Genomic DNA, 56631 nt, shown 5'->3' on the forward strand with positions numbered 1-56631 from the left:
AGGCGCGAGGGACCAGCCGTACCAGCGGGCTTACCTCGCTCGACAGGCTGACATGATCAAACCCGGCCGCGCGGGCCAGCTTCGCCACTTCCGCTTCATGCATATTATTCACATGCGAATTAATAAGCGCAATGGCAACCGACTGGATGCCCTGCGCGCGCGCTGAAGCGAGGACATCCTGCAGTTCCGCAGTGTCCAGCGGGGCGATTTCGCGCCCCTCCACACCCAGCCGTCCGGCAATCCCGGCGATACGCGCGGGCAGGGGCTGGGGCCGGTCAATGCGCAGGGCGAAAATGTCCGGGCGGGTCTGGTCCTGGATCAGCAGGCAGTCCTCAAACCCCGCATTGGTGATGAACAGCGTCGGCGCGCCATCTTCCTCCAGCAGCGCATTGGTGGCGACGGTCGTGCCCATCTTCACGCTGGCTGCGGTGTCAGCGGGCAGCCCGGCGGCCGACAGGCTGGTCATACGGCGCACGCCTTCACTGGCTGCATCACCATAGGCTGCGCTTTCCGAGAGCAGCTTCAGCGCATGCAGCTCGCCTTGCGGTGACAGTCCCAGAATATCGGTGAAGGTGCCGCCGCGATCGATCCAGATCTCCCACTTTGCGGTGCTGTCTGCGCCCATTTGCCCCTTCCGTTTGCCGGTTTTGCGGTGCAGATAAGCGCGCATGAGCGTCTGGCGCAAACTTGCAGAGCTGATCACCGGCCCGGCCGACCCGTTCGCCTGCCCCGAGGGTGACTGTCCGCCCGGCCACCGGGTGGACGATGCCGAATTTGCCATGGCCCTGATCGGGCTCGGTGCAAAAATGGCCAAGGCCGATGGCGAGGTCACTCATGACGAGGTGGCCGCCTTCCGCCAGGTTCTGCGTGCGCCAGCAGGTTTCGAGGCCTCGCTGATGCGCGCCTTCAATCTGGCCAAGCAGACCACGCTCGGGTTTGAAGGCTATGCGCGCCGGCTGGCGCGGCGTTTCCGCGCTCACCCGGCCATTCTCGAAGATGTGCTTGATGGCCTCTTTCACATTGCCAAGGCTGACGGGCGGCTGACAGCGGAGGAAATGGAATACCTCCATTCGGTGTCGGGCATTTTCGGATTCTCCGACAGCGAGTTTGACCGGATACGGGCCGGACATGGCGCATCTGACGGGCAGGACCCCTACCTGGTGCTGGGTGTGGACCGCTCGATTGCAGATGGCGATCTGAAACGCGCCTACAGACGGATCGCATCGCAAAATCACCCCGACCGCCTGATCGCGCGGGGCGCGCCGCCAGAACTGCAACGCCTTGCCGACGAGAAAATGGCCGTGATTAACGCAGCTTACCAGAAAATCCTTGCTGACCGGGGGTTGAAGCCGGCATTGGCGTGATCCTGACATCTGGCAGGCAGCCGGGAACCAATAGCGGGCAAGGCACATTAATTATGAGAGAGGCGCAGATCCCTGCCATTGACGCGCGCCCCTGAACCCCCAACTCTAGGGGCGCAAAGGTTGGCCAAGAGGCCGCAATATGTTCTGGAGCGACGCCGATGACACAACAGCCAGCGTTCAATTCCGATGCCGCCATACAGGCGCTGCGTGCGGTGCTGGCTGCGATCATCGCCGCAGCTTTTATCGGCCTTGTGGTGCTGCTTGCCGCAGTGCTGACAGCGGCGGCCTTCGTCGTGGCCGGGCTCGCCGTGCTGGGCGCTGGCGCCTACTGGGTCTACCGCAAAGTGCGCGGCCGCCGGAAGACGGACAGCTCCGTACTGGTCGCCCGCCGGGGGCCACATGGCTGGACGGTGGACGGGACCAGCGCCCCGCGCAGCTGACAGGCTTGGGCGTGTAACACCCCTTATCGTTTCGTGACTTGAAGCCCGTGCGCTGGCCCGCTACAGCGCGGCCATGAGCCCGCGCCATTTTGCCCTTCTGTTCGCCGTCTGCCTTGTCTGGGGCGTCAATTTCGTTGTGGCGAAATGGTCTGTTTCGGGCACGCCGGACCTTGTGCCCGGTTTCGAGGGCGTGCCTCCGCTCTTCTTTGCCTTCATCCGCTTTGCGCTGCTCTATGCGATGCTGGCGCCCTGGCTGCTGCCATTGCCGAAAAAGCTGGGTCCGGTGATCGGGGCAGGTCTCGGCATGGGGGCGATCCAGTTTGCCCTGCTGTTCACAGGCCTGCATTACGCCACGCCCTCTTCCATCGCGATCGTGGTGCAGCTCTCCGTGCCATTCACCACAATTCTCTCCATCATGTTCCTGAAGGAGAAGGTGGGCTGGGTGCGTGCCTCCGGCATGGGGATGGCGTTCGCGGGCGCCTCTCTGGTGGTGTTTAAACCTGCCGAGATCAGCTTTACCGTGGGATTGCTGGCAGGCGTTGGCGCGGCCATGGCGGCGGCGGCCGGGTCGATCTTCGTCAAGCGCGTGGAGCTGACCACCATCCCCTTGCAGGCATGGATTGGACTATTCTCCTGGCCACCTCTGCTGATCGCCAGCCTGATTTTCGAGCGCGGACAGATCGAGGCCATGCTGGCGGGCGGCTGGCTCCTCTTGGCGAGCATCTTCTTCACGGTGCTGCTGGTAAATATTTTCGGCCACGGCGCGTTCTACTGGCTCTTGCGCCGCTATGACGCCTCGCTGATTGCGCCGATGACGCTGATGGGTCCGCTGATCGGGGTCATTTCCGGCGTGGTTCTTCTGGGCGACCCGGTGAGCTGGCAACTGATCGCTGGCGGCCTTGTCGCGATTGCCGGTGTGGCCGTGGTGGCGGCGCGCCGGTCCAGCACACTGCCGCCGGAAACCGTGATACAAAAGCCGAGATGAAACGGATCCGCCTCCCTTCGCCCAACTTCAATGCTCGCGCCTTGCCGGTCTCCATGCTGGTCCTGCACTATACAGGCATGGAAACGGGCAGGGCCGCGATTGACCGGCTGGCGGATCCTGCCGCGAAGGTCAGTGCCCATTATGTGGTAGAGGAAGATGGCAGCGTCATCGCCATGGTCGATGAGGCAAAGCGCGCCTGGCATGCAGGCTTAAGCTACTGGCGGGGCGTGACCGACATCAATTCAGCCTCCATCGGCATCGAGATCGTCAATGGCGGGCATGATTTCGGCCTGCCGGACTATCCGCCCGCACAGATCAGCGCCGTGACCGCGCTGTCGCGCGAGATCATTGCACGGCACGCCATTGCGCCGGTCAATGTGGTCGGCCACAGCGATATTGCGCCGGGCCGCAAGATCGATCCTGGCGAAAAGTTTCCGTGGGAGAGGCTCGCGCGCGAGGGCGTGGGCCTGTGGCCGGACGGGGCGGTGCCAGCCAGCCCGGATGAGGCGCGCGCGAGGGCCTGGCTTATCGCCATCGGCTATAATCCGGACCTGCCGCTCGATGTGGTCCTGACCGAGTTCCAGCGCCGCTACCGGCCCTCGCGCCCTGATGGTGTGCTGGATGATGAGACGATGGGCCTGATTGAGGTGCTGGCGGGTAAAGTTTCCGCGGCGTGAGCTACCGCCCTTTCTAGGGTTAGTTGGCAAGGTGATGTCCTCCCCCGTTTACGGGGGAGGTGGTCCGAAGGGCCGGAGGGGGGAATCTTTTTTTGGATTATCCCCCCCTCGCCGCTTCGCGGCACTCCCCCCGCAAGCGGGGGGAGACATCGACGCTTGCCGAAACACCGAACCATGACAGCCTGGAGCCCCGCCCGCTTGACCTTTGCCCCCTGAAAGCCGACTTAACACCCGTCAGGCGGCCGGGCAGCCGCTTCCGTCCAGTGCCGAAAGGCGGGCGGGAGAGGAAAGTCCGGGCTCCATGGAGGCAGGGTGCCGGGGAAATCCCGGCGGGCCGGGGTTCAAGCCCCGGTTCAGGGACAGCGCCGCAGAAATCAGACCGCCGGGCCTTCGTGTCCGGCAAGGGTGAAACGGTGGGGTAAGAGCCCACCGCCCCGACCGCAAGGAAGGGGGCACGGCAAGCCCCACCCGGAGCAAGACCGAATAGGGACGGGCGTCCGCTTCGCGCGGGCAGGTGCGCCTCTGCATTCCGTCCGGGTAGGTCGCTGGAGGTGGCGTGCAAGCGCCATCCAAGAGGAATGGCTGCCGCTTCTTTCCATATCGGAAAGAATGGCACAGAACCCGGCTTACAGGCCGCCTGACACTTCAATTTCCTGCGAAATTCCAAACAGCGCGCCGGACGTTAACCTATTGTTCTTTGTCTGTTCTATTTTGCCGCGCCGCAACATGCTGCGGTTTTACTTGAGCGTGCCTGTAAAAACAGTGCTGGAGACTGGCTTCGGCATTGTTTCCCATCATTTCCCATGGTATCCCATCGTTAACCACACGAGGGACCCTTTCGATGTGTGGGAGGCCGGGGAGCGCTGCAGGAGATGTTTTTCTCCACCACAACCAACGGGATAGATGCCAAGGGACGGGTTTCCGTCCCGGCCGATTTCCGTGCCGTGGTGTCGGCAGAGCGCTTCGGTGGCATCTATGTCTGGTGTTCGTTTAACGGACCGTTCCTGGAAGGCGGCGGCGAGGCGCTGATGGCCGAGATGGCCGCGGCCATCGATGCGATGGACCCGTATGACGATGCCCGCACGGCTTTTGAGCGGGTTATCTTCGGCGGCGCCCGCCCCCTCTCGTTTGACCAGACCGGCCGCATCTCCCTGCCGCGTGAATTCATCGAGCATGCCGGCCTTGACGCAAAGGCGACCTTTGTCGGCATGGGTCGCCGCTTCGAGGTCTGGTCGCCCGAAGCGCACGCCGAGCGCCATGCCCGCGATCTCAGCTTTGCTCGTGACAACAAGTCCGCGCTGCGCCGCCCTGCCGTCCGGCCGGAGGGTGTGTGATGGCGCATGTCCCGGTACTGCTCGACGAAGTGATCACCGCCATCCGCCCGCGCGCGGGCGGGCTCTATGTGGATGGTACGCTGGGCGGCGGCGGCTATGCCCGCGCGGTGCTGGCCGTCGAGGGCGCGCGTCTGGTCGGCATCGACCGGGACCCTGAAGCGGCAAAGGCTGCTGCCGCGCTGCGCAAGGCCTTCCCGGACACGTTCGCCTTTCAGTCTGGCCCTTTCTCCCTGATGGAGCAGATCGTAGAGCTGTCAGGCAGTGATGGTGTCGACGGCGTAATGCTCGATCTGGGCGTTTCGTCGATGCAGATCGACGAGGCAGAGCGCGGCTTCTCCTTCCAGAAGGACGGCCCGCTGGACATGCGCATGGCCCGGTCTGGTCCCAGCGCTGCCGATGCCGTCAACCATCTGGACGCTGACGAGCTGGCCGCGATCTTCAAAATCTATGGCGAGGAGCGCCATGCCCGCCGTGCGGCGCGCGCCATTGTGGAAGACCGCGCCGCAAAGCCGTTCGAGACCACGCTTGAACTGGCATCGCTGATGGCGCGGGTAATCGGCGGCAAGCCGGGGCGTATTCACCCGGCCACACGCGTGTTTCAGGGGCTGCGCATCTATGTCAATGACGAGCTGGGCGAACTGATCCGCGCGCTCGGCGCGGCGGAACGCATCCTGAAGCCCACCGGCGTGCTGGCGGTTGTCACCTTCCATTCGCTGGAAGACCGCATCGTGAAGACCTTCCTGCGCGCCCGTGCCGGCATGGCGGGGCAGGGCTCGCGCCATGCACCGCAAGTGGACGCCGGGCCGGCGCCCAGCTTCTCGCTGCTGACCCGCAAGGCCATTGAGCCGTCAGAGGCCGAAATCGCCGCCAACCCGCGCGCGCGCTCCTCGCGCCTGCGTGCCGGTGTCCGCACCACAAACCCTGCCTGGCCAGCCGAAGATGACGGCCTGCCCGGCGTGCCCCCTTACAGCCGCCTTCTGGAGTGTGTCACATGATACGCCTCGTCCTCTTTTTCGGCATTCTCGGCAGCGTCATCCTTCTGGGGGCACTGTATGTGGCCAAAGCTGAAACCGATGCGGCTCAGGCCCGTCTTGCGGGGCTGCAAGTGGAGCTCGCTCAGGAGCGCTCGCGTATCAACACGCTGACGGCCAATATCGCGCATCTGGAAGATCCCGAGCAGCTCAGAGCGCTGGCCCGCACCCATCTGGGGTTTGAGCCGGTGCAGTCGGCGCAGGAACTCTCGCTGGCCGAGCTGGCACAGGTGCGCGCCGAAGCTGAACGCCTGTCGCCGCAGGCGCCGCAAACAGCGCAGGCCAGCTGGCCGTCCACCACACCTCCGGTAAGAGGGCGTCAATGACGAATTGGCTGACGCGTCTTTTCGGCAAGGTAAGAATCCGGCGTTCGCGCGCCGGGCTTGAGCCCTTGCGCGGGGACGGATCAGCCGGTTTCGATGCCAGCGCCACCATCCGGCTGGAAGACGAGGCCGGTCAGGCGCTAGGGCGCACGCGGCTGCGCCTTGGCTTTATTGGTATTTTGGTGGGCGCAGGATTTCTGGTGGCGGCGGGCCGCGCGGTGGAGCTGGCTGTCACGGGCGAGTTTGCCGAGGCTGCGCCGGTGCGTGTGGCGCAGGTGGCGTCGCGCCGCGGCGAGATCGTTGACCGCAATGGCCAGATACTGGCCAGCAATCTCGACTTCCATTCTGTTTTCGCTGATCCGCGCCAGGTCTGGGATCCGGTAGAGACCGCTCAGGCTCTGCGCACGGTTCTGCCGCATCTGAACGCGGAAACCCTGCAGCGTGATCTTTCATCAAACCGCCGCTTTGTCTGGATCGAGCGCGGGCTGGGCCCGCGCGAACGTCAGGCCATTCACATGCTGGGCCTGCCCGGCATAGGCTTCCGGGTGGAACCTGGCCGGGTCTATCCGCGCCGCCGGCTGGCTGCGCATCTGGTAGGCTTTACCGATCAGGACCTGGCAGGCCTGGCCGGGGCGGAGCGCGCCTTTAATGACGAGCTTAATGACGGGTCTGGCCGTCCGGTGAGCCTGTCCATTCATCTGGGCGCGCAGGATGCGCTGGAAACCGTGCTGCGTGAGCGCATGGAGCGCTACTCGGCGCAAGGCGCCATGGCGGTGCTGATGCGCGTTGGCACCGGCGAGATCATCGCGCTGGCCTCCCTTCCCGACTTTGACCCGAACCGGGCGGGCAGCGAACCGGCGGAAAACCGTTTCAACCGTACCGTCCAGGGCGTTTACGAGCTGGGTTCGGTATTCAAGCCGCTCACCCTCGCTGCCGGTATCGAGGCAGGGCTGGTGCGTCTTGACGACACATTCGATGCCCGCGCGCCGATTGCCATCGGTTCGCACCGTATTCGCGATTTCCGTCCGCAGTCGCGAATACTCACCGCCCGGGAAGTCATCATTCATTCCTCCAATATCGGCTCGGCCCGCATGGCGGAGCGGATCGGCGGCGAGGTGCTGACCAGCTTCTTCGGGGAGCTGGGCCTTTGGGAGCGCCCGCCGCTGGAAATCATCGAGGGCCAGAACCCGATGCTGCCTGCCCGCTGGGGCCGGGCAGAAGTGATGACGGCTTCATACGGGCATGGCTTCAACGTGTCGCCCGTGGCTCTGGCAGCGGCCTATGCGGCGCTGGCCAATGATGGCATCTACACGCCGCCGACCCTGCGTCCTGTTGGCCCGACCGACATCGTGCCGCAAGTTCCGGTGATGAGCTCGGCAACGGCTGCTCAGGTGCTTGGCGTCATGCGCGCTGCCGTGGCCGGCGGTCAGGCCGACCGCGAGGGTCTCGCCATTGCTGGCAAGACCGGTACGGCCCAGCGCATCGTCAATGGCCGCTACCAGGTCGGTAATGTGCTGACCAGCTTTGTCGGGATATTCCCCTTCGATGACCCGCAATACGTGCTGGTGGTGAGCCTCGACCAGCCGCGCCCCATCCGCGAGACCCATGGCTTCAACACCGCTGGCTGGAATGCTGCGCCAACAGGCGGCGAGATCATAGAGCGCGTGGCGCCGGTACTGGGCGTGGGTCTGCGCGAAGCCGACCCCGGCGCGCGCGTGCAGACGGTGGCGCGCATGTTCGTGCCGCGAACGCCGGTGCGGGCAGGACCGGAAGAGCCCGTCGAACTGGCTGCAGGCAGGGATCGCCCATGAGTACGCTGCGCAGGCTTGCTGACATCCTTCCCGCTGGCGTGAGTGTGCCGGAAGGCATGCTGGAACTGGCAGTCGCCGGACTGGCGCTGGACAGCCGGGCGGTGAAGCCCGGCTTTGTCTTTGCCGCCCTGCCGGGCGTGACCACCCATGGCAATGCCTTCATCAAGGCGGCTATCGACGCAGGCGCTGTGGCTATCCTGGCCGAGCGTGGCACGGCTGCGCCCGTTCCTGTCATCGAGGCCGATGATCCGCGTCTGGCGCTGGCGCAGATGGCGGCGCGCTTTTCTCCGGCCCAGCCGGGATACATCGCCGCCATCACGGGCACAAACGGTAAAAGCTCCACAGTCGAATTTCTGCGCCAGATCTGGCAGTCAGCCGGTCATGAGGCTGCGGCTCTGGGTACGCTCGGCGTAACGCGCAGTTCTGGCCGCACCGATGTGGGTTACACCACGCCCGATGCCATCGCCCTGCACGCCGCACTCGATGCGCTTAGCCATGAGGGCGTCACGCATCTGGCGATGGAGGCATCGAGCCACGGGCTGAAACAGCGGCGTATGGACGGCGCAAAAATCGCGCTGGCGGGCTTTTCCAACCTAACCCAGGACCATCTCGATTATCATCCGGACTTTGAAGACTATTTCGCCTCCAAGATGCGCCTGTTCGATGAGCTTTTGCCCGAAGGCGCACCTGCCGTCATCACGGTGGATAGCGAGTGGGGCGAGGCGGTGGTGCGCCGCGCGGAGGCACGCCGCCAGCAGATTTTCACTGTTGGCTGGAACGGACGCTATATCCAGCTGAAGGAAATCACCCCGCACGCCGCCTTCCAGCATGTGCGCTTTGTTCATGCGGGCAAGGAGCATGCCTTGACCCTGCCCCTGATGGGCGAGTTCCAGGCCAGTAATGCATTTCAGGCGGCCGGCATGGCGATAGCGAGCGGCGTGGATGCCGGCACCGTGTTCGCTGCGCTGGAGAAGCTGAAAGGGGTCGCAGGGCGTCTGGAGTTTGTTGGCGCGACGGCTGAGGGCGCGCCTGTTCTCATCGATTACGCTCACACGCCCGACGGCCTTGATAAGCTCCTGCGGGCGGCGCGTCCGCACACCGCCGGCAAAGTGATTGTGGTGTTTGGCGCGGGCGGTGACCGTGATCCGACCAAGCGCGAAAAGATGGGCGCTATCGCGGCGAAACTCGCCGACCGGGTGATCGTTACCGACGATAATCCGCGGTCTGAAGATCCGGCTCTCATCCGCGCAGCGATACTGAAAGGGGCGCCGGACGCCGAAGAGATTGGAGACCGCGAGCGCGCCATTTTCACCGCCATTGGTGATCTGAAAGCGGGTGACACCTTGCTGATCGCTGGCAAGGGCCATGAGACCGGCCAGACCATCAAGGGCGTGGTCCATCCGTTTGATGATGGTGAGGTCGCGCGCCGCGCTCTCGCCGCCAGAACAGGCAGTACCGGGGAGCGGGGGCAATGACCGGGCCTTTATGGACAGCAGCGCAAGCGGCCGCCGCGACTGGCGGGCGGCTCGTAGGGGGTGATAGCTGGCAGGCCTCGGGCGTCTCCATCGACACGCGCTCTCTGGAGGCCGGAGACCTGTTCGTGGCGCTGGCAGACCAGCGTGACGGGCATGATTTTGTACCGGCTGCCGAGAAAGCAGGGGCAGCCGCCTCTATCGTATCGCGCGAGGATGCAGGCACAGGCGCGCGCCTTGTCGTGCCGGACGTGCTCGAGGCCCTGCAGCGCCTTGGTGTCGCGGCGCGCGAGCGCAGCAAGGCTGTGCGCGTCGGCGTCACCGGCTCGGTTGGCAAGACATCGGTGAAGGAAGCCATAGCGGCGGTGTTCCGCGCCAGCGGCCCTGCACACTGGAGCGTCAAATCCTACAATAATCACTGGGGCGTGCCGCTCACCCTGGCGCGCATGCCGCAAGGTACCGCGCGCGGCGTGTTCGAGATGGGCATGAACCATGCCGGCGAAATCGCGGCGCTGACCACGCAGGTGCAGCCTCATATCGCCCTCATCACCCGCATCGCGCCCGCGCATCTGGAAAATCTGGGTTCCATGGAAGCCATCGCCGATGCCAAGGCGGAGATATTTGCAGGGCTGGCAGGCGATGGCGTGGCGATCATCCCGGCAGATTGCGAGTACGCGCCCCGGCTGTGCGCGCGCGTGAACGAGAGTGGCGCCGCTTTCCTGTTCGAGTTTGGCCGGGCGCGGCACGCTGCGGTGCGTATCCTCTCCTGGGACCAGCAGGCTACATCCGGGCGCGGCCGCTTTGATGTGCTGGGCCGTATGGTGGACATTTCCATCCCGGCGCCGGGCGAACATCAGGCCCACAATGCCGCTGGCGTGATGGCGGCCTGCGTGGCCGCCGGCATTGATAGCGCGCGGGTCGCCGATGTGCTGGCCGGCATGGAAGCCCAGGCCGGGCGCGGCGCGAGCTTCATGATAGAACTTGATGGCGGCAGCGCACGCATCATCGACGACAGCTATAATGCCAACCCGGTGTCCATGGCCTCCGCGATTGCGACGCTCGCCCGTCATACGCCTGAAGGCAAAGGCCGTCGCATCGCGGTGCTGGGCGAGATGCTGGAGATTGGTGAGAGCGCCCCGGAGCGTCACCGCGAACTGGCAGCGCCACTGGTTGATGCCGGTGTGTCTGCGGTCATTGGCGTTGGCGCGATGATGGAACATCTGATGTCTGCGCTGCCCGGATCGGTTAAGGGCGCAATGGCGGCATCGCCGGCGGACGCCACTGATCGGCTATGCGCCATGCTGCGTCCGGGCGATGTGGTGGTGATCAAGGGCTCGAACGGTTCGGGCGTTCATAAAGTAGTCGCAAGTTTGCGGAACGGTGCCGTTAACGCGGTCATCAAAGGCTGATTTTCATGCTCTATTTCCTGTTTTCCCAACTCGCTTCCGACATCGCCGTTTTCAACGTCGTGAACTATCTCACATTCCGCACCGGGGCAGGGCTGGTTACGGCCTTCCTCGTGGCCATCATTATCGGCAAGCCCTTCATTGGCTGGCTGAAGACCAAGGGCTCCCAGCCGATTCGCGATGACGGCCCTGAAACCCATGTACTCACCAAGGCGGGCACCCCCACCATGGGCGGTTTCATCATCCTGCTGGGCATTCTGGCCGGGACATTGCTCTGGGCCGATCTCTCCAACCCCTATATCTGGGTTGTGCTGCTGGTGACGGCAGGCTTTGGCGGCATCGGCTTTCTCGATGACTGGCGCAAGGTGACCAAGCGCTCCTCGGCCGGCATTTCCGGCAAGGCAAAGCTTGCTCTGCAATCGGTCGTGGCGCTCATCGCGGTGATCTGGATGACGGAGCTTCTCTCCAGCGCGCCAAACGTGCCGGACGGGTTTGCCACCTCCATCGCGGTGCCCTTCTTCAAGGACGTGCTGATCCCCCTTAGCTATGGCTTCTTCCTCTTCGGCCTGATCGTGATCGTGGGCGCGTCCAATGCCGTCAACATCACGGACGGGCTGGATGGCCTCGCTATCGTGCCGGTGATGATCGCGGCCGGCTCGTTCGGCTTTATCGCCTATTTCGTCGGTTCGGCGGTCTATTCCAACTATCTGTTCCTGAATTTCACGCCCGGTACCGGCGAGCTCGCTGTGATCTGTGGCACGATCATCGGAGCCGGGCTGGGCTTTCTCTGGTATAATGCCCCGCCTGCCATGGTGTTCATGGGCGATACCGGCTCGCTGTCGCTTGGCGGTGCAATCGGCACCATTGCCGTGGCCGTGAAGCACGAGATCGTGCTGGCCATTATTGGCGGGCTTTTCGTGCTCGAAGCGCTCTCGGTGATGATCCAGGTGGCCAGCTTCAAGCTGACGGGCAAGCGCGTCTTCCGCATGGCGCCCGTCCACCACCATTTTGAAAAGATGGGCTGGGCCGAGCCGACCATCGTCATCCGCTTCTGGATCATTGCCGTGGTGCTCGCCCTTATCGGTCTTTCGACACTCAAGCTGAGGTAGTTTGCCTGCATGATCCCGGTTACCGCCTACAAGGGACGCCGCGTGGCGGTGTTCGGCCTTGGCCGCACCGGGATAACGGCTGCGCGCGCATTGGCGGCAGGCGGGGCAGAGGTTTCCGCCTGGGATGACAACGAAGCCGCGCGCGAGAACGCCGCAAAGGCCGGTCTGGAGCTGGATGATCTCAACCGGCGTGACTGGGGCGATATGGCCGCTCTGGTGCTGTCTCCGGGGATCCCTCTTACGCACCCGGCCCCGCACCGCATGGTGTCGCTGGCCCGTGCGGTCGGTGCGCCGGTTATTGGTGATGTGGAACTATTCGCCCAGGCCATCGCCGACACGCCCGGCGTCACGGTGATCGGGATTACCGGCACGAACGGCAAATCCACCACGACGGCGCTGATCGGCCATATCCTGAAAAGCGCAGGGCGTGATGTGCGCGTGGGCGGCAATATCGGCGACGCCGTGCTCGGCCTCGAGCCGCCGCGTCCCGGCGCGATCTATGTGCTGGAGCTATCCTCCTACCAGCTTGATCTGATCGAGAGCCTGCGCTGCCGGGTGGCGGTCTTCCTGAACCTCACGCCGGACCATATCGACCGGCACGGCGATATTGAGGGCTACCGCACGGCCAAGGAACGCATCTTTGCCAATCAGCAGGACGGCGATACGGCGATTGTCGGCGTTGATGACGAGCCGAGCCGCAGCGTGTGTACGCGACTGAAATCGAAGGCGGGGCTGAATGTGATCCCGGTTTCCAGCCAGCGGCTCGTGTCATTCGGTGTCTACGCGCTGGCAGGCAAGCTCTACGACGACACCGCGAAGGGCGGCGCCCGCACGGTCATGGAACTGCACCGCGCACAGGCGCTTCCCGGTTCGCACAATGCCCAGAACGCGGCGGCGGCCTATGCTGCTGTGCGTGCCCTTGGAGTGAGCATTACCGACGCCATTGCCGGGATCGCCAGCTTTCCCGGCCTGCCACACCGGCAGGAGCGTGTCGGCGAGGCGGGATCGCTTCTCTTCATCAACGATTCCAAGGCCACCAATGCCGAGGCCGCCGCGCAGGCGCTTGCCTGCTATCATGACATATTCTGGATTGCGGGCGGGCAGGCGAAATCGGGCGGTGTTGAAAGCCTGAAGCCCTTCTTCCGGCGTATCCGCAAGGCCTATCTGATCGGGCAGGATGCAGATCTGCTTCGCAAGCAGCTTGGCCGTGACGTGCCCGCCGATATGTCCGGCACGCTGGAGCGCGCTCTGCAGAACGCGGCCATGGACGCCGCCGAAAGCGGCTATCGTCGACCGGTTATTCTATTGTCACCAGCCTGCGCCTCGTTTGACCAGTTCAGAAGCTATGAGCATCGCGGCGACACATTCCGCGCTCTGGTAAAGGACTTGCTGGAGCGGGCAGCAAAGGGAGATGCGGCATGAACACGGCAAGCCGCAGCGGACTGGCGCGCCTCTGGTTCGGGCTGGACCGCACCTTGCTCTTCACGGTGGCCGGACTGATGGTTGTCGGTGTGACATTGTCCATGGCAGCCAGCCCGAGCGCAGCCGAACGCATCAGCCCCGGTGATCCGTTCTACTATCTCTACCGGCACATTTTTTTCGCCGGTCTCTCCATGATCCTGATGCTGGCAATAGCCGCGCTCAGCCCGCGCGGCGCGCGCCGTCTGGCCGGTCTGGCGCTGGTGGGCAGTTTTCTGGCGCTGATTGTCGTTGCCCTGATGGGGCACGAAGTAAACGGCGCCACGCGCTGGCTGCGCTTTGGCAGTTTCTCGCTGCAGCCATCGGAGTTCTTCAAACCGGCCTTCATTGTGATAACGGCCTGGCTGTTTTCCGAGGAGAGCAAGGGCGCGCCGGTACCCGGGCGCCTCGTGGCGGCAGGTATTTACGTGCTGGCGATATGCTTTCTCATCAGCCAGCCCGATTTCGGCCAGTCCATCCTGCTGACCGGCATTTTTGCCGCCATGCTGTGGGCTGCGGGCCTGTCCTTTCTCCACACCGCGCTTCTGGGCAGCGTGGCGCTCGGCGGTGCAGCCGGCGCCTATTTCTTCCTCGGCCATGTGCGTGACCGGGTCGCTGCCTTTCTTGCGCCTGCCTCCGCGAGCGGCCCCACCCAGACCGAGATGGCCGTAGGCGCCATTACGCGCGGCGGCTTTACCGGCGTCGGGCCCGGTGAAGGCGAGATCAAGCGCTATCTGCCCGAAGCGCACACCGATTTCGTGTTCTCGGTTGCCGCAGAGGAATTTGGCCTGGTGGCGTCGCTGGCCATTATCGGCCTGTTCGCCATCCTGTTTGCGCGGGCCTGGTCTCGCTCCATGCGCCTGTCGGACAATTTTGCGCAGCTCGCCGTGGCAGGCCTCGCCCTGATGTTTGGCGGGCAGGCGCTGATCAACATTCTCGTCAATCTGGAACTGGCCCCGGCCAAGGGCATGACCCTGCCTTTCGTCTCCTATGGCGGGTCGTCCATGCTGTCTCTGGCATTTGCCGCAGGCCTGCTGCTGGCGCTGACCAAGCGCACGCCGGGGGCTTACCTGCCTGAGCGCAGCAGCACGCGGCTGGTGCCGGCATGAGCGCCCCCCGGCTTCTCATTGCCGCAGGCGGCACAGGCGGGCACATCTTCCCAGCCCGGGCGGTGGCGGAGACCCTGCGCGAGGCGGGCTGGCGGATACGCCTGGTCACAGATCAGCGCGGCATGCGCCACGCCAGCGGCTTTCCTGGCGAGGGCGTGGACCAGATCGAGGCAGCAACACCCTTCGTGAAGAACCCGGCGCGCGCAGCGGGCAACACGCTGAAACTGGCCAGAGGCTTTGCCAGCACCGGGCGCATCGTCGCGCAGTTCCAGCCTGACCTCATCGCCGGGTTTGGCGGCTACCCGGCCTTTCCTGCGCTGGCGCATGCCCGGCTGAAACGCATACCCTTCGTGATCCATGAGCAAAACTCCGTGCTGGGACGGGTCAACCGGGTGTTTGCCCGCAAAGCGTTTGCGGTCGCATCCGGCTTCGACCGGCTGGACCGCCTGCCCCGCAAGGCCCGCCATGTGGTCACCGGCAATCCGGTACGCGGCGCGATCCTCGCGGGGGGGCGCACGCCCTATGCCGCGCCTGAGGAAGGCGGCCCTGTCCGATTGCTGGTGATTGGCGGATCGCTGGGCGCGCGCATCCTGTCGGTAGGCGTGCCTGAAGCGATTTCGGGTCTGCCTGAAGCTTTGCGCGCCCGCCTTGAGGTGACGCAGCAGACCCGCGCCGAGCAGATCGAGGCGTCGCGCCGCCTCTATGCCGAAGCGGGCGTGAAGGCCCATTGCGAGCCCTTCTTTGAGGATATGGGACCGCTCTACGCAAAGTCTCACCTCATCATTTCGCGTTCTGGCGCGTCCAGCGTGTCGGAGATCGCCGCACTGGGCCGTCCGTCCTTGCTTGTGCCGCTGGAGATCGCTGCGGACGATCATCAGCGCGCCAACGCAATGGGGCTGGCGCAAGCGGGCGGCGCGCAGATCATCACCGAGGACGAGATTGCTGCGGGCGCGCTGCGGGCGCGGCTTGAAACCCTGCTGGCCGATGGCGAAGCTCTCGCCTCAATGGCCGAAGCAGCCCTGCAGGCCGGCAAGCCGGATGCGCACTTGCGTCTGGCATCGCTCCTGCAGGAGGCGGCGAACGCGCGCACCTGACACAGACTTTTCAAGGACAGTATTCATGGCTCCGATTGACCTGCCTGCCGCTACCGGCCCGGTGCATTTCGTTGGTATTGGCGGGATCGGCATGAGCGGTATTGCCGAGGTGATGCTCAATCTGGGCTACCGGGTCTCCGGCTCGGACATCAAGGACAGTGCCAATGTGGAGCGCCTGCGGGCCAAGGGCGCGGTCGTGCATATCGGGCACCGGGCCGAGAATGTGGAGGGCGCTGGCGCGCTCGTCGTCTCGTCGGCGGTAAAGCGCGACAATCCCGAATTGGTCGCCGCGCGTGCCAAACGTATTCCCGTCGTGCGCCGGGCAGAGATGCTCGCCGAGCTGATGCGCCTGAAATACGCAGTGGCGGTGGGCGGCACGCATGGCAAGACGACGACGACCTCCCTTATCGCTGCACTGATGGATGCGGCAGGCTTTGACCCGACCGTCATCAATGGCGGCATCATTTCCGCCTATGGCTCGAACGCTAAAATGGGCGAAGGCGAGTGGATGGTGGTGGAGGCCGATGAGAGCGACGGCTCCTTCCTCAAACTGCGCGGCACCGTCGCGCTCATCACCAATATCGATCCTGAACATATGGAGCATTACGGCGATTTCGATGCGCTGCGTGATGCCTTTGCCCAGTTCGTCGAGAACCTGCCCTTTTACGGGTTCGCCGCCCTTTGTACCGATCACCCCGAAGTGCAGGCGCTGGCCGCGCGTATCGAGGACCGGCGCATCATCACCTATGGCTTCAATCCGCAGGCCGATGTGCGCTGCATCAATCTGCGCACCAGCCCGCAAGGGGCCGTGTTCGACATCGCCTTCCAGCCGCCGGGCGAGGAACGCGTGGTCTGGAAAGACATCTCCCTGCCCATGATGGGCGAGCACAATGTCCAGAACACAACCGGCGCAGTGGCCGTGGCACAGGCGCTGGGCTGTACGGAAAGTGCTGCCCGCGAAGCTCTGGGCGGTTTTGCGGGCGTGAAGCGCCGCTTCACCATCACCGGCACGGCCAAGGGCGTCACGGTGGTCGATGATTATGGCCACCACCCGGTCGAGATCGCCGCCGTCCTGAAAGCGGCCCGCCAGCGGGCAGGGGACGGCAAGGTGATCGCGGTCGTGCAGCCGCACCGCTATAGCCGCCTCAACGATCTCTTCGAGGAATTCTGCACCTGCTTTAACGATGCCGACAGCGTGCTCGTCGCGGACGTGTATTCGGCAGGCGAAAGCCCGATTGAGGGCGCAGACCAAGCCTCGCTCATTGCCGGCTTGCAGGCGCACGGCCATCGCGATGCGTCTGCCAGCTCGCGTGAAACCCTCGCCGATGACATCAAGCCGCGCGCGAAATCCGGCGATCTCGTCGTCTGCCTTGGCGCTGGCGACATTACCGCCTGGGCGGCGGAGCTTCCCGCGAGGCTGGAGCAGGTGTTGTGATTATAAGCTCGAAAGCTGCTGCTACTTGTCCTCCCCCGTTTACGGGGGAGGTGTCAGCGCAGCTGACGGAGGGGGGAGCTTTTTCTTTTCAAAATCCCCCCCTCGGCCTTTCAGGCCACTCCCCCCGTGAACGGGGGGAGAAAGAGGGTGGCGGCATATGACCTTCCCCTCTCTCCTTCCCCAACTGCCTGAAGTGCGCGGGCAGTATATCGAGAACGCGCCGCTGTCTGACATTACCTGGCTGCGTGTAGGCGGGCCTGCGCAGGTGCTCTATTTGCCGGCAGATGAGGCGGACCTTGCGCGCTTTCTGGCCGAAACGCCTGAGGATATTCCCGTCCATGTGCTGGGCGCGGGCTCGAACACGCTTGTAAGGGATGGCGGGGTGCCGGGCGTGGTAATCCGCCTGACGCCGGCATTTGCACGCACGGAAGTGCTGGAGGGCAATCGTATCCGCATCGGTACGGCACTGCTCGACAAGATGGCGGCCAAGGCCGCCGCCAAGGCAGGCATTGCGGGGCTGGAATTCTATGTCGGCGTACCGGGCACAATCGGCGGCGCGATCCGCATGAATGCGGGCTGCTATGGGTCGGAGACAAAGGACGTGCTGGTTGAGGCCATCGCGCTGGATCGCCGGGGCCGCCGCCTGATTGTGAAGCCGGACGAGCTGGGCCATGCCTACCGCCACTGCTCTGCGCCCGAAGACTGGATCTTTACCGAGGCGGTGTTTGAAGGCCGGGCCGATGAACCGGCCGCCATTCTGGAACGCATGGACGCAATCAGCGAGAAGCGCGCGGCCACTCAGCCTATCCGGGAGAAGACCTCCGGTTCCACCTTCAAGAACCCGGACCAGACCGCCAGCAAGGGCCGCTCGGCCTGGCAGCTGGTGGACGCGGTTGGCGGGCGCGGACGGCGCAAGGGCGGGGCGCGCTTTTCCGAGATGCACGCCAATTTCCTGATCAATGATGGCAGCGCCAGCGCGGCAGACCTTGAAGGGCTCGTGGAGGAAATCCGCGCCGAGATTGCCTCAAAGGAAAACGTCGAGATGCACTGGGAAGTCAAACGTATTGGCCTGCCCGCAGGAGAAAACGCATGAGCAAGCGCATCGCCCTTCTGCTCGGAGGCCTCAGCCCTGAGCGCGAGGTCTCGCTGGTCTCGGGCCGCGAATGTGCCAAGGGCCTGCGCGCCAAGGGGCATGAGGTCCATGAGATTGACCCCGCGAACGAGCGCTGGATCGATGACATCAAGGCGCTCAAACCCGATCTGGTGTTCAACGCGCTCCATGGCCTATGGGGTGAGGACGGGCGTGTGCAGGGCGTGCTGGAATATCTGCGCATCCCCTACACGCATTCCGGCGTGCTGGCCTCGGCGCTGGCGATGGACAAGCAGAAGACCAAGGCGGTCTTGCGCCTTGCGGGCCTTAACTGCCCGGACGGAAAGATTGTCAGCCGGTTTGACGCTGCACGCGATCACGTCATGCCTGCGCCCTATGTGGCCAAGCCCAATGATCAGGGCTCGTCGGTGGGTGTGCTGATCGTGCGTGAGGGGGCGAACCGCCCGCCTGCGGAACTCGCCGCTGACAGCTGGCCCTATGGCGATGAAATCCTGATCGAAAAATTCATTCCGGGCCGCGAGCTGACCGTCGCCGTAATGGGTGACCGCGCGCTGACCGTCACCGAGATCGTGCCCAAAACAGCCTTTTATGACTATGAGGCAAAATACGCAGATGGCGGCTCCACCCATCAGCTGCCCGCCGGCATCCCGGCCCATGTCTTTGACCAGGCGATGGAAGCGGCTGTCACCGCGCATCGCGAGCTTGGTTGCCGGGGGCTCACCCGGTCCGATTTCCGCTGGGATGAAGGCGGTGACGGCAAGCTTTGGTTACTCGAAATTAATACCCAGCCGGGCATGACTCCTACATCGCTTGCGCCCGAACAGGCCGCGCATTGCGGTATCGGATTTCCCGACCTTGTCGAATGGATAGCGGAGGATGCCAGTTGTCAGAGGTGAGGCGCTCTCGAACAGCTCCCACCCGTGCCGGAAGTTCCGGCGCAACGCGCTCCCGCACCCGCAAGCCACCCGCCTCCATCCCCCAGCGCCCCATGGTCAACTGGGCCAGCGCCCAGATACGCACCGCGCGCTACCGCACGATTACCGCGCTGCGTCTGGGCTTTTTTGCTGTCGCGGGCGTGACCGCGCTGGCATTCATCGGTCTGGCCATGACGGGCGGGCTGGGCCCGGCTGGCGACGGGCTGCGCACCGCCTTTGCTGATCACCTCACCCGCTCGGGCTATGTTGTACGCGCCGTGGATGTGGTGGGCGCCCGTGACGTGAGCGCCGCCGAGATTGCGCAGGTCATCGGCGCGCGGCCCGGCCGGGGTCTGATCGAGATTGATCCTGAGCAGGCGCGCGCCGCTATCGAATCCATGAGCCGGGTTGAAAGCGCGCAGGTCATCCGCCTCTGGCCGGACAGGGTCAGCGTCATCATTACCGAGCGTGCGCCCTATGCGCTCTGGCAGAATGAAGGCGTGCATTACGTAATCGACCGGCTCGGCATCGTGCTGGCTGGAGAAAATCCGTCAGACCACGCCGCGCTGCCCCGCCTTGTCGGGGCCGGTGCCAATGAAGCGGCGGAGGAGATCATTACCGTGCTCGCCCGCCAGCCGGAACTCGCCGCTCTTGTCACCCATGCGGTACGTGTGGGCGAGCGGCGCTGGAATCTGCGCCTGCAGTCAGGCAGCGACATCCTGCTTCCCGAAACCGGCGTCGCCAGCGCCGTGGCCCTGATCGCGGCCCTGCACGCCGACCAGCGTGTGCTGGAGCTCGACGCCCAGGCTTTTGATTTGCGCGGCGATGGCGAAATGGCGATCCGCGCCTGGCCGGAACGTGCAGGCGGTGCTTCGGCCCGTGAGCGGGGAGCCTGAGCCGAAATGGGCCTGTTTACGCGCAAGACTGCCGATGCGGCGAACGGCAAGCCGGGTATATACGCCGCGCTGGAGATAGGCGCCGCCAAGACCGTCTGCTTTATCGTCAAGATGGAAGCCACCCTGACCGGCCCCCGTCCGAGAGTGGTGGGTGTAGGCCACCATTCCAGCGCCGGCATGCGCGCGGGCGGCGTTGTGGATATTGACGCCGCAGCCAGCGTGATCCGGGCGGTCGTCGACAATGCCGAGCGCATGGCGCGCCACGCGGTCAGTGAAGTCAGCCTTGTCACCACTGCCGGCAGCCCGGCGTCCGAACGCGTGTCGATCGAGGCGCCTGTCTCGGGCCGCGAGGTGAGTGAACGTGACCGTAACCGCGTCTTGTCGGCCGGGCTGCAGCAGTGCGCGCGGCCGGGCCGCGCCATGCTGCACGCCATGCCCGTTGCCTGGCGGGTGGACGATAATCGCGGTGTGAAAGATCCGCGCGGCATGGCCGGGCGCAGTCTGGCGGTGGACCTGCATGTGATCTCCGCTGACGCTGATCCGCTGCGCAATCTGATGAATGCGGTGGCACAGTGCCGTCTGGAAGTGAGCGAGGTCATCGCCTCGCCTTATGCCGCCGCCCTGTCTGTTCTGGCGGGGGATGAGGCGCTGCTGGGTGCGACGGTGATCGATATGGGCGCGGACACCACAAGCCTTGCCGTGTTCGCCGATGGCGTACCGGTGCATGTCGACATGATCCCGGTCGGGGGCAATCACGTCACGCGCGACATAGCGCGCGGCCTGTCCACACCCGTTCATGCCGCTGAACGCATCAAGGCGCTCTACGGTTCGGCGCTCGACAGCCCGGACGATGACCGGGCGATGATCGAGGCCCCGCCGGTTGCCGCTGGCCCGGATGCGGGCATGAACCAGTATCCGCGTGCCATGCTCAACGCGATCATCCGGCCCCGGCTGGAAGAGATTTTCGAACTGATTCGCGACCGGCTGGACGCCGCCGGGCTCAGCGAAGCTTCGGGACGCATCTTGGTGCTGACGGGCGGGGCAAGCCAGCTTCCCGGCGTTGTCGAGCTGGCCGGACGCGTGCTGCGCCGCCAGACGCGGCTGGGCCGTCCGGCTGCGATCGCCGGGCTGGGCGATGCGCTGGCTGGACCCGGCTTCGCCGCCAGCACAGGCTCGCTTGCCCGTCACGCACGCGCACCGGCCGAGATACTATCCGGCCCGCCGCGCTTCATCACGGCCGCCTCGGCGCGCCGCGTGGCCCGGCCCGCCTCCCAAAGCGGACCGTCGGCGATCTGGCGCTGGTTTGCAGAGAGTTTCTGAGCGACGGCGCGTCGTTCGCTCTATGTTCCTGTAACCAATGCTAAAATATCGCCAATCATGTCAGTGGCGTTTAACGCTCGCTTAAGCAACGCGCCCTCAAACTGACGGCTAATCGTTGTTAACCGTAGCCCGCGTGACGGAGCCTCTCCCCATGGCGCTGAATATTTCTGCCCCCGAAGCGACTGAACTTAAACCCAGAATTCTCGTTTTCGGCGTGGGCGGCGCCGGCGGCAATGCTGTCAACAACATGATCGATGCAAGCCTTGAAGGCGTTGATTTTGTTGTCGCCAACACAGATGCACAGGCGCTTCAGCGCTCCGGCACACCCAATCGCATCCAGATCGGTCATCAGATCACGCAAGGTCTCGGCGCCGGTGCCCGTCCAGAGATCGGCATGCAGTCGGCAGAAGACTCGATCTCGGAGATTATCGAGTACCTGCAAGGCGCGCACATGGTGTTCATCACGGCCGGTATGGGCGGTGGAACGGGCACGGGCGCAGCGCCGGTCATCGCGCGCGCTGCCCGCGAGCAGGGCATTCTCACCGTCGGCGTCGTGACCAAGCCCTTCCATTTCGAGGGCGCAAAGCGCATGCGTCTGGCCGAGGCCGGTATTGAGCAGCTCCAGAACCATGTCGATACGCTCATTGTCATTCCCAACCAGAACCTGTTCCGTATCGCCACCGAGAAGACGACATTTGCCGAAGCCTTCTCCATGGCTGACCAGGTGCTCCATTCGGGCGTGCGCGGCATTACCGACCTGATGGTCATGCCTGGCCTCATCAATCTCGACTTCGCCGATGTGCGCACCGTGATGAACGAGATGGGCAAGGCGATGATGGGTACTGGAGAAGCCTCTGGCGAGAAGCGCGCCATCGAGGCGGCCCATGCGGCGATCAATAATCCGCTGCTCGATGATGTGTCGATGAAGGGCGCGCGCGGCGTGCTCATCAACATCACCGGCGGCATGGACATGACGCTGTACGAGGTGGACGAGGCGGCCAACGAGATCCGCGATCAGGTGGACCCGGACGCCAATATCATTGTCGGTTCGACCTTTGATGAGAGCCTCAACGGCACGATACGCGTCTCGGTAGTTGCCACCGGCATCGAGGCCGAACAGATGCAGCAGGCCGATCCGCGCCGCCGCACCGAGCCGGCCAGCCTGATGAGCACGCTCAAGCCGCGTGAAGTCAGCCGTCCGGGCCAGCCGCTGGTGCGCCGGCTCAATGACGAAGCCGAGACGGTCCGCGCCAAGGCTGTCGCTGATGGTGGTATCCATGCGAAGGCGGCTGCCTGGCGCGCCGCGCAGGAAGCCCAGACAGTAGCTGCGCCGCAGGATGAGCAGCCTTCGCCAGCCCGTGCCGACATCCTGGATGACGCTGTGTCGGCCCCGGATGCCTATACGGCTGAGGAAGAGGCGCAGACGGTCGACACAAGACCGGAAGTGGTGCGTCATCAGGAGCGCCTTGCAGAAGTGGCCCAGACAATCCGCCGCGAGCCGGCCCCGCAGGAAGAAGAGCGTGAGGAAGCCCCGGCGCGCCGCGGACTTTCCATCTTCGGGCGGCGGGCGAAGACCCCGGCCGCTCCTGTGGAATCACGCACCGCCCCGCGCCCGCCCGTTCAGGCGCAACGTGCCCCGGCTCCGGCCGAACCCGTACAGCGCACATCCCCGGCAGGCGATCTGTTTGGCGAGGATTTTGACGACGCGGATCTGGATATTCCCGCCTTCCTGCGCCGTCAGGCCAATTAGACGGTCCAGCAATGCCACAGGCCAGGCCCCCGGAACCGGAAACGGTCCGGGGGCTTTTTTGTTGCCCGCGCAGTTAATTGTTACAGCCCGCAACAATCGTTTAATTCCGCTCTGTCCGCCCGTTCACTAGTGTGCAAATGCGAAGAAGAGGGGGTTTCGGTCTGTGCCGGGGGGCGTGGCCGGAACTGCAGCTGAAAAGCGAAGAAAGACAATAGAATGGTGCGGGCAGCTTTTATGACTGAGCGGACGACGCTGGCCCAGACGGCCGTTTGTGCAGGCATTGGCCTGCATACGGGCGCACGGGTGCGCATGGTGCTCAAACCGGCTCAGGCGGGAACGGGCATTGTATTTGAACGCACCGATCTGGATGTCGCAGACCGACTGATACCGGCCCGCTATGATCTTGTGCGGTCTACCGATCTCGGCACGACCATCATTAACGCCGATGGCGCCGCGGTATCGACGGTGGAGCACCTGATGGCGGCTTTTGCCGGCCTGGGTGTGGATGATGTGCTGGTTGAGCTGCACGGGCCTGAAGTGCCAGCCATGGATGGCTCCTCCATGCCGTTCATCGAGCTTCTTGAGCACACGGGACTTAAGACCCAGCCCGCGCCGCGCCGCGCGATCCGCATTCTCAAGCCGGTCGAGGTTTCGCTGGGCGGGCGCAGTGCCGTCTTCCTGCCCTCGCTCCAGCCGGCCATCGATGTCAGCATTGATTTCGACAATGCGGTCATTGGCCGCCAGCAATACCGTTTCGAGATCAGCCCGGCCGGTTTCCGCAGCGAGATCGCTGCAGCCCGCACGTTTGGCTTCCGCCGCGAATACGAATCGCTGCTCAAGGCGGGCCTCGCACGCGGCGGCTCGATGGAAAACGCCATCGTTCTGGACGATGAGGGCGTGGCGAATCCTGAAGGTCTGCGCTTTGCCGACGAATTTGTCCGCCACAAGATTCTGGACGCGGTCGGCGACCTCTATCTTGCCGGCGCGCCGATCCTTGGCCTCTATCAGGCCTCGCGTCCGGGCCACGGTATCAACAATGTCGCTGTACGTGCCCTGATGGCCGATACGTCGGCCTGGAAATGGGTGGCAATGAGCGAAATGGCAGAAGCCGTGGAGCCGGGCAGGGCGGCGCGCGGCTAGTTTGCTGCCGCGCAATCACCTTCCGGGCTGACACAGTGCTTTTTCCTTGCGCCCTGATCGGTTAGAAGACTCTGGCAGTCCGTTTTTAATACCATGCCAAGGGGCCAGGAATTGTTGAACGCCACGCGTCTTATCCTCATCATTTCCCTCTCGGCTCTCGTGCTTGCGGGCTGTCAGGGCAATCGTAACCGGGCCGAACTGGCCTATGTCGCCCGCCCGGTAGAGACGCTTTACAACAATGCTTTCCGGGAACTGGAGCGCCGCCGCTACACGCAGGCCGCAGCCCTGTTTGATGAGGTGGAGCGTCAGCACCCCTTCTCTGAATGGGCCCGCCGCTCCATGCTGATGGCGGCTTTCGCTAACTATCAGGCCACCCGCTATGAGCAGGCGATTGCCAATGCGGAGCGCTTTATTGCCCTTCACCCGGGCAGCTCCAGCGCACCCTATGCGTACTATCTCATCGCGATTTCGCACTATGAGCGCATCTATGATGTAGGCCGTGACCAGTCCACCACGCAGGCCGCCTATGACGCGCTCCAGCAGGTGGTCCGGCGCTTCCCGGACAGCCCCTATGCCCGCGATGCCCGCCTGAAGATCGACATGACCCGCGACCACCTTGCCGGCAAGGACATGGATGTGGGCCGCTGGTATCTGCGCAACGGCTTCCATCTGGCGGCCATTGGCCGGTTCCAGAATGTCGTCCGCGAATACGGCACCACCAGCCATGTGCCCGAAGCGCTTCACCGCCTTGTCGAGGCCTATGTGGCCATGGGTGTTGCCGAGGAAGCGCGTCAGGTGGCGGCGGTTCTGGGCCATAACTTCCCCGGTTCGGCCTGGTATCAGGACAGCTATACCCTTCTGACCTCGCGCGGCATTGATGTGCCCGGCGAAGGCATCGAGGAAAGCGATCCCGGCCTGCTGCGCCGCGCCATGAGCCGGATATTCGGCTAAACCCTCGGGCGGGAGACGAGGGGAGCCATGCTCGCATCCCTCTCCATACGCGACATCGTCCTCATTGACCGGCTGGACCTTGCCTTTCAGCCCGGCCTTTCCGCGCTGACCGGCGAAACCGGGGCCGGCAAATCCATCCTGCTGGGCGCGCTGGGCCTTGCGTGCGGGGAGCGCGCGGACCGGGCCATGGTGCGCGCCGGCGCCGATCAGGGCAGTGCCATCGCGGTCTTTGACCTGCCAGACGGGCACACAGCCCTTTCCTTGCTGGATGAGGCCGGAATCAGCTTCGAGCCGGGTGAGCCGGTCATTCTGCGCCGCGTCATTACCGCCGATGGCCGTTCCCGCGCGCATGTGAACGACCAGCCGGCAAGCGTCGGCCTGTTGCGGGCGCTGGGCGATGTGCTGGTGGAAATCCATGGCCAGCATGACGGGCGCGGCCTGCTCGATCCCAAATCCCACAAGCGTCTTCTGGACGATTATGCCCGCAATGGCGCGCGCATGGCCGCTGTGGCGCAGGCATGGGACACGCTGAGCGCGGCCCGCCGCCATGTCGAGAAGCTGAAAGCGGACAAGGCGCGCGCCGCCGAGGAGGAGGTCTTCCTGCGCGACGCGGTCGAGGCGCTGGACGCGCTTCATCCCCGCCTTGGCGAGGAAGAGCAGCTGGCCGCAGAACGCCGTTTCCTGCAGCAGGCCGAGACGGCGCTCTCCGACCTGCAGGCCGCCTCGGAAGCCTTTTCCGGTTCTGACGCCGTGGCGAGCCGCCTCAATCATGCGCTCAAGGGCCTGGAACGCGTGCGTGCGAGCCTTGGCGCAGACGCGGCTGCAGACAGCGCGCAGGCCAATGCCGTCAGCGCTCTGGACCGGGCCAGCGGCGCACTGGAGCGCGCGCTGATCGAGTTTGACGAGGCTGAAAGCGCGCTCACTGATGCGGCTTCCGCCTTCGAGGTGGAGCCCGGCGCACTGGAACGTGCCGAAGAGCGCCTGTTTGCCCTGCGCGCCCTCGCCCGCAAGCATCAGGTGGAGGTGGACGCCCTGCCGGCCCTGCGCGCTGAACTCGCCGAACGGCTCGATGCGGTGGCCGACGGGGAAGGCCGCACACGCGAAGCCGAAGCCGCGCTGAAAGCCGCTGAAGCTGATTATGCCCGCGCTGCCAGTGCCTTGAGCGAGGCACGCAAGACGCAAGGCGAGAAGCTCGCCGCTGCCGTGATGGCCGAACTCGCTCCGCTCAAACTGGAAAAGGCACGCTTCCGCGTTGCCGTCACTAGCGACGAGACCCGCGCCGGCCCGTCGGGCTGGGACTCGGTGGCGTTCGAGGTGTCCACCAATCCGGGCGCGCCGTTTGGTCCGCTGGACCGGATTGCGTCGGGCGGCGAGCTGTCGCGCTTCGCGCTGGCGCTGAAAGTGTGCCTGGCGGGGTCCGACAGCGGCATTGTGATGGTGTTTGACGAGGTCGATCAGGGGGTTGGCGGGGCGGTGGCCGATGCGGTGGGCCACCGGCTGGCGCGCCTTGCCGAAGGCGGGCAGGCGCTGGTTGTCACCCACTCCCCGCAGGTTGCTGCCCGCGCGGGCCATCACTGGAAAATCGCCAAATCCGAGGAAGGCGAGGCCATGCGCACCCGCGTCGTACCGCTGGACGGGCGGGAGCGCCGCGAGGAGATCGCGCGCATGCTGTCGGGCGCGGAAGTGACCGAAGCGGCACGCGCCGCTGCTGATGAGCTGATGGCATCGTGAGCTCCGAAATCGAAAACCTGTCCCCGGAGGCCGCCGCTGCCGAGCATGCGCGCCTCGCCGAAGAGATCGCGGCCCATGACCGCGCCTATTATGCGGAAGATGCGCCGGTCATTACTGACGCCGAATATGATGGCTTGCGTGCCCGGCTGGAGGCACTGGAAGCAGCTTTCCCGGAGCTGGCCCACGCGGAAAGTCCCACGCAGACCATCGGCGCCAAGCCATCGGGCAAATTTGCCGAGGTGCGCCATGCCGTGCCCATGCTGTCGCTCGGCAATGCCTTTGACGAAGACGATGTGGCCGCGTTCGAGGCGCGCATACGCCGCTTTCTGAATTTGAAGGACGACGAAACGCTCGCCTTCACTGCCGAGCCGAAGATTGACGGTCTGTCGGCATCCTTGCGTTATGAGAAGGGTGTGCTCCGGTCGGGCGCGACGCGCGGAGACGGCCAGACGGGCGAGAACGTCACCGAAAACCTCAAGACGCTGAATGAGATACCCAAAACGCTCACCGGCGATGTGCCGGACGTGCTGGAAGTGCGCGGCGAGGTTTATTTGAGCCATGCAGACTTCGCGGCGCTGAACGCGGCTCAGGAGGCGGCTGGCAAGCCGGCCTACAAGAACCCGCGCAACGCCGCCGCCGGTTCGCTGCGTCAGATCGATCCGGAGATTACCGCCACGCGTCCTTTGCGCTTTTTCGCCTATGCCTGGGGCGAGGTGTCTGAACCCTTGGCCGACACCCAGTCCGGCGCGGTTGAGCGCCTGAAGGCGCTGGGCTTCACCACGAATGACGACATGAAGCGGTGCGAGGGCGTGGACGCGCTGCTGGCCCATTATCGCGATCTGGAAGCGCGCCGGGCGGAGCTGGGCTACGATATAGATGGCGTCGTCTACAAGGTGGACCGGCTGGACTGGCAGGCGCGCCTGGGCTTTGTCGCGCGCGCCCCGCGCTGGGCCATCGCGCATAAATTCTCGCCCGAAAAGGCGGTGACGAAGCTCAATAATATCGAGATCCAGGTGGGCCGTACCGGCGCGCTCACCCCTGTGGCCAAGCTCGAACCCGTCACCGTGGGTGGCGTCGTGGTCTCCAACGCCACGCTGCACAATGAGGATTATATTAGGGGCGTCGGCAAGGACGGCGAGCCTATCCGTGGCGGAACCGACATCCGCATCGGCGACACCGTGATCGTCCAGCGTGCGGGCGATGTGATCCCGCAGATTGTCGACGTGCTCAAAGACCGGCGCGATGGCAGCGAGCAGGCCTTTGTGTTCCCGAAGGTCTGCCCCTGTCCGCTGCAGACGCCCGCCGAGCGCGAGGTGAATCCGCGCACCGGCGAGGTCAATGCCGTCACCCGCTGCACTGGCGAGTTTGCCTGCCCCTATCAGCGCAAGGAGCACCTGAAACACTTCGTCGCCCGCAAGGCGTTCGATATTGAGGGGCTGGGCGAGAAGCAGGTCGAGGCCTTCTATGAGGAAGGCATTGTGAAGGAGCCTGCCGACATTTTCACGCTCGCCGCGCGCAATGGTGATGGCCAGATAACGCCGCCGATTGCCGAGCGTGAGGGCTGGGGCGAGAAGTCCGCCGCGAACCTGTTTGACTCCATCGAGGCGCGCCGCTCCATCGGTCTTGCCCGCTTCATCAATGCGCTGGGCGTGCGCCATGTGGGCGAGGAAACCTCGCGGCTTCTGGCGCGCACTTATGGCAGCTGGGATGCGTTCGAGGCCGCTGCCGCGCGCGCTGGCGAAGAGGGCGAGGCGCGCGAGGCCATGCTGGGCGTTGACGGGCTGGGCGATACGGCGGTCGATGCCATTGGCCGCTTCTTCGCCGAGGAGCATAACCGCGCTGCGCTTGCGCGCCTGCTCGACCAGGTAAAAGTGGAAGACGCCGAGGCGGTCGCGACCGACAGCCCGGTAGCCGGCAAGACGGTTGTCTTCACCGGCGCGCTGGAGCGCTTCACCCGCGATGAGGCCAAGGCCCGCGCGCAGAGCCTTGGCGCGAAGGTGGCCGGGTCAGTATCGGCCAAGACCGATTATCTCATCGCCGGACCCGGCGCGGGTTCAAAGCTGAAAAAGGCCACCGAGCTCGGCGTGACAACCCTGACCGAAGATGAGTGGCTGGTACTGATTGGCGGGTAGGGGACGTGAAATCGGACCACCTGTTTTCTCCCCCCGTTTACGGGGGGAGTGCCGCGAAGCGGCGAGGGGGGGGATAACAAAAAGAGCCCCCCTCCGGCCTTTCAGGCCACCTCCCCCGTAAACGGGGGAGGAAAGAGTGCCATCTACTCCGCCGCCTGCAGATTATTGCCTGATCGGGCATCCTCGATGCGCTGGCGGGCGATCTCGTCGGCGATGAGGTTGGCCGGGCGGCCTTCATTCTCTGCCGTGTCGAGAATTTCGCCGAGCGTGGATTTGAGACCCTGCAGCTTGCCCTCGACCCATTTCTTGTCGAAGCGGGCATCGATCTCGCCCATGATATTGATGATGCCGCCAGCATTGATGACATAGTCCGGGGCGTAGGCGATTTTGCGCTTCATCAGCTCGGCGCCCATCTCGCGCGTGGCGAGCTGGTTGTTGGCCGCGCCCGCAACGGCGCGCACTTTCAGCCGGTCGATGGTTTTCTCGTTGATGATGGACCCCAGGGCGCAAGGCGCGAAAATATCGGCCTCGACATCGTAAATATCGTCCTTGCCGACGGTCTTCGCGCCGAGCTTTGCGGCCAGCGCCTGCAGTGCATCCTCGTGGATGTCGGTCAGGGTCAGCTCCGCGCCGGCCTTGGCCAGATGCTCGCACAGATAGGAGCCGACATGGCCGGTTGCGCCTTGAACGGCAATGCGCACGCCCGCGAGCGATGAATTGCCCAGCGCCTTCTCGGCAACGAGCTGGATGCCCAGGAACACGCCCTTGGCGGTGATGGGGGAGGGATCGCCCGTACCATCAGGCAGGCCGACCACATGGCGCGTGGTGCGCCGGGCGCTGAGCATGTCAGCCGGGCTGACGCCCACATCCTCAGCCGAGATGTAATGCCCGTTCAGCGAGTCCACGGCGCGGCCAAACGCCTGGAACAGCGCGTCGCGGTCGAAATCGCCTTCCGGCTTGATGATGACGCTCTTGCCGCCGCCAATCGGCAAATCGGCCATGATGTTCTTGTAGCTCATGCCTTGCGACAGGCGCAGCACGTCGGTCACGGCGTCAGCAGAGCTCTCATAGGCCCACATGCGGCAGCCGCCCACGGCCGGGCCGCGCACGGTGGAATGCACGGCGAGGATCGCCTGCAACCCCGTAGCCGGGTCGGTGGCAAACAATACCTTCTCATGATTATCGAACGCGGGGTGTTCAAACACGCTGGCAGGCACGCTCATGGGGGAGTTCCTTTTTGAAGACGCGCTGGCGTTCAGCGCGATGGCAGCGGTATCAACGGCGAGGGTGGGTGCTTTGCCCGAAACATGCCCTTCAAGACCGGATCCGCCCGTTTCATGGCCGCCATTTACGCGCCGTGCGGCGTTAACGCAAGTCGCGGAAATATAACGCAGTTTGTCCGGTCAAAGTGTGCGCGGCAGAATTTCGCGGATGCGAAGGCGCAGGGAGGGCAAAACCTCGTTTTCAAACCATGGGTTCCGCTTGAGCCAGCCCGAATTGCGCCAGCTGGGATGCGGCAGCGCAACATACTGCGGAAAGAATTCTCGCCAGCGCAGCACGGTTCCTGTGAGCGTCGCTGAAGAGGGCAAGGCCAGATAGCGGCGTTGGGCGTGCAGCCCGACCAGCAGAATCATCTCCACATCGGGCAGGCTGGCGGTTACGCGGTCATGCCAGAGCGGGGCGCATTCGCGCCGGGGCGGCAGGTCTGATCCCTTCGCATCAAGGCCGGGAAAGCAGAAACCCATGGGCGTGATCGCAAACAGGCGCGGATCATAGAACTCCGCCTCGCTGACCCCCATCCAGTCCCGCAGCCGGTCACCCGACGGATCAGTGAAGGGACGCCCCGATGCTTGCACGCGGGTGCCGGGTGCCTGACCGATAATGCGGATGCGGGCCGATGCGCTGCCCTGCAGGACCGGGCGGCAGGGATGGCCAAGCGCTGGCTGGCACACCCGGCAGGCGCGGATGTCTGTGGCCAGCGTATTAAAATCGTCAGCCATCGGCCTCGGGCGGCGCGTCCGACGCGACGGGCAGGGACAGGCGGTAGACACCCTTGAAGTCGTCCGGGTCCACCGGCTTGCCTTTGCGCAGGATGGAAATCTCGCCCTTGCGGGCCATGCCGACGGCCACGCCGCGCACTTCGCGCATGCGCTTTTGCCACTCCTCCGGCCAGACGGCGCGGGCCGCTTCTGACGGGCAGATCGATTTACCGGCACCGCGTTGCTCGACGAGGGCGAGAATCGCGCTTTCTATCGTTTGCTTGTTCATGGACTGGAGATAGCGCCGATCATGCGCCGTGACCACCGCCCCTACTGGATGCACCGCGCGTGGGAGGCGTATGAGAACGCCTGGGTCTCCCATTTCGTCAAAGCCCATTTTGAGGCCCTTGGCCCGGACCCCAAAATCGTGCGCCCCTGGAATATGGAAGTGTTCGGGCCGAACATCCGGGTAGGGCGGGCGTTGCATGTGGTCACCCGTAGCGATCAGCCGGTCAGCTTCACCGTCTGGTCGCCCGGCGATGTGCCCGGCTCCATCACGATTGGCGATTGCTGCTTTTTCGCGGGCGGGGTGCGCCTGCTGGCGGGCGGGTCGATCACCATCGGCGATGGCGCGCTGATCGCGAAATCCGTCACCATTACCGATTCTGACTGGCACGGGCTGTATGACCGCATCGATCCGCGCCCCGAAAGCAAGCCCGTCACCATTGGCCGCAATGTCTGGATTGGTGACGGCGCCTTTGTCGGCAAGGGCATCAGTATCGGTGATAATGCGGTCATCGGCGCGCGCAGCGTCGTGACCCGCGATGTGCCTGCCAACACGGTCGTTGCGGGCAATCCGGCAAGGCCGGTCAAAGAGCTCGACCCTGACGGTCCCTACAAGACCCGCATGGATTTGCTCGGCGATCCCAAGGGGCTGAACGCCTTCATGGAGAATGCCTATCGCGACGCGCTCAAAGGCAATTCCACCCTTGGCTGGCTACGCAGCAGGCTGTGGCCGAAGGCGGGTGATTAGGGCGACTAGCCTCTCTTGGCCCGGCATGAAACGCCACCAGCCCATCGCCGCATAGATCAGAATGGTCCCGCCAATCCAGCCGCCCGCAAAGATGGCAACGATCAGCAGCCAGTCGATAGGCCCGCCTGCATCGGTAAAGCCGGACTTGGTGACATGGGCCATCAGTACCAGGGCAGCGGCCCCGGCGAGCAGGGCAAACGCCTGGGACCGCACGAGGCGCCCACTGGACAGGCCGCGTTCGCGCACGATGATCCAGCCAAAACCTGTCAGCCCGCAGAGCGCCAGCGCGCCGAGAATCCAGAACCAGATTCCCATCATTTCCAGCAGCACGGCCAGCATCACGCCGGGATCAAGTTCCTGCACCGCGCGTCCTCCTTACGCTTCGCCGCGCAGCATCGACACATAGGTCGGCTTCAGCGCGATCGTCTTCATCACCCAGGAAATCCAGAGCTCTTCCAGCGGTGCAATCACGCCGGGGAAGGAAGGGGTTAGATTGTCCTGATAATCGAACTCCACCAGCATGGCCCGGCCCAGCCGGGTGATGAGCGGGCAGGAGGTGTAGCCGTCATAGCGGCTGTCGCTTTGTGTGCCGGCCAGTTCTGCGGCCAGATGATCGATGGCTACCGGCACCTGCCATTTCACGCTGGCGGCTGTCTTGCCCTTGGGTACACCGGTCGCATCACCGACGACGAAGACGTTGGGGAAGCGGACATGGCGCAGAGTGTACCGGTCCACCTCCGCCCAGCCATCGAAGGCATAGGGGCCGCTCGTCCAGGCAAGCGGGCTGTTGCGCAGAGCAGCGGCCGCGCGCATGGGCGGGATCACATTGATGAAGTCGTAAGCGCGCTCCACCTCGCCGCCGGGCGTATCGAAGACGGCCCGGCGCGCGCCTGGATCAATCGATTTGAGGACGTGGCCGTAAAGCGTGTCGACGGCGCGGTCCTGATAGAGCATGCGCACCTTCTCAGAGACAATCGGCACGCTGAAGAGCACGTTGTTATGAGCGGCGTACGTTAGCGCAGACCGGCTGCGTGTGCCGCGCCGCCGCAATATGTCGTCCACGATGAAGGTGTATTTCAGCGGCGCGCCCGCGCATTTCATTTCCGTGGCTGGGCGCAGGAAGAGCGCCTCCCCGCCGGTTTCGGCAAACCGGTCAAGCGACCGCCAGGTGGCTTCAGCGGCCTCCGGGCTGTGATAGACGCTGCCCAGACCGTTTTGCCCGATAAGGCTGGTATCCATGCCCTCGATGGCACCGTAATCGAGGTCGATGCCCACGGCCGCGAATAGGTAATCATAGCGCACACGCTGGCCCGTGCTGGTCACCACCGTGTTGGCGTCAGGATCAAACTCGGCCACGCCTGCCTCGATCCAGTTCACGTCACGTGGCAGATAGGAGGCGGTCCGGCTGACCGAATAGCGCGCCGGTTGCAGGCCCGCCGCGATCAGGGTGAAGCCGGGCTGATAAAGATGGCGTACGCGCGGATCGATAATGGTGATACGTGCGCCGTCCAGCCGCTGCGCGAGGCGGGAGGCTGCGGTCAGCCCTGCGGCACCTGCGCCTGCGATGACGATATGTGCGCTGGTCTGAACCCGCTCTGGCGCAGGTGCGCAGGCTGATACCAGGCCACCTGCGGCCAGTCCTGCCGCGCCCATCTGGAGAAACGTCCGGCGGCCGATCTGAAACCCGGCGCCTGGGGAGAATGTGGGGCGCGATGGCCCTTCATTGCGCATGGCGATTCCCTTGGTCCAACCCTTTAAGCCCCACACTATGTGTGGTCTTTAAAGTTACCAAGGCGTTTCACATGGTGCGCGATCCGGTCCGGATAGTGTGGCGCCTAGAGTCCAAACAATCCGCCCGGCAGGGCGCCGATCACGGCGCCGGTCATTAGCGTTGCCAGCGTGCCAGAGATCAGTGCGCGCGGGGCCAGCGAGAGAATGTCTGCCCGGCGTGAGGGCGCGACCGCAATGAGGCCGCCGATCAGGATGCCGACGGACGAGAAATTGGCAAAGCCGCACACCGCATAGGTCATGATGAGGCGCGAGCGCGCGGACAGCTCATCGCCAGTGTTGGACAGCGCGTCATAGGCGAAAATCTCGTTCAGCGCGGTTTTCAGCCCCATGATGGAGCCTGCGGTTTGCGCTTCTGCCCACGGAATGCCGGCGAGCCATACCAGAGGCGCAAAGAACCAGCCGAGCACCCGCTCCACCGACATCGGCGCGCCATTGATCTCGCCAGCCGTCGCCAGCGAGAAATTGATCAGCGCCACGATAGCGGTGAACACCAGCAGCATGGCGATGATGTTCACAAACAGGCGCACACCGTCCGACACGCCGGTCGTCAGCGCATCCATCGAGGAATGGTAGAGATTGACCGGCACCTTCTCCTTGCTGGCCTGCTCCTCTGTTTCGTCCTGCGGGTGCATGAGGCGGGCGAGCAGCACCGCGGCCGGTACCGAGATCAGCGAGGCGGTGAGGATGTGGCCGGCGGCATCCGCGACCACGCCCGTCAGCTGGCTGACATAGATCGCCATCACCGAGCCTGCGACCGTGGAGAAGCCCACCGTCATGATGAGGAACAGGTCAGACCGGCTCATCGTGGGCAGGCGCGGGCGGATCAGTACCGGGCTTTCGGTCATGCCAAGAAAGATGTTCGCCGCTGCGCCAAGGCTCGCCGCGCCGGAGAGATTGAGGATACGCCGGAACAGGAGCGCAAAACCGCGCACGGCAAATTCCAGCACCCGCCAGCGCCAGAGCAGCGCCGAGATCGCCGACAGCACGATCACCATGGGCAGAGCCTGAAACGCGAAGATAAAGGTGGAGGCGTTGGCATCCGGGTTGATGAGGAAGGGAGCTTCTCCACCGCCGACATAGCCGAAGACGAAGCTCGTCCCCATGGTGGTCGCGGCCTGCAGCACCTCCACCACGCCGGTCAGCGAGGCAAGGAAGGCGCGCGTGGGCGCAAAGCTGTAGAGGGCAAAGGCGATGGCAAACTGCACGATCACCGCGCCCAGGATCAGCACCCAGGGGGGCATTTTGCGCGGACCCAGCGCCCAGGCGATGGCGACAAAGGCGAACACGCCCAGAAGGCTGCGCAGCTGCAGGCCTATATCTTCCATGAATGTCCCCCGGACGGCAGGCGTGATGCGAGAAAGCGCGGGTGCTAGCCCGCCAAGTGTTAACGCACAATAGGCAGGGTGCAGACAAAGGGGAAGCGCTTGCAGGCTAGTGGGTGCAGGCCTTATGTGAAGGCCATGAACGCACCCGTCTGGTCACCCTGCATCAAGGTCTGTTTCGTCGATCCGCGCGAAGGGATTTGCGTCGGCTGTTTCCGCACCATGGAAGAGCTCGGCCGCTGGACGAAAATGAGCGAGGCCGAGCGCGAGGCGGTTAAACCCGCGCTGGATGAACGCCGTAGCGCCTATGAGACGAAGGTGAGGTAGCCACACCTCTTTTAGTTCCGCAACGCATCCGCGTTGCGATATTCCGCGAAAAGTCGCGGGCGCGCGTTCGCGCTTGCGGCGCTGCGCGCCGGGACAGCGGCATCCCTGAGCGCCTCCCACATCGTCATTCTGGAAACGCCGAAGGCGTTATCCGGAACCCAGCTTTTTATCTCTGGGTCCCCCGTCGGGGCGGGGGACCCCGGTGGACAGGTCAATGGCCATTCGGGCCGCATCAGCGGCCCGCTAGCGCGACCGCGCGCTCGAGCCAATGCGAGGAGCGACGCACGGATGTGCGGAGCATAAAAAAAGATCAAAACCCCTCCACCACACCGGCAATCCACTCCGCGCAAGCCGCCGGGTTCTCCATCGGGGCGAGGTGGGAATGGCCGGGCAGGGGGGTGATCACGGCGCCAGCGCGCTTCAGCCCGGCCTCATCGCGCACGGTGGAGGCCTTTTCGGCCTTGAGCACCGTGATAGGGGCACCGGCCCTGCGGGCGGCCCGGACAGGATCATGGCGGTGGGAGGCATAGTTGGCCGCTTCCCAGTGCGGATCGCAGGCGAGCGCAAATCCGCCTTCAACGGGTTTCAGTCCGCCAGCCAGATAGTCGTCCAGCACGCCCGTCGCCCAGTAGGAGAAGGGCGGGCGGCTGGCATAGCGGGCCTTCACTGCTTGCACCTCGGGCCAGAAATTGCCCCGCCGCAGCGCACCCTGCACCAGCGGGAAGCGCCGCCATGTGAGGTGCCAGAGCGGAGTGTGATTGAAGGCGTAGAAGCCGCCGGGCAGGATCACCGGATCGATAAGGGCGAGCCCCAGCGGCTTGGTCTCAAGCTTTTCCGCCGTCAGCAGGGCGATCACCCCGCCCATGGAGTGGCCGGCCAGCACGAAGGGGCGGTCATCCAGCTGATCCAGCATGGCCTTCATATCGCGGGTATAGACATACCAGTCACGATGGCGGGCCGGGTCAGCGGGCAGGGTGGTGGCACCATGGCCACGAAGGTCCGGCGCGATGATCTCGTAGTGGTCTGCCAGCCTCTCCAGCAGCTTCTTCCCCGAGAGTGCGTTGAAGCCATTGCCGTGCAGGAAGATGAGCCGTGTCGCGCCGGGCTTTGGCCAGACGAGAGCGCTTATCTCGCCATCGGGCAAGGTGAAGCGGCGTGTTTCGGGTCTCAGATCAGACAAACCGGCTGGCCTCCTGCGGTGTTGCACTTGCGAAGATGCGCCTGTTTGCCTGCCGATCAAGAGCGCGGCGCACCGCTAGCGCGCATCGCGCTCTATATCGCAGACCAGTGCGGCAAGGGTGCTGTCCGTTTTCAGCAATCGCCCGTCCAGCATGGCCGCGGGCACTGCGCCCAGCGTGGCATTGGTCACGATGATTGCTTCAGCCGAGGCGAATGATTCCTGGCGGAAATGGTCTTCCTCCACGTGCAGTCCGCGCCGGGCAAAACCATCAAGGATGGCCGCCCGCGTTGTGCCGTTAAGGGCGCCGGTGTCCAGCGAAGGCGTGTAGATTGTCCGGCCCGTGACCCAGAACAGATTGGCACTGTCGGCGCAGGCGATACGCCCTTCCGGTGACAGCATCACGGCCATGTCGCCGCCGCGCGCCTTTGCCATCCGCCGGGCAAGGATATTGTCGCCATAGCCGATCATCTTGTAATGCGCAGCCAGGGTGAGCGGTGCGCGGCGCGGCGCGTCGAGCGTTATCAGGCGCAAACCATCAGGCCGCGGCGGCAACGCGCTGGCCGTTATCGCGACAGTCGGTGCCGCCTCATCCGCCTCCAGCCCGCGCCCGCCTTCACCCCGCGTGACGGTCAGGCGGATGGTGGCGGCGTCCAGCGCGTTGCGCCGGGCGAGATCCGCGGCGATGCCGGGTATGTCCAGCCCGGCATCAAATGGAATATCCAGCGCCGCAAGGCCTTCGGTCAGCCGGGCCAGATGCCGGTCCCAGCGGCGCAAGCTGCCCGCTTCAAGGCGCATGGTCTCAAACAGGCCGTCGCCCAGCAGAAATCCCCGGTCGGCAATGCCGATGCGGGCCTGCCCGGCCTCCATAATGGTGCCGTTCAGCCAGATCATAGGTGCCCCGCCCTTTCGATGGCCTGTTTCAGCATCGCGATCTTGGCATGCGTCTCGGCAAGCTCCGCCTCAGGCTGGCTGTCGATCGTGATGGCACCGCCGGAGCGCGCCTCGACAGTCCATTCATCGCCGTGCGCCACAAATCCTGCGGTACGGATCATAACATTGAACATTGCGCTGCCATCAGGGGACATCAGACCGGCTGCGCCGCAATAGGGCCCTCTCGCCTCTCTTTCAAGCTCGGCAATGATCTCCATCGCCCGCACCTTGGGCGCGCCGGTGATGGAGCCGGGCGGGAAGCTGGCAGCAAGCAGATCGAAAACGTCCTTGCCGGGCGCCATTTGGCCTGTCACCGCCGAGACCAGATGGTGGACATTGGCAAAGCTCTCCACCGCGAACAGTTCCGGCACGGTCACACTGCCGGCGACGCACACGCGCGACAGGTCATTGCGCATGAGATCGACAATCATCAGGTTTTCCGCCCGGTCCTTGAGCGATGCTGCGAGTTCGGCGGCCAGTGCCGCATCGCTTTCCCGATTGCTCCCGCGTGGCCGGGTGCCCTTGATCGGGCGTGTTTCGACCTGCCCATCGCTGCTCAGTGACCAGAAGCGTTCGGGCGAGTTGGAAATCACCACCCGCTCCTCATCAAGGCGCACATAGACGGCAAATGGCGCCGGGCTGGTAGCGGCAAGTGCTTTCAGGACGGCCAGCGGCGCTTGCGCGCCTTTGATCCGGGCGGCGAAGCGGTGGGACAGATTGACCTGGAAGACATCGCCTGCACGGACATAGCCAAGTGCCGCGTTCGCAGCGTCCAGATAGTGCTCCTCGCGCCATACCGGCTGCAGAGGTGCCACTAGCTGCGCGCGGGCGGGTGTTGCGGGCGCAGAGATGAGAGCCGCATGCAGGCGCGCGGCTGCGACAGGTTCACCCCTTACGGCCGCGCTGCCTGCCTGATGGTCAAAGACGGCCACGGCTTCATATACGCCCATCGCCATTACCGGCCATGGGGTCAGCGGAGCGGGCGGTGAGGGCAGCGCCTCGAACCGGGCCGCGAGATCGTAGTTCAGAAGGCCGCCAATCCAAGCATCCGGATAGCGTAGACGGGCCGCCTTTAAAGGCTGCAGCGGATCGCCCTGAGCCGGAGATCGCATCATGTCTGCTGCAAAGGCTGTCAGATAGCTGAAGCGCCCGCGCGGCGTCCCGTCTCCGCCTGAAAGCAGCAGAGCGCCGGGCTGATCGGCGATGGCCGCAAGATAGTCCGCTGGCGCCCGCCAGGCGAGCGGCAGGTCTGGCCCTGATGAGGCGGCCGGTTCAGCCATGATGCATTATCCGGTGAGGGTCTCGCGCAGGCGTTCGATGACAGCGTCTTCCAGCCCCAGCGCATCGCGCAGATACGCGCGCTGATCGCCGATCGCCTCCATCGCGGCGTCGTAATAGACCGGGTCCACACCCAGGAAGGCGCGCAGCTCCTCATGGCCGGTTTTCTTGCCGAGTGTCTCTTCCAGCCGCTTGCCGACAGCCGGTACCAGGCGGTCGAAATCAACAGCCGTGTTGGTCATCAGATAGTCTTCGCGTACCATTTCCTCATCGACGCCCAGAGCGGTCAGCAACAAGGCGCAGAACAGGCCGGTGCGGTCCTTGCCGGCGGCACAATGCACGATGAAGCCGTCTTCGGGCTTGCTATCGGCGAGCTGGCGCAGCCCGTTGGCGAAGACCCACTGATTGCCCGGATCGAAGGGCAGGCGGCGATAGGTCTGTGTCATGAAGCCGCGAATGGAGTCCAGCGACATGTCGCTTTCACGCAGGAAGACCAGGTGAGGCGGCTCGGACGAGCCGGCATGGTCGCTGGCGAGAACGGTCACGCCCTCACGCTGCGGCCAGTGTGACGGTTCGGCCTCGCGTTCGCGCGGGCGGCGCAGATCCGCCACGACACGAACGGACAAGCCATCCATGGTTTCGATATCGGACGGCGTGGCCCGGGAAAACTGGCCAGACCTGTAAAGCCCGTCACGCACCTTGCCGCCTGTTGCAAGGTCGTACGCACCGAACTTCCGGAAATTATGGACGCCCTCAAGGCGCAGGACACGATCGCTCATGCACCTGACCTAGCCTGCCCGCCTGCGGCCAGCAAGGCTTGCGCACGTCCGGGCAGGGAAATTTAACCTGTGCAATCTATCAGATCGTCAAAACATATAAGAATGCACCATTAGGTGGGGTTGTCCGATGCGCGTGTTCACTTGCCTGTTTACAGAGCATAACCTGTGGTTTGTGCTGCTGGCGGCCGTGATGTGCGTTATTGGCGCTACGGTTACGATCCGTCTTTACAGGCAGGTTGTCCGTGCTGAAGGAATGGCTCGCGTCGGCTGGGCATTTCTCGCCGCCATCTGCGCCGGGTCTGCCATCTGGACGACTCACTTCATCGCCATGCTGGGCTATCAACCGGGTACGGCGGTGACGCTGGATGCCTGGCTGACGATTGCGTCCGGCCTTATCGCCATTGGCGGCTCCGGCCTTGCCTTTCTCCTGGCCACCAGTCGCGCGCTGAAGTTTGCGCCGCTATTTGGCGGCGCTCTGCTGGGCCTCACGATAAGCGCGATGCATTTCATCGGCATGTTCGCCTACCGGGTCGACGGCATCGTCACCTGGGATGCGGGCTATATCGCAGCTGCGATCGCGATGGCGGTTGCTTTCGCCGCAGCGGCGCTGCACCTGACGGTGCGCTGGCAGGGTGGCTGGCGCTGCATGGTGCCATCGCTCACTCTGGTGGCCGGGATTGTGCTTTTGCACTTTACCGGCATGGCAGCCTTCATGGTCGAGCCGATTGCCGGATACCAGCCCGGTGCCAACTCTGCGGCCTTCACGGTCATGGCCGTGGCGGTGGCGATTGCCGGCGTTCTGATCCTGGGGACCGGGCTTGCGACCTTCTATATCGAAAAGCGCATGCGCGAGGCTTCTGATGCGCAACTGCGCCATATGGCCCTTCATGATCCGCTCACCGGCCTTCCCAACCGGACGAGCTTTTCCACGCGCCTGGATGCGCGTCTGGCCGGCCAGCATTCGGGCAGCACGGCGGTCGCGGCGATAGATCTGAACCGCTTCAAGGACATCAATGACAGCTGGGGCCATGCCGCTGGCGATCATGTATTGTGTGAACTCGCCGAGCGCCTGCGCAAGTTTGACGGCGCGCGCCATTTCGCTGCCCGTCTGGGCGGAGACGAGTTCTGTGTCATCCTGAAAACGGCGGACGAGACCGAGCTGCAAAAGCTCGTCCAGCAGCTCGAAGCGCTTCTGTGTGAGCCCATTGCTTACGGGACGCTGGAAGCCAGTCCGGGCGGAAGTATTGGCGTGGCCGTTTACCCGCGCGATGGCGAAGACCGCGACACGCTGGTGCGCAATGCGGACCTGGCCATGTACCGGGCGAAATCGGATCCGCTGGTCAATGTGTGCTTCTACAACTCGGAGCTCGGTGAGATCGTTCGCGAACGCCGCCAGCTCGCCAATGATCTGCGCCACGCCATCGATAATGACGAGCTGGCCCTGCACTATCAGGTCCAGACCGCTATCGGTACGGGTGAGGTGCGCGGCTATGAAGCCCTGCTGCGCTGGACACACCCGGAGAAAGGCTCGATCTCGCCGGCGGACTTCATTCCGCTGGCTGAAGCCAATGGTCTGATCCTGCCTCTGGGTGACTGGGTGCTGCGCAAGGCGTGTGTGGACGCTGCCTCATGGCCGCATCCGCACAAGGTGGCGGTGAATCTCTCAGCCATCCAGCTGACCCATATCGGCCTGCCCCAGCAGATACATCAGGTGCTGATCGAGACTGGCCTGCCGCCGGCGCGCCTGGAGATCGAGCTGACCGAAACGGCGCTCATCAAGGACAAGGCCCAGTCGCTGCACATCATGCGGCAGATCAAGGCATTGGGCGTGTCGATTGCGCTGGATGATTTTGGCACCGGCTATTCCTCGCTCGACACGCTGCGCACCTTCCCGTTCGACAAGATCAAGCTGGATAAATCCTTCACTGACGAGCTGAAGACCGACCAGCGCTCGCTGGCTGTTGTGCGCGCCGTGCTGGTGCTGGCCAAGAGCCTCTCCATTCCGGTGCTGGCCGAAGGCATCGAGACACAGGAGCAGCTGGACCTTCTGCATCTGGAGAGCTGCGATGAGGGGCAGGGCTTCCTGCTCGGCCGCCCGGCGCCTATCGCAATCGTTGCCCAGCTCGGCACGCGTATCCGCATTAGCGGTGCGAACGCCATAGCGCCGTTTCCGGCAAAGCCTGCAAAGCGCGCCTAGCGCTTCGGCGGCGTCCAGTCCTTCGGCTCGGGCTTCGATTTGCGCAGCCTGAGCGCCAGCCCGATGCCAACACCGGCCCCGACCGCTACCGCCAGGTCGACGAAGACGGTCAATAGCAGTGTGAGCACCAGCAGGGCCAGATCGGCCCGTGGCAGCTTCGCATACTCGCGCCATTTGTGTGGCTCGCTCATGTTCCACGCGGTCAGTATGAGCAGGGCGGCCAGTGCCGGCAAAACCAGATAACCGGCAAGGCCAGAGGCAAACAGCAGGATCAGCAACAGGGCCAGCGCGTGGACGATGCCTGCTACGGGTGTGCGTCCACCCGCCTTGATGTTGGTCGCAGTGCGCGCGATGGCACCTGTGACCGGCATGCCGCCAAACAGGGCCGAAGCCAGATTGGCCGTGCCCTGCGCCGCCACCTCCGCGTTGGGCCGGTGGCGTGTCTCGATCATCTTGTCGGCAACGAGCGCCGAGAGAAGCGACTCCACCGCGGCGAGAAACGCGATGATGAGGGCCGATGGCAGGAGGGCAAGCAGGCGCTCCACCGAGACATCCGGCACCGAAGGCGCTGGAAAACCGCCGGGCAATTCGCCAAAGCGAGCGGCAATCGTGTCCACGGGCAGGCCGAAGCTGACAACCAGCACCGAGGCGGCGGCCATCACCAGCAAGAGGCCGGGAAAGCGCGGGAACATCCAGCGCAGCAAGGCGATGACAGCCAGGCTGCTGGCGGCGATGCCTGCCGCCCAGGGATTAAAGCTGCCGCGCGCGCTCCAGAGCGCAGCGAGCTTTTCCACAAACTCGGCTGGCACCATGGCGAGCTCCAGCCCGAAGAAGTCCTTTAGCTGGCTGGTGGCAATGATAATGGCGATGCCGATGGTGAAGCCGTTGATGACGGCCTCAGGCACGTAGGCAATGAGATTGCCGACCCGCAACCATCCAGCGGCCAGAAGGATAAGGCCTGCCATCAGCGTTGCCAGAACCAGCCCGTCATAGCCGTGCTGCGCGATAATGCCGAACACCACGACGATAAACGCGCCGGTCGGTCCGCCGATCTGGACCCGGCTGCCGCCCAGCAGCGAGACGAAAAACCCGCCTACAATCGCGGTGACAAGCCCCTTGGCCGGGTCCGCACCCGACGCAATCGCAATGGCAAGGCTGAGCGGCAGCGCAATGAGCGCAACCGTTAACCCGGCCATCACATCGGCGGAAAACTGTTTCCAGCTATAGTCCCGCAGCGTCGTCAGTATCTTGGGCTGCATGACATCGTGCCTACCGGAGCTGTCCCCGTTCGCTGTTACCGGAACGGCGGCTCGTCAAAACTTCTGAGCTTGCGTGAGTGCAGGGCTTCGGAGCCCGCCTCTTTCAGGATGTGAACCGTCTCGATGCCCGCTAGCAGGTGTTCTGAGACGGACTTGTTGTAGAAGCGGTTAGCGGCGCCCGGCAGTTTCAGCTCGCCATGCAGCGGCTTGTCCGAGACGCATAGCAGCGTTCCGTAGGGCACGCGCAGGCGGAAGCCGTTGGCGGCAATCGTGGCGCTTTCCATGTCAACAGCGATGGAGCGTGACTGGTTGATGCGCCGGGCTTCCTGCAGATAGCGCAGCTCCCAGTTCCGGTCGGCATGGGTAACGACCGTGCCGGTGCGCAGGCGGCGTTTGAGCGCCTCGCCCTTGTCGCCGCTGACACGCTTGACCGCGTCCTGCAGGGCGATCTGGATCTCCGCAATCGGGGGGATCGGAATTTCTACCGGCAGGTCGCGGTCCAGCACCGCGTCATAGCGCAGATAGGCGTGGGCCAGCACATAGTCGCCCAAGCGCTGGGAGTGGCGAAGCCCGCCGCAATGGCCGATCATCAGCCAGCATTCAGGCCGCAGCACGGCCAGATGGTCGGTAATGTTCTTCGCGTTGGACGGGCCGACGCCGATATTGACCAGCGTGATACCGCGCCGTCCGGGGGCCTTCAGATGATAGGCCGGCATCTGGAAGCGCCGCCAGGGCGCACTTTCCACCACGCCCAGCGGATCATCCGTGTTGGCATCGACATGGACAAATCCCGCCGCAGACAGGGATTCGTACTCGTTATCGCCTTTGAGCTGCTCGGCGGCCCAGGCCACAAACGCATCGACATAGCGGTGATAGTTGGTGAACAGGATGAAGTCCTGAACATCCTCGAACGGTGTGCCGGTATAGTGCTTGATGCGCTGGAGCGAGTAATCGGTGCGGGCGCCATCAAACAGGGATAGCGGGCGCGGCGTGCCCGGGATGGAGGGCCGCTCGCCATTGGGCAGGGCATCATCAATGCGCGACAGGTCGGCATAGGGAAAATGGCGCACCAGTTCGGCTGGTGCCGCGCCGTCCATGTCCAGGTCCTCGGCGCCGTCCAGCACGTAGGAGAACGGAATTTCCTGGGTGGAAATCCCGGTTTCCACCAGCACATCATACTCGCCCTGAAGCAGGCCGATCTGCGTTGTAAGGTAATCGCGAAACAGTTCGGGGTGCGTAATCGTCTGGGTGTAGACACCGCTTTCAGAAAACTTGCCGAAGGCCCGGCTCAAGGGGGGCACAGGTCCGTCCGGCCTGTAGGTAATGCGAAGCTCGGGATAGGCAAATAGCCCGCAAGCCCGGTCTGCGCCGCCCGGCGGCAGCCCGCCATCCAGATAGGTTTTCAGCGCTGCGCGCAGGGAGGCGACCGAGCGGGCATAAAGCGCGCTCAGCCGGTCGACGGCCTCTGCTGCGGTGGTGGCAGGCTCGAATGTGTCGGCAACGGCTTCTGGCCGGACGGGGCTGGCAGGCAGCAAGGTGTGGCCTGCCTTCCTATTCTTCGCGCTTGGTGAAGGTCACGGTGAATACCGGCTCGCCGCCAAACTCGTCGCTGGTCGAGCCGTCATCATTGATGCGCTGGAACACGGTCGGCTCGATACGGCCTTCCATGCGGTAGCCGCGCTCGGACATCCGCCCGCGATGAAACTCCAGCGCCGCAGCGGAAAAGGTCGACGCGATAAAGGTGATGCGATGTGGCGCGTTGGACATGCCGGGCTTCCTTCCGTGTGGCAAATGGAGTCGTTCCTCCCTCGATAGCCTGTCACATCGCGAAGGCCAAGCCGGGAGGTGGGAAAGCTGGTTGCACCCGCGAAACTACTCCAGCTCGCAGCGCCCGTCTGTCAGGGCGGACACCACGGCCGGATCGCCCGCCGTGTCGGCAGGTTCGAGGTCGAGAATGCACGCGATCAGCAGATAGACATTGATGTTCTCAAACAGGCCCGGACGCGTGCCTTCGGGGAAGGCCGGACCGGCGGCAACAAAGCCTGCGTGCATGAGCGGGTCGATACTGTCGTGCCCGTGTACGCCCATAGAGCGCCACGGACTGCCCAGCGGCAGATCGCGTGCGCTCATCGTCCAGCCCGGATCGGCCAGCACAAACAGGTCCGGGCCGCGCGTGGGATGGTCGAAACGGAAATGGTCCGGCATCTCGCCGCGCTTCCACGCCCGCATGTGCGGGTGTGCGCCCTGAAGGGCCTGATGGGCGGCATCAATCGCGTCCGGCTCACCATAGACGTTCAGGAAGGGGCGGAAGCCATTGCCACCGCGTCCTTCGATTTCGGGGATATAGACCGTATCGAGATCGATCCACTGATCAAAATGGATCACCTGGTCTTCCGGGTTGGTGGCCATGCCGTGGTCGGACACGATGATGATATTGGTGCGTTCCAGAAGGCCGCGCGCTTCCAGCCCGGCCACCAGATTGCCGATATGGCGATCGACAGTCGCAACCGCCTCGCCAACTTCGGGCGTGTTGGCGCCGGTACGGTGCCCGATCGTGTCGACAAGGTCGAAATAGACGGCGGCAAAGCGCGGGCGCTCCTCTTGCGGCCCGTCGAACCAGGCCAGCACCTCTTCCACGCGTTCTTCGTAGGGCTTGTTGTGCTCGTAGGGCGTCCAGCGGGTCGGGCGGTCTCCGGCAAATTCAACCTCACTGCCCAGCCAGAACATGATCGAGGTGGGCAGGCCCTGACGCTCTGCCGTGATCCAGATCGGCTCGCCCGCCCACCAGCGGCTGTCCTGCGCGCTCATAGGGTTGACGAAGCCTTCGTTCAGCTCCCGGTCGAACGGCGCATTGTTGATCATGCCGTGATCTTCCGGGTAGAGCCCGGTCGCGATGGAGTAGAAATTGGTGAAGGTGACGCTCGGCATCACTGGAATCATGCCTTCAGGCCGGATACCGCGATTGGCGAGCGCCTGCATGTTCGGCGCCTCGAACAGGTCCAGCGCATCAGCCGTCAGCCCGTCCACGCCGATCATCAGCACAATCGGTTCGTCTGAGGGCGCGGACGCGGCCTCGCGAAGCGGGTCTGTGCTGGCGCATGCGGTCAGCCCGGCGAAGGTGGCAAGGATGAGCAGGTTGCGGAACGGCGTCATCATGTTTTTCCCTCTTGCAGGCCGGAAATGGTACCCGGCTGGTAGCGCGGCCGCGTGTCACTGGCATGACACCGTGTGAAGTGCAAATACCTCTGCCCGTTGCGCAGCGCAGCATAAGCGGTAAAGGAAGGGGTTTGTGTCCGCGTCGTGCGGACGGTCGAACCAAGGCAGAGCCCATGACGGCGCGTTCCCTAATCGTGATGAAGTTTGGCGGCACCTCTGTGGCCCGCCCGAAAAACTGGGAAATCATTGCGCGTCTGGCCCGAAAACGCCTGGCCGATGGCGAGCGCGTACTGATCGTGCATTCGGCCCTCTCGGGCATTTCCAACCTGCTCGAAGCGCTCCCCGGTCTGGCGCTGGCAGGCGAGGGCGAAGCGGCAGCTGCGGCGATCCGCCAGCGTCATCTCGATTTTGCTCAGGAGGCAGGACTGGACGGCGCGGCGATACTGGCCCCGTGGTTCACCCGTCTTGACGCGCTGACCGCCGGCATGGCGCTGGTGGGCGAAGCGAGCGCGCGCGTGCGCGCCGAGACAATGGCGCTCGGTGAACTCATGGCGTCCGCGCTTGGCCTTGCGCTCTTGAAGAAGCTGGGCGTTGCGGCTGAAGGCCTTGATGCGCGCGACGTGCTGACCGGCACCAACACGCACGACGAGACGCGCAGCTGGCTCGACAATGCGGTAAGCGAGGAGCGCGACGATACGCTGATTGCCCGTCTTGCGCCCCATGACGTGATCCTGACCCAAGGCTTTATCGCGTCGCGCGCCGGGGGCGGCACGGTGCTGCTGGGCCGGGGCGGATCGGATACGTCTGCGGCCTATTTCGCGGCGCGGGCCGGTGCGGCGCGCGTGGAAATCTGGACCGATGTGCCGGGCCTCTTCAGTGCTGATCCGCGTCTGACAGACGGGGCTCGCATGCTGACCGCACTGAGCTACGAGGAAGCGCAGGAAATCGCCACGATGGGCGGCAAGGTGCTCCATCCGCGCTCGGTCGGCCCGGCCCGGCGCGCGGGCATTCCCATGCTGGTGAAGGACACGTTCCGCCCGGACCTGCCCGGCACGCGTATCACTGGCGAGCCCGGCGATGACGCGCCGCGCCTGAAGGCCGTGTCAGTGAAAACGGGTGTGCGTCTGGTGGTGATGGAAGGTTCCGGCATGTGGCGCCAGGCCGGTTTCCTCGCCGACATTTTTGCCGCCTTCAAGCATTGCGGGATTTCCGTCGATCAGGTCTCGACCTCCGAGACCAATGTCACCGTCTCGCTGGACCCTGATCCCGGTCTCGATGCGGCGCGCCTCGACATGCTGCGCGCAGCGCTGGCACCCTTGTGCCGGGTACGCATTGAGGAGGGCAAGGCGGCTGTCTCAATGGTGGGCTATGGCATACGCCGCATCCTCCATCAGCTTGCGCCCGCCTTTGAGGCCTTCCAGCAAAAGCCCGTGCATCTGGTCAGCCAGGCCGCCAACGATCTTAATTTCACCGTGGTGGTGGACGAGGCCGATGGCGCGGCGCTGGCCAAGAGCCTGCATGAAAGCCTGATCGGGCAGATGCCGGAAGACCGCGTGTTCGGGCCGAGCTGGGCCGAGATCAGCGCCCCCGCCGGCAAAGCGGCCGGGGCTGCGCGTCCTGCACCGTGGTGGGAAACGCGCCGCGAGGATTTGCTGGCGCAGGCGCCGGATGCGGGTGGGCGGTATGTCTATGACCTGACCACCGTCGAGGCACGCGCGCGCGCTGTCGCGGGCCTTCAAAGCGTTGATGCGGCGTGGTTTGCCATGAAGGCCAACCCGCACGCCGATGTGTTGCGCACGGTGGAATCCTCCGGCATCGGGTTTGAGTGCGTGTCGATGGGCGAGGTGGCGCGCGTGCGCGAAACCCTGCCCGATCTGCCCGCCGCCCGCATCCTCTTCACGCCGAACTTTGCCCCGCGCAGCGAATACGAAGCCGCATTGGCGCTTGGCACGCATCTGACGATTGACGGGCTTCACCCGCTTCGCGAATGGCCGGACCTGTTTGCAGGCAAGGACATCATTCTGCGCGTCAATCCTGACCGTCCGCGCGGCCATCATGAGCATGTACGCACCGCGGGCCCGAAGGCGAAGTTCGGCATCCCGCTGGAACAGCTTGGCCATGCTGCAGAGCTGGCCAAAGCCGCAGGCGCCAATGTGAAGGGCCTGCACGCTCATGCCGGTTCGGGCATTACCGAAGCCGGGCACTGGCGCGAGATCGGCCGCATTCTGGGCGAGGCCGCATCCAGCATAGGCGGCGTCAGCATCATCAATGTCGGCGGCGGGCTGGGCGTGCCGGACAGTCCGGACGCGCCCATTCTCGACCTTGCCGAAGTGGATCGCGAGCTGGCGGGCGTGAAACGCGCGCTGGACGGCGTAGAGCTCTGGATGGAGCCGGGCCGCTATCTGGTGGCCGAGGCGGGTGTGCTGCTGGCCCGCGTCACGCAGGTGAAGATGAGCTTTGGCACCCGTTTTATCGGCATCAGCACGGGCATGAATTCGCTGATCCGCCCGGCGCTCTATGGTGCGCGCCATGAGATCGTGAATCTCACCCGGCTGGGCGAGGCCCCGGCGGGTCTTGCCTCCATAGTCGGCCCGATCTGCGAGAGCGCAGACCTTCTGGGCGCCGACCGGCTGATGCCGGAGACGCGAGAGGGCGATGTCATCCTGATCGCCGAGGCGGGCGCCTATGGCGCCGTGATGAGCTCGCGCTACAATCTGCGCGATCCGGCGGACGAGGCGGTGTTGTAGGCGTTCGCCTATATCCCGTTAAGTGCGATCAGGCCGGAGCCGCGAAGGCCGGTAATGACAAACTCTACCGCCAGCGCGGCCAGGATGATCCCCATGATGCGGATGGAGACGGTGCGCGCGCTGTGTGAGACCATCCGGTCAAGGAAGGGCGCGACCAGCAGGGCGGCCAGCAGCAGGCCGACCACGATCAGCACCACGGCTGCGAACATCCCCATCTTCACCGGGCTGGTGGAAGCCTGCTCGGAGAAAATGATCAGCGTGGTGATCGTGCCGGGGCCGACCGTCATCGGGATGGTGAAGGGGTAGATCGCCGGATTGTCGATATTTTCCTGCGAGGCGCGCTCGCGCTCTGTGCCGGCGCTGGAGGTGTGGCGCGCGCCGGAAATCATCGTCAGCGCGATGGTGAAGAGCAGTATGCCGCCAGCGATACGGAAGCTGTCGATGGCAATGCCAAAGAGGCCCAGCACGAACTTGCCGGCAATCGCAATGGCAAAGCAGGCGATTACCGTGGCAATCGCCGCCTGAATGGCCATTTTGCGTTGCGCCTGCGGGGTGTTTCCAGCCGTCAGGGACAGGAAGACCGGCATGGCGGCAAGCGGGTTTATCATCGCAAACAACGCAGCGATAAACCGGCTGAAGAATTCAAGTTCCATGGCCCTGGCGGCGTCCGTGACTGGGGTGTTCCAATGCGCCTGCCACTACGCGCTCACGCCGGTCCATGCAAGGACAGCCTCACCATCATCACCGCATTGCCGCTATGTGAAAAAGCGGGAGGCGGGGCTGCTGGCAGATTGCCGGGGCGGTCAGCCACGGCTATTCGGTAACGCCAAGCAACAAGGCTCAGCCCATGCAATCTGACCCGATCCGCCTGGAGGTGCGCGGCGCGACCGCCCACCTCATCCTCAACCGGCGAGACAAGCGCAATGCGCTCAATGGGGCGATGTGGGGCGCTATTCCGGTCCTGCTGGAACGGGCGCTGACCCATGACGGCGTGCGTCTCCTGGTGGTCAGCGGGTCGGGGGGCAGTTTCGCGGCCGGGGCGGACATCTCCGAGTTTGAAGAGGTTTACGCCACGCCGGAGCGGGCGGAAGCCTATTCGCGCAGCATTGCGGCGGCGCTGGACACTCTGGCCGCCTTTCCCCGTCCCACCCTTGCCATGATCGAGGGCGCCTGTGTGGGCGGCGGATGCGGTCTGGCACTTGCCTGTGACCTGCGGTTCGCCGCCGAAGGCTCGCGCTTTGGTATCACGCCGGGCAAGCTGGGCCTCGTCTATACGCTCAACGACACGGCACGCCTGATCCGCGCAGTCGGTGTGCCGGTGGCCAAGGATATTCTCTTCTCCGGGCGGCTTCTGGATGCCGGGGAGGCGCTCTCGACGGGGCTCATCAATCGTCTGGTGCCGGCAGATCGGCTAGCGGGCGAGGTAGAGGCCTATGCCAGCCTGCTCAAGGCCACATCGCCCAGCTCGGCAAGGATCACCAAACAGCTCATCGCACTCGTCGAAGCCGGTCAGGCTGAGGACGACGACGCGACGCGCGCCCTCTTTCTGGAGGCGTTCTCAAGCGCCGACTTTCAGGAGGGCTACCGGGCCTTTCTGGAAAAGCGCATGCCGGAGTTTGGCAAGGACTAGGCGAACACGGCTCCCTTTGCCTGTTGCATCGCAGCAGGAAAAGCGCTTCGCTTCGCCGGACAAAAGGGCGGGGTATACCCGCCAGCAAAAACCGCTCGGGCAATGCCGGAGCAAGAGCTGCAAATACAATCAGGGGAAGATGATCCATGAGCGATATCCGGTTTGACGGCCGCGTGGCCATAATCACGGGCGCAGGTGCCGGGCTTGGCCGCTCTCACGCGCTGGCGCTGGCCGCGCGCGGGGCAAAAGTCGTGGTCAATGATCTGGGCGGCGCCGTCGATGGCACGGGCGGCTCGATCAGCGCGGCGCAAGCCGTCGTCAACGAGATCGAGGCCAAGGGCGGCGAAGCCATCGCGCACGGTGCGAATGTCACCAAGGCCGATGAAGTCGCCGACATGGTCGACAGCACCATGAAGAAATGGGGCCGGGTCGACATCCTGGTGAACAATGCCGGCATTCTGCGTGACAAGAGCTTCGCCAAGATGAGCCTGGAGGATTTCCGGGCTGTCCTTGACGTCCATGTCATGGGCGCGGCGACCTGCACCAAGGCTGTCTGGGACATTATGCGCGAGGCCAATTATGGCCGCGTGGTGATGACCAGCTCATCCTCGGGCATTTATGGCAATTTCGGCCAGTCCAACTATGGCGCGGCGAAGATGGGCCTGGTCGGCTTCATGAATGTGCTGCATCTGGAAGGGGCGAAGAACAATATCCGCGTCAACGCGCTATCGCCCACCGCGCGCACCCGCATGACCGAGGGTCTGATCCCGGAAGAGGCGCTCAAGCTGATGACGGTGGAGAGCGTGACGGCGGGCCTTGTCTACCTTGTCAGCGAAGACGCGCCGAGCCGCACCGTGCTGTGCGCCGGCGCCGGCGGGTATGCCGCCACGCGCATCTACGAGACGGATGGCATCTTCCTGCCCCCGGCTGAACAGACACCGGAAAATGTCGCGAAGCATTTTGCGCAAATTCTCGATCCCAAGGGTCAGGAACCCTACGAGCAGGGTGGCCAGCAGACCATGAAATTCATCGCCAAGGCAGCTGAAGCGGCCGGCGTGAAGCTGGGCTAGAAGGCAGCCTGTTTCCTCCCCCGCCTGCGGGGGAGGTGTCAGCGCAGCTGACGGAGGGGGGAGCCTTTTTTCGACAATCCCCCCCCTCGCCCCTTTCAGGGGCACTCCCCCCGTAAACGGGGGGAGACTCCGTGGATCCCCCCTGATCGTTGTTTGTTCGGGGTTTCCACTTGACTGGACAGGAATGCTAGCTAGCCCGGTTTGCGGTAATGGGTGATGCCCCAGGCCAGCAGGCCTTCATCGGCGGCCTTCACCCAGTTGGTGAGGCCGCCGAGCATGCGCTCCACATAAGCCTCTGACACCTCACCCTTCAGCTCATCGCGCCGGGCCAGAAGCTCGGCGCGCACGCGGGCATAATGGGTGCGCAGCTGGCCGGTCATATCCTCACAACCTGCATCTTCCAGGCCGAGCGCCTGAAGTGTGCGCCGATAGAAGACGAAGGAACCCAGGCTGGACAGGTGAATGCGGTCATAGACCGGCTGCAGCGCCGACGGGTCATCCACAATGTCGGCCTGCATCGGGTCGGTGAAGATGATCTCCCCGCCGGATTTGAGCGCGCGCGCGGCGTTTTTGAGAACGCGCGCGCGGTCGCCTGAATGCAGGAAGGCATCCTGTGACCAGACAATGTCAAAGCTGGCATCAGGGTAGGCGAGGTCCTCGAACGCGCCATGGTCCACCCTGATCCGGTCTGACAGGCCCTGCCTGGCGGTCAGTTCGCGATTGCGCGCATTCTCTACATCCGACAGGTTCAGGCAGGTCACATGCGCGCCGTGCTCGCGGGCGAGATAGCGCGCGGCGCCGCCATAACCCGCTCCCAGGTCCAGCACCCGCGCGCCGGGTTTCAGATTGGCGAGCCTTGAGGCCATGTGACTCACCGTCTTCGCGCTCGCCTCGGCGATAGGGCTCTGATCGGTGTCATAAAGGCCGACATGAATATCCTCTCCGCCCCAGATCAGGGCGTAGAAGCGGTCGGCATCATGGCTGTCATAGTAGGTTTCAGCTGTCTTCACGGCCTGCTGCAGATCACCTTGCATAGCTTTTCTCCGCCACATGGATGAAGAAATCCGGGTCGTGATCATTGTGCGTTTCCTGAAAGTCCCCGTAGGTGCGCACCCGCTGGAAGCCGATCTCTGTCATCAGACCGCGCACATAATTCTTGCGGAGCGGAAACATATTCAGGTGATAGACCGAGCTGTCGGGGAACTCGTAGCGGAAGCGCGCCAGGCTATCATCGACATATTCGGGCGCTGCCGAGACCTGGTCCCCGCAATAATAGTATTTGTGCTTGCTGTCGAAACCGACATCGAGGATCGCGTCGTAATTGCGCTGGTCCATTATAAGAATGCCATCATGCTTCAGTGCCGAGTAAAACTCGGCCAGCGCGCGGCGGCGATCATTCTCGTCATGCAGATGGGTGAAGGAATTGCCCAGGCAGATAATGGCGTCATAGCGCCCGTGAATGTCCCGGTTGAGCGCGCGCCAGTCGGCCAGCGCCGTATGCAGGACCAGGCCCCGCTGGCGGGCATTCTCGAACGCCTTGGCCAGCATCTCTGCTGACCCGTCTGCGCTGGTGACCTGAAAGCCTGCCTTGAGAAGCTGCACGGAGTGAAAGCCGGTGCCGGTCGCGACATCGAGAACGGACTTTTTTCCGCGTGCGCGCAGAATGTCGATGAAGAACTGACCCTCGCTCTCGGCGCGGGCATCCCAGTCGATCAGCTCGTCCCACTTCTCGACGAAGCTTTTGATGTATTCCTCGCGATAATGATCTGATTGCCTGACCTTCAAGGGATCATCGCCGTAGTTCTGCTTGGTGGCTTCTGGCTCTGCGCCGGTCTGGACGCGCGTTTCCACAGGGCCGGTCATGGACTGGCCTCCTTGAAATTGCTTTGCCCCCTCTTCGAAAAGCATGTCGCGCGGGGGACGGAACGGTGTGAGCGCGGGCACCATAGGTGATCCGGCTACTCAATGTAACCGCTCTCCATGGAAAGCTTTGATCCACGGCGCTGAGGGTCTAAGACTGGGCGCGAATGCGGGCGATCAAGGCACCGCACACGATTTCGAGGAGACAGAAACATGCGTGAAGCCGTCATCGTATCCACAGCCCGCACACCGATTGGCCGTGCCTATCGCGGCGCGTTTAACAATACCCAGGCCCAGGAGCTGGGCGGGCATGTCATCGCCGAGGCGGTGAAGCGTTCCGGCGTTGATCCGAAGGAAATCGACGATGTGGTGATGGGCGCGGCCATGCAGCAGGGCTCCACCTTCCAGAACACGGCGCGCCAGTGCCTCATCCGCGGCGGGCTGCCCACGACCGTTTCGGGTCAGACGGTGGACCGTCAGTGCGCTTCCGGCCTGATGGCGATCTCGATGGCGGCCAAGCAGATCATTTCCGACGGCATGACGGTCACGGTTGGCGGCGGTCTGGAATCCATTTCGCTGGTTCAGAACGAGCACATGAACATTCACCGCGCGTTTGATCCGTGGATCAACGAGCACCGCCCTGATCTCTATATGTCCATGCTGGAAACCGCCGAGATCGTGGCCGAGCGCTACAACATCTCGCGCGACGCGCAGGACGAATACGCGCTCCAGTCCCAGCAGCGCACCGCCGCCGCGCAGGCCGCTGGCAAGTTCGATGACGAGATCGTGCCGCTCGCTTCCAAAATGGGCGTGATGGACAAGGCCACGGGCCAGATTTCCATCGTCGACACCAAGCTGGAGAAGGACGAGGGCAATCGCGCCGACACCACGCTGGAAGGGCTGCAGGGCCTGCGCACCGTTCACGCGAACGGCCAGAAGGTGAAGGAAGGCAAGTTCATCACCGCCGGTAACGCCTCCCAGCTGTCCGATGGCGCATCGGCGAGCGTGCTGATGGAAGCGAAAGAAGCCGAGCGCCGCGGGCTCACCCCGCTCGGTGCCTATCGCGGCATCGCGGTGGCCGGTCTTGATCCGGACGAGATGGGCATTGGCCCTGTCTATGCCGTGCCGAAGCTTCTCAAAGCCAATGGCCTGAAAATGGACGATATTGGCCTGTGGGAGCTGAACGAGGCGTTCGCCGTGCAGGTGCTCTATTGCCGCGACAAGCTGGGCATCCCCGATGACCGGCTCAACGTCAATGGCGGGGCCATCTCCATCGGCCACCCCTATGGCATGAGCGGCGCGCGCATGACCGGCCACGCCCTGATCGAGGGCAAGCGCCGCGGGGCCAAATACGTTGTCGTCACCATGTGCGTCGGCGGCGGTATGGGCGCAGCGGGCCTGTTCGAGGTATACTAGCCTATCGGCAAACACAGGGAGGGGCGCATGCGGTTCATTTCGGCATTGGCAGGTGCGTTGTGCCTGCTGGCGGGCCTGTCCGCCTGCGCTCCTACCACGTCCGGCGGCTTGCAAAGCGCATTTTCGCCCATCCAGCCTGGTCCGGACTTCTCCCCGCGCCAGCCATCACGCCCCGAACTCTCCGGCTATATCGCTGAAGGACCGGGCTTCATGCTCGAGATGCTGTTCGACGAAGCCCCCGATGGCGGGGTGGAGATCGATACCATCATTGATACCGGCGCGGCCGCGCTTCTGACGCCCCGCCTGACCATGGCAGAGCCCTGGCTGGCAGATGGGGCGCAACGCTATGAGGGGCGGCTGGACCGGCATGGCGAGATTACGCTGACGCTGGAAGCAGGCCCGTGTGCCATCAGTGATACCCGCTACGGACTGTTTGCCAGCCTGCAGGTCGGCGGACGCGCCTATGAGGGATGTGCGCGCGAAACCGGACCGCATGTACGCTGGACGCACGAGATCGGCGAATTCCTGCCCGCTATCGAGGCGTGCCGCGCAGACAGCGCAGTATCCGCCCTTGCTCATGTGCGCGGCGCCGGCGAGCGCCGGGTGAGCCTTGCCTACCGCGATGGCGACAGCCAGATCGTGCGCTTTGAATATCCCGGCAATGGCCGGTTTGACTGCACCTACGCGCATGAGGCCGTGCGCTGGCGCGCGGTTTCCGACCTCGAACCGGCCCTGCCCGGTGAACGTGATCCCTATTTCCTGCCGGGCCGGATGCCCGCTGGCAATGAAGGATGCTATCTCTACGAACGTGTCCGCGATGCGCACGGCGAGACGCTGGGCGCGCTGGCCCATGATGCGTGTGCTGTCACGCCCGTCGGTTGAACGCTCGCGCTGATTGACCGACTCACGCCATTTTACTTTCCATGTTGATACTGGCCCTTGCCCTTTTTGCGCTGACACAGGCTGAGCCGGAGCAGGCCGGCCTCACCGATGCGTGGCTTGCCGGCGCTGGCGAGGGCTCTGCAGACCTCTGGCTGGCTCTTGAGGGGCAGCCTCTGTCCATAAACTCCGCCGCGACAGATGACGGCGCGCTGGAGCTGACGCTGGAGCGTTTTGCCTGCGCAAGCCGAGAAATCCTTCCCCCTGCCGGACGCCCGGTAAGCCGCCTGAACATGGCAGCCAACGGGCAAGGCGGCTGTGTCATCCGGCTGGAAGGACAGTGGAGCGCAGCGCAGGCTTTCCTGGGAGAGGGCGGCATTCTGGTGTCGCTTGACGGTGTGGCGTTCAGCCCTGTCCCCCTCAGCCCGGTTGCCGGCGCTGGTGCCGGGGCGGCCCGAACGGCTCCGGATACGAATGTGGCGGCGCCCGCTAGTGAAGGCACGCCGGAAACGGTGCAAGGCACGGCCAGCACCCCAAATGCGCCCGCCACGTCTCCGGCAGTGGCGACGGCGGCGGGCGGCGCGTGTGAGCAGAGCGCGGCGCGGCTGGACGACACTCCCTGGGATCTTGCGGCCATGTCCGGTCACGGTGATTGTCTGGCCGCCTCCGGCAGATCGGCCGATGCTGAAACGCTCTACGAGCGTGTCCTGGCCTTCGAGCCGGGCCATTACGGTGCCGCGCTGGGGCTGGCCCGCCTGCGTGCCGCGCAAGGTGATACCGCTGCCGCTGCTGCCTTGTTCCAGAC

51 protein-coding genes and 1 other RNA gene (2 of these 52 cut by a window edge) are annotated in these 56631 nt (G+C 64.3%); 34 read left to right on the plus strand and 18 right to left on the minus strand.

Going from position 1 to position 56631, the window contains the following annotated elements; all coding sequences use genetic code 11:
• Nucleotides 1–625 carry the beginning of a hydantoinase B/oxoprolinase family protein gene (locus tag X907_RS03200; protein WP_127565607.1) on the minus strand. Its footprint begins 2972 nt before the window's first position, so only the first 625 of its 3597 coding nucleotides appear in the window; it begins with the start codon at nucleotides 623–625; its stop codon lies beyond the left edge, outside the window.
• A gap of 43 nt (nucleotides 626–668) precedes the next feature.
• On the opposite strand from X907_RS03200, the gene X907_RS03205 reads away from it, so the two are divergent.
• From X907_RS03205 to ligA, 25 genes are all read left to right on the plus strand, one after another.
• On the plus strand, nucleotides 669–1364 hold the full coding sequence (locus X907_RS03205; RefSeq protein WP_127565608.1) for a molecular chaperone DjiA: 696 nt from the start codon (nucleotides 669–671) through the stop codon (nucleotides 1362–1364).
• 158 nt (nucleotides 1365–1522) lie between these two features.
• On the plus strand, nucleotides 1523–1804 hold the full coding sequence (locus tag X907_RS03210) for a hypothetical protein (protein ID WP_127565609.1): 282 nt from the start codon (nucleotides 1523–1525) through the stop codon (nucleotides 1802–1804).
• A 73-nt stretch (nucleotides 1805–1877) separates the two neighbouring features.
• Entirely contained in the window at nucleotides 1878–2789 is a 912-nt protein-coding gene (locus X907_RS03215) for a DMT family transporter (RefSeq protein WP_127565610.1), read from the plus strand.
• Complete coding sequence (locus tag X907_RS03220) at nucleotides 2786–3466, plus strand: N-acetylmuramoyl-L-alanine amidase (RefSeq protein WP_127565611.1); 681 nt, start codon at nucleotides 2786–2788, stop codon at nucleotides 3464–3466. The genes X907_RS03215 and X907_RS03220 overlap by 4 nt, the downstream gene beginning before the upstream one ends.
• A gap of 234 nt (nucleotides 3467–3700) precedes the next feature.
• An RNA gene (rnpB, locus tag X907_RS03225) (RNase P RNA component class A) lies at nucleotides 3701–4111 on the plus strand.
• Between the two features lie 227 nt (nucleotides 4112–4338).
• Complete coding sequence (locus tag X907_RS03230; protein ID WP_127565612.1) at nucleotides 4339–4800, plus strand: division/cell wall cluster transcriptional repressor MraZ; 462 nt, start codon at nucleotides 4339–4341, stop codon at nucleotides 4798–4800.
• Nucleotides 4800–5795, plus strand: coding sequence for a 16S rRNA (cytosine(1402)-N(4))-methyltransferase RsmH (gene rsmH / locus X907_RS03235; protein WP_127565613.1), 996 nt, complete (start codon nucleotides 4800–4802; stop codon nucleotides 5793–5795). The genes X907_RS03230 and rsmH overlap by 1 nt, the downstream gene beginning before the upstream one ends.
• Nucleotides 5792–6157 (plus strand): cell division protein FtsL, encoded by a 366-nt coding sequence (gene ftsL / locus X907_RS03240; RefSeq protein WP_127565614.1) that lies wholly within the window; start codon nucleotides 5792–5794, stop codon nucleotides 6155–6157. Before rsmH ends, ftsL begins: the two co-directional genes overlap by 4 nt.
• On the plus strand, nucleotides 6154–7965 hold the full coding sequence (locus X907_RS03245) for a peptidoglycan D,D-transpeptidase FtsI family protein (RefSeq protein ID WP_127565615.1): 1812 nt from the start codon (nucleotides 6154–6156) through the stop codon (nucleotides 7963–7965). The genes ftsL and X907_RS03245 overlap by 4 nt, the downstream gene beginning before the upstream one ends.
• Nucleotides 7962–9440, plus strand: a complete 1479-nt coding sequence (locus X907_RS03250) for a UDP-N-acetylmuramoyl-L-alanyl-D-glutamate--2,6-diaminopimelate ligase (RefSeq protein ID WP_179951439.1) — start codon at nucleotides 7962–7964, stop codon at nucleotides 9438–9440. The genes X907_RS03245 and X907_RS03250 overlap by 4 nt, the downstream gene beginning before the upstream one ends.
• On the plus strand, nucleotides 9437–10846 hold the full coding sequence (locus tag X907_RS03255; RefSeq protein ID WP_127565616.1) for a UDP-N-acetylmuramoyl-tripeptide--D-alanyl-D-alanine ligase: 1410 nt from the start codon (nucleotides 9437–9439) through the stop codon (nucleotides 10844–10846). The genes X907_RS03250 and X907_RS03255 overlap by 4 nt, the downstream gene beginning before the upstream one ends.
• 5 nt (nucleotides 10847–10851) lie before the next feature.
• The gene (gene mraY / locus X907_RS03260) at nucleotides 10852–11952 is read left to right on the plus strand and encodes a phospho-N-acetylmuramoyl-pentapeptide-transferase (protein ID WP_127565617.1); all 1101 of its coding nucleotides are present in this window, start codon (nucleotides 10852–10854) and stop codon (nucleotides 11950–11952) included.
• A 9-nt stretch (nucleotides 11953–11961) separates the two neighbouring features.
• Complete coding sequence (gene murD, locus X907_RS03265; RefSeq protein WP_127565618.1) at nucleotides 11962–13374, plus strand: UDP-N-acetylmuramoyl-L-alanine--D-glutamate ligase; 1413 nt, start codon at nucleotides 11962–11964, stop codon at nucleotides 13372–13374.
• Complete coding sequence (locus tag X907_RS03270) at nucleotides 13371–14519, plus strand: FtsW/RodA/SpoVE family cell cycle protein (protein ID WP_127565619.1); 1149 nt, start codon at nucleotides 13371–13373, stop codon at nucleotides 14517–14519. The genes murD and X907_RS03270 overlap by 4 nt, the downstream gene beginning before the upstream one ends.
• Nucleotides 14516–15613, plus strand: coding sequence for an undecaprenyldiphospho-muramoylpentapeptide beta-N-acetylglucosaminyltransferase (gene murG / locus X907_RS03275; protein WP_127565620.1), 1098 nt, complete (start codon nucleotides 14516–14518; stop codon nucleotides 15611–15613). The genes X907_RS03270 and murG overlap by 4 nt, the downstream gene beginning before the upstream one ends.
• Before the next feature lie 25 nt (nucleotides 15614–15638).
• Nucleotides 15639–17048, plus strand: a complete 1410-nt coding sequence (gene murC, locus X907_RS03280) for a UDP-N-acetylmuramate--L-alanine ligase (protein WP_127565621.1) — start codon at nucleotides 15639–15641, stop codon at nucleotides 17046–17048.
• A 157-nt stretch (nucleotides 17049–17205) separates the two neighbouring features.
• Entirely contained in the window at nucleotides 17206–18141 is a 936-nt protein-coding gene (gene murB / locus X907_RS03285; protein WP_127565622.1) for a UDP-N-acetylmuramate dehydrogenase, read from the plus strand.
• Nucleotides 18138–19055 carry a D-alanine--D-alanine ligase gene (locus X907_RS03290; RefSeq protein WP_127565623.1) on the plus strand — a complete coding sequence of 306 codons (918 nt, stop codon included), beginning with the start codon at nucleotides 18138–18140 and terminating at the stop codon, nucleotides 19053–19055. The genes murB and X907_RS03290 overlap by 4 nt, the downstream gene beginning before the upstream one ends.
• A 92-nt stretch (nucleotides 19056–19147) precedes the next feature.
• Nucleotides 19148–19969, plus strand: coding sequence for a cell division protein FtsQ/DivIB (locus X907_RS03295; protein WP_127565624.1), 822 nt, complete (start codon nucleotides 19148–19150; stop codon nucleotides 19967–19969).
• Nucleotides 19970–19975: 6 nt separating this feature from the next.
• Nucleotides 19976–21289: a cell division protein FtsA gene (ftsA, locus tag X907_RS03300; RefSeq protein ID WP_127565625.1), complete on the plus strand. Its 1314-nt coding sequence runs from the start codon at nucleotides 19976–19978 to the stop codon at nucleotides 21287–21289.
• A 151-nt stretch (nucleotides 21290–21440) separates the two neighbouring features.
• Complete coding sequence (ftsZ, locus tag X907_RS03305) at nucleotides 21441–23039, plus strand: cell division protein FtsZ (protein ID WP_127565626.1); 1599 nt, start codon at nucleotides 21441–21443, stop codon at nucleotides 23037–23039.
• A gap of 234 nt (nucleotides 23040–23273) precedes the next feature.
• Nucleotides 23274–24179 (plus strand): UDP-3-O-acyl-N-acetylglucosamine deacetylase, encoded by a 906-nt coding sequence (gene lpxC, locus X907_RS03310; protein ID WP_127565627.1) that lies wholly within the window; start codon nucleotides 23274–23276, stop codon nucleotides 24177–24179.
• Nucleotides 24180–24272: 93 nt separating this feature from the next.
• A complete protein-coding gene (locus tag X907_RS03315) occupies nucleotides 24273–25130 on the plus strand; it encodes an outer membrane protein assembly factor BamD (protein WP_127565628.1) in 858 nt (285 codons plus the stop codon).
• A gap of 27 nt (nucleotides 25131–25157) precedes the next feature.
• On the plus strand, nucleotides 25158–26861 hold the full coding sequence (gene recN / locus X907_RS03320; RefSeq protein ID WP_127565629.1) for a DNA repair protein RecN: 1704 nt from the start codon (nucleotides 25158–25160) through the stop codon (nucleotides 26859–26861).
• Nucleotides 26858–28993 carry an NAD-dependent DNA ligase LigA gene (gene ligA, locus X907_RS03325; protein ID WP_127565630.1) on the plus strand — a complete coding sequence of 712 codons (2136 nt, stop codon included), beginning with the start codon at nucleotides 26858–26860 and terminating at the stop codon, nucleotides 28991–28993. The genes recN and ligA overlap by 4 nt, the downstream gene beginning before the upstream one ends.
• 143 nt (nucleotides 28994–29136) lie before the next feature.
• Here the strand turns inward: ligA and X907_RS03330 are convergent, their stop codons facing one another.
• The 3 genes from X907_RS03330 to X907_RS03340 all read right to left on the minus strand — a co-directional run bounded on the left by X907_RS03330 (nucleotide 29137) and on the right by X907_RS03340 (nucleotide 31261).
• Nucleotides 29137–30216 (minus strand): Leu/Phe/Val dehydrogenase, encoded by a 1080-nt coding sequence (locus X907_RS03330; RefSeq protein ID WP_127565631.1) that lies wholly within the window; start codon nucleotides 30214–30216, stop codon nucleotides 29137–29139.
• A gap of 180 nt (nucleotides 30217–30396) precedes the next feature.
• The gene (locus X907_RS03335; RefSeq protein ID WP_127565632.1) at nucleotides 30397–30993 is read right to left on the minus strand and encodes a uracil-DNA glycosylase family protein; all 597 of its coding nucleotides are present in this window, start codon (nucleotides 30991–30993) and stop codon (nucleotides 30397–30399) included.
• Entirely contained in the window at nucleotides 30986–31261 is a 276-nt protein-coding gene (locus X907_RS03340) for a DUF3253 domain-containing protein (protein WP_127565633.1), read from the minus strand. The genes X907_RS03335 and X907_RS03340 overlap by 8 nt, the downstream gene beginning before the upstream one ends.
• A gap of 21 nt (nucleotides 31262–31282) precedes the next feature.
• Here X907_RS03340 and X907_RS14690 point away from each other — a divergent pair, with 21 nt between their 5' ends.
• Nucleotides 31283–32005 (plus strand): acyltransferase, encoded by a 723-nt coding sequence (locus X907_RS14690; protein ID WP_127565634.1) that lies wholly within the window; start codon nucleotides 31283–31285, stop codon nucleotides 32003–32005.
• Here the strand turns inward: X907_RS14690 and X907_RS03350 are convergent.
• The 3 genes from X907_RS03350 to X907_RS03360 form a co-directional block, all read right to left on the minus strand.
• On the minus strand, nucleotides 31970–32368 hold the full coding sequence (locus tag X907_RS03350) for a DUF5368 domain-containing protein (protein ID WP_170175444.1): 399 nt from the start codon (nucleotides 32366–32368) through the stop codon (nucleotides 31970–31972). The two genes, X907_RS14690 and X907_RS03350, sit on opposite strands and share 36 nt — an antisense overlap.
• Before the next feature lie 12 nt (nucleotides 32369–32380).
• Nucleotides 32381–33658 (minus strand): NAD(P)/FAD-dependent oxidoreductase, encoded by a 1278-nt coding sequence (locus tag X907_RS03355; protein WP_233352505.1) that lies wholly within the window; start codon nucleotides 33656–33658, stop codon nucleotides 32381–32383.
• A gap of 182 nt (nucleotides 33659–33840) precedes the next feature.
• Nucleotides 33841–35121, minus strand: a complete 1281-nt coding sequence (locus X907_RS03360; RefSeq protein ID WP_127565636.1) for a NupC/NupG family nucleoside CNT transporter — start codon at nucleotides 35119–35121, stop codon at nucleotides 33841–33843.
• Between the two features lie 135 nt (nucleotides 35122–35256).
• Here X907_RS03360 and X907_RS03365 point away from each other — a divergent pair, with 135 nt between their 5' ends.
• On the plus strand, nucleotides 35257–35445 hold the full coding sequence (locus tag X907_RS03365) for a DUF1289 domain-containing protein (RefSeq protein ID WP_127565637.1): 189 nt from the start codon (nucleotides 35257–35259) through the stop codon (nucleotides 35443–35445).
• 310 nt (nucleotides 35446–35755) lie between these two features.
• Here X907_RS03365 and X907_RS03370 read toward each other — a convergent pair whose 3' ends face one another.
• The 4 genes from X907_RS03370 to X907_RS03385 all read right to left on the minus strand — a co-directional run bounded on the left by X907_RS03370 (nucleotide 35756) and on the right by X907_RS03385 (nucleotide 39612).
• Entirely contained in the window at nucleotides 35756–36625 is an 870-nt protein-coding gene (locus tag X907_RS03370; RefSeq protein WP_170175445.1) for an alpha/beta fold hydrolase, read from the minus strand.
• 75 nt (nucleotides 36626–36700) lie between these two features.
• Nucleotides 36701–37516 carry an aminotransferase class IV gene (locus X907_RS03375; protein WP_127565639.1) on the minus strand — a complete coding sequence of 272 codons (816 nt, stop codon included), beginning with the start codon at nucleotides 37514–37516 and terminating at the stop codon, nucleotides 36701–36703.
• Nucleotides 37513–38835 carry an anthranilate synthase component I family protein gene (locus X907_RS03380; protein WP_233352506.1) on the minus strand — a complete coding sequence of 441 codons (1323 nt, stop codon included), beginning with the start codon at nucleotides 38833–38835 and terminating at the stop codon, nucleotides 37513–37515. The genes X907_RS03375 and X907_RS03380 overlap by 4 nt, the downstream gene beginning before the upstream one ends.
• Before the next feature lie 6 nt (nucleotides 38836–38841).
• Nucleotides 38842–39612: a tyrosine-protein phosphatase gene (locus tag X907_RS03385; protein WP_127565640.1), complete on the minus strand. Its 771-nt coding sequence runs from the start codon at nucleotides 39610–39612 to the stop codon at nucleotides 38842–38844.
• Between the two features lie 127 nt (nucleotides 39613–39739).
• Between X907_RS03385 and X907_RS03390 the strand changes: the two genes are divergently transcribed.
• On the plus strand, nucleotides 39740–41809 hold the full coding sequence (locus X907_RS03390) for a putative bifunctional diguanylate cyclase/phosphodiesterase (protein ID WP_127565641.1): 2070 nt from the start codon (nucleotides 39740–39742) through the stop codon (nucleotides 41807–41809).
• Here the strand turns inward: X907_RS03390 and X907_RS03395 are convergent.
• The 4 genes from X907_RS03395 to X907_RS03410 all read right to left on the minus strand — a co-directional run bounded on the left by X907_RS03395 (nucleotide 41806) and on the right by X907_RS03410 (nucleotide 46224).
• A complete protein-coding gene (locus X907_RS03395; RefSeq protein ID WP_127565642.1) occupies nucleotides 41806–43068 on the minus strand; it encodes a SulP family inorganic anion transporter in 1263 nt (420 codons plus the stop codon). The two genes, X907_RS03390 and X907_RS03395, sit on opposite strands and share 4 nt — an antisense overlap.
• Nucleotides 43069–43103: 35 nt before the next feature.
• Nucleotides 43104–44603, minus strand: coding sequence for an AMP nucleosidase (locus tag X907_RS03400; RefSeq protein ID WP_373870258.1), 1500 nt, complete (start codon nucleotides 44601–44603; stop codon nucleotides 43104–43106).
• 16 nt (nucleotides 44604–44619) lie between these two features.
• Nucleotides 44620–44835, minus strand: coding sequence for an AMP nucleosidase (locus X907_RS03405; protein ID WP_127565643.1), 216 nt, complete (start codon nucleotides 44833–44835; stop codon nucleotides 44620–44622).
• 105 nt (nucleotides 44836–44940) lie between these two features.
• Nucleotides 44941–46224: an alkaline phosphatase family protein gene (locus X907_RS03410; RefSeq protein WP_233352507.1), complete on the minus strand. Its 1284-nt coding sequence runs from the start codon at nucleotides 46222–46224 to the stop codon at nucleotides 44941–44943.
• Between the two features lie 173 nt (nucleotides 46225–46397).
• Between X907_RS03410 and X907_RS03415 the strand changes: the two genes are divergently transcribed.
• The gene (locus tag X907_RS03415) at nucleotides 46398–48971 is read left to right on the plus strand and encodes a bifunctional aspartate kinase/diaminopimelate decarboxylase (protein WP_127565644.1); all 2574 of its coding nucleotides are present in this window, start codon (nucleotides 46398–46400) and stop codon (nucleotides 48969–48971) included.
• An 8-nt stretch (nucleotides 48972–48979) separates the two neighbouring features.
• Here X907_RS03415 and X907_RS03420 read toward each other — a convergent pair whose 3' ends face one another.
• A complete protein-coding gene (locus X907_RS03420) occupies nucleotides 48980–49624 on the minus strand; it encodes a MarC family protein (RefSeq protein WP_127565645.1) in 645 nt (214 codons plus the stop codon).
• A 194-nt stretch (nucleotides 49625–49818) separates the two neighbouring features.
• Here X907_RS03420 and X907_RS03425 point away from each other — a divergent pair, with 194 nt between their 5' ends.
• Together X907_RS03425 and X907_RS03430 are read left to right on the plus strand one after the other, a co-directional pair.
• Entirely contained in the window at nucleotides 49819–50601 is a 783-nt protein-coding gene (locus X907_RS03425) for an enoyl-CoA hydratase/isomerase family protein (protein ID WP_127565646.1), read from the plus strand.
• 146 nt (nucleotides 50602–50747) lie between these two features.
• Nucleotides 50748–51671 (plus strand): SDR family NAD(P)-dependent oxidoreductase, encoded by a 924-nt coding sequence (locus X907_RS03430; protein WP_127565647.1) that lies wholly within the window; start codon nucleotides 50748–50750, stop codon nucleotides 51669–51671.
• A gap of 191 nt (nucleotides 51672–51862) precedes the next feature.
• Here X907_RS03430 and X907_RS03435 read toward each other — a convergent pair whose 3' ends face one another.
• The gene (locus X907_RS03435) at nucleotides 51863–52705 is read right to left on the minus strand and encodes an SAM-dependent methyltransferase (protein ID WP_127565648.1); all 843 of its coding nucleotides are present in this window, start codon (nucleotides 52703–52705) and stop codon (nucleotides 51863–51865) included.
• Nucleotides 52695–53534: a glycine/sarcosine N-methyltransferase gene (locus tag X907_RS03440; protein ID WP_127565649.1), complete on the minus strand. Its 840-nt coding sequence runs from the start codon at nucleotides 53532–53534 to the stop codon at nucleotides 52695–52697. The genes X907_RS03435 and X907_RS03440 overlap by 11 nt, the downstream gene beginning before the upstream one ends.
• Nucleotides 53535–53744: 210 nt before the next feature.
• On the opposite strand from X907_RS03440, the gene X907_RS03445 reads away from it, so the two are divergent.
• The 3 genes in view from X907_RS03445 to X907_RS03455 are tightly spaced (at most 41 nt apart) and all read left to right on the plus strand, a layout consistent with a single transcriptional unit that may run on beyond the window.
• Nucleotides 53745–54947: an acetyl-CoA C-acyltransferase gene (locus X907_RS03445; RefSeq protein WP_127565650.1), complete on the plus strand. Its 1203-nt coding sequence runs from the start codon at nucleotides 53745–53747 to the stop codon at nucleotides 54945–54947.
• Nucleotides 54948–54974: 27 nt separating this feature from the next.
• Entirely contained in the window at nucleotides 54975–55829 is an 855-nt protein-coding gene (locus tag X907_RS03450; RefSeq protein ID WP_127565651.1) for a hypothetical protein, read from the plus strand.
• Between the two features lie 41 nt (nucleotides 55830–55870).
• Nucleotides 55871–56631 carry the 5' portion of a tetratricopeptide repeat protein gene (locus tag X907_RS03455; protein WP_127565652.1) on the plus strand. 76 nt of this gene lie beyond the right edge of the window, so the window shows 761 of its 837 coding nt (coding positions 1–761); it begins with the start codon at nucleotides 55871–55873; its stop codon lies beyond the right edge, outside the window.

The sequence above is a fragment of the Glycocaulis alkaliphilus genome (assembly GCF_004000605.1).
Lineage (GTDB): Bacteria > Pseudomonadota > Alphaproteobacteria > Caulobacterales > Maricaulaceae > Glycocaulis > Glycocaulis alkaliphilus.

Bases quoted from the DNA above. Each gene is read 5' to 3' on its own strand.
- X907_RS03205 (WP_127565608.1), top strand. From the start codon at position 669: ATGAGCGTCTGGCGCAAACTTGCAGAGCTGATCACCGGCCCGGCCGAC.
- X907_RS03210 (WP_127565609.1), top strand. From the start codon at position 1,523: ATGACACAACAGCCAGCGTTCAATTCCGATGCCGCCATACAGGCGCTG.
- X907_RS03215 (WP_127565610.1), top strand. From the start codon at position 1,878: ATGAGCCCGCGCCATTTTGCCCTTCTGTTCGCCGTCTGCCTTGTCTGG.
- X907_RS03220 (WP_127565611.1), top strand. From the start codon at position 2,786: ATGAAACGGATCCGCCTCCCTTCGCCCAACTTCAATGCTCGCGCCTTG.
- X907_RS03230 (WP_127565612.1), top strand. From the start codon at position 4,339: ATGTTTTTCTCCACCACAACCAACGGGATAGATGCCAAGGGACGGGTT.
- rsmH (WP_127565613.1), top strand. From the start codon at position 4,800: ATGGCGCATGTCCCGGTACTGCTCGACGAAGTGATCACCGCCATCCGC.
- ftsL (WP_127565614.1), top strand. From the start codon at position 5,792: ATGATACGCCTCGTCCTCTTTTTCGGCATTCTCGGCAGCGTCATCCTT.
- X907_RS03245 (WP_127565615.1), top strand. From the start codon at position 6,154: ATGACGAATTGGCTGACGCGTCTTTTCGGCAAGGTAAGAATCCGGCGT.
- X907_RS03250 (WP_179951439.1), top strand. From the start codon at position 7,962: ATGAGTACGCTGCGCAGGCTTGCTGACATCCTTCCCGCTGGCGTGAGT.
- X907_RS03255 (WP_127565616.1), top strand. From the start codon at position 9,437: ATGACCGGGCCTTTATGGACAGCAGCGCAAGCGGCCGCCGCGACTGGC.
- mraY (WP_127565617.1), top strand. From the start codon at position 10,852: ATGCTCTATTTCCTGTTTTCCCAACTCGCTTCCGACATCGCCGTTTTC.
- murD (WP_127565618.1), top strand. From the start codon at position 11,962: ATGATCCCGGTTACCGCCTACAAGGGACGCCGCGTGGCGGTGTTCGGC.
- X907_RS03270 (WP_127565619.1), top strand. From the start codon at position 13,371: ATGAACACGGCAAGCCGCAGCGGACTGGCGCGCCTCTGGTTCGGGCTG.
- murG (WP_127565620.1), top strand. From the start codon at position 14,516: ATGAGCGCCCCCCGGCTTCTCATTGCCGCAGGCGGCACAGGCGGGCAC.
- murC (WP_127565621.1), top strand. From the start codon at position 15,639: ATGGCTCCGATTGACCTGCCTGCCGCTACCGGCCCGGTGCATTTCGTT.
- murB (WP_127565622.1), top strand. From the start codon at position 17,206: ATGACCTTCCCCTCTCTCCTTCCCCAACTGCCTGAAGTGCGCGGGCAG.
- X907_RS03290 (WP_127565623.1), top strand. From the start codon at position 18,138: ATGAGCAAGCGCATCGCCCTTCTGCTCGGAGGCCTCAGCCCTGAGCGC.
- X907_RS03295 (WP_127565624.1), top strand. From the start codon at position 19,148: ATGGTCAACTGGGCCAGCGCCCAGATACGCACCGCGCGCTACCGCACG.
- ftsA (WP_127565625.1), top strand. From the start codon at position 19,976: ATGGGCCTGTTTACGCGCAAGACTGCCGATGCGGCGAACGGCAAGCCG.
- ftsZ (WP_127565626.1), top strand. From the start codon at position 21,441: ATGGCGCTGAATATTTCTGCCCCCGAAGCGACTGAACTTAAACCCAGA.
- lpxC (WP_127565627.1), top strand. From the start codon at position 23,274: ATGACTGAGCGGACGACGCTGGCCCAGACGGCCGTTTGTGCAGGCATT.
- X907_RS03315 (WP_127565628.1), top strand. From the start codon at position 24,273: ATGCCAAGGGGCCAGGAATTGTTGAACGCCACGCGTCTTATCCTCATC.
- recN (WP_127565629.1), top strand. From the start codon at position 25,158: ATGCTCGCATCCCTCTCCATACGCGACATCGTCCTCATTGACCGGCTG.
- X907_RS03330 (WP_127565631.1), bottom strand. From the start codon at position 30,216: ATGAGCGTGCCTGCCAGCGTGTTTGAACACCCCGCGTTCGATAATCAT.
- X907_RS03335 (WP_127565632.1), bottom strand. From the start codon at position 30,993: ATGGCTGACGATTTTAATACGCTGGCCACAGACATCCGCGCCTGCCGG.
- X907_RS03340 (WP_127565633.1), bottom strand. From the start codon at position 31,261: ATGAACAAGCAAACGATAGAAAGCGCGATTCTCGCCCTCGTCGAGCAA.
- X907_RS14690 (WP_127565634.1), top strand. From the start codon at position 31,283: ATGCGCCGTGACCACCGCCCCTACTGGATGCACCGCGCGTGGGAGGCG.
- X907_RS03355 (WP_233352505.1), bottom strand. From the start codon at position 33,658: ATGGGCGCGGCAGGACTGGCCGCAGGTGGCCTGGTATCAGCCTGCGCA.
- X907_RS03360 (WP_127565636.1), bottom strand. From the start codon at position 35,121: ATGGAAGATATAGGCCTGCAGCTGCGCAGCCTTCTGGGCGTGTTCGCC.
- X907_RS03365 (WP_127565637.1), top strand. From the start codon at position 35,257: ATGAACGCACCCGTCTGGTCACCCTGCATCAAGGTCTGTTTCGTCGAT.
- X907_RS03375 (WP_127565639.1), bottom strand. From the start codon at position 37,516: ATGATCTGGCTGAACGGCACCATTATGGAGGCCGGGCAGGCCCGCATC.
- X907_RS03380 (WP_233352506.1), bottom strand. From the start codon at position 38,835: ATGGCTGAACCGGCCGCCTCATCAGGGCCAGACCTGCCGCTCGCCTGG.
- X907_RS03385 (WP_127565640.1), bottom strand. From the start codon at position 39,612: ATGAGCGATCGTGTCCTGCGCCTTGAGGGCGTCCATAATTTCCGGAAG.
- X907_RS03390 (WP_127565641.1), top strand. From the start codon at position 39,740: ATGCGCGTGTTCACTTGCCTGTTTACAGAGCATAACCTGTGGTTTGTG.
- X907_RS03395 (WP_127565642.1), bottom strand. From the start codon at position 43,068: ATGCAGCCCAAGATACTGACGACGCTGCGGGACTATAGCTGGAAACAG.
- X907_RS03405 (WP_127565643.1), bottom strand. From the start codon at position 44,835: ATGTCCAACGCGCCACATCGCATCACCTTTATCGCGTCGACCTTTTCC.
- X907_RS03410 (WP_233352507.1), bottom strand. From the start codon at position 46,224: ATGATGACGCCGTTCCGCAACCTGCTCATCCTTGCCACCTTCGCCGGG.
- X907_RS03415 (WP_127565644.1), top strand. From the start codon at position 46,398: ATGACGGCGCGTTCCCTAATCGTGATGAAGTTTGGCGGCACCTCTGTG.
- X907_RS03420 (WP_127565645.1), bottom strand. From the start codon at position 49,624: ATGGAACTTGAATTCTTCAGCCGGTTTATCGCTGCGTTGTTTGCGATG.
- X907_RS03425 (WP_127565646.1), top strand. From the start codon at position 49,819: ATGCAATCTGACCCGATCCGCCTGGAGGTGCGCGGCGCGACCGCCCAC.
- X907_RS03430 (WP_127565647.1), top strand. From the start codon at position 50,748: ATGAGCGATATCCGGTTTGACGGCCGCGTGGCCATAATCACGGGCGCA.
- X907_RS03435 (WP_127565648.1), bottom strand. From the start codon at position 52,705: ATGCAAGGTGATCTGCAGCAGGCCGTGAAGACAGCTGAAACCTACTAT.
- X907_RS03440 (WP_127565649.1), bottom strand. From the start codon at position 53,534: ATGACCGGCCCTGTGGAAACGCGCGTCCAGACCGGCGCAGAGCCAGAA.
- X907_RS03445 (WP_127565650.1), top strand. From the start codon at position 53,745: ATGCGTGAAGCCGTCATCGTATCCACAGCCCGCACACCGATTGGCCGT.
- X907_RS03450 (WP_127565651.1), top strand. From the start codon at position 54,975: ATGCGGTTCATTTCGGCATTGGCAGGTGCGTTGTGCCTGCTGGCGGGC.